The 57,671-nt window shown below is 46.5% G+C and carries 51 protein-coding genes and 1 other annotated feature; of the genes, 10 read left to right on the top strand and 41 right to left on the bottom strand.

Annotated elements, in window-relative coordinates:
- Positions 1 to 276: 276 nt before the first annotated feature.
- The 11 genes from miaA to AC3WQ3_RS25180 form a co-directional block, all read right to left on the bottom strand.
- Positions 277 to 1,224 carry a tRNA (adenosine(37)-N6)-dimethylallyltransferase MiaA gene (gene miaA / locus AC3WQ3_RS25230; RefSeq protein ID WP_492474032.1) on the bottom strand — a complete coding sequence of 316 codons (948 nt, stop codon included), beginning with the start codon at positions 1,222 to 1,224 and terminating at the stop codon, positions 277 to 279.
- Positions 1,208 to 1,993, bottom strand: coding sequence for a class I SAM-dependent methyltransferase (locus AC3WQ3_RS25225; RefSeq protein WP_492474026.1), 786 nt, complete (start codon positions 1,991 to 1,993; stop codon positions 1,208 to 1,210). The genes miaA and AC3WQ3_RS25225 overlap by 17 nt, the downstream gene beginning before the upstream one ends.
- Before the next feature lie 17 nt (positions 1,994 to 2,010).
- The gene (mutL, locus tag AC3WQ3_RS25220) at positions 2,011 to 4,098 is read right to left on the bottom strand and encodes a DNA mismatch repair endonuclease MutL (RefSeq protein WP_492474025.1); all 2,088 of its coding nucleotides are present in this window, start codon (positions 4,096 to 4,098) and stop codon (positions 2,011 to 2,013) included.
- Between the two features lie 20 nt (positions 4,099 to 4,118).
- Positions 4,119 to 6,914, bottom strand: coding sequence for a DNA mismatch repair protein MutS (gene mutS / locus AC3WQ3_RS25215; RefSeq protein WP_492474024.1), 2,796 nt, complete (start codon positions 6,912 to 6,914; stop codon positions 4,119 to 4,121).
- A gap of 206 nt (positions 6,915 to 7,120) precedes the next feature.
- Positions 7,121 to 8,371: a putative amidoligase domain-containing protein gene (locus tag AC3WQ3_RS25210; protein ID WP_336782003.1), complete on the bottom strand. Its 1,251-nt coding sequence runs from the start codon at positions 8,369 to 8,371 to the stop codon at positions 7,121 to 7,123.
- A 109-nt stretch (positions 8,372 to 8,480) separates the two neighbouring features.
- Entirely contained in the window at positions 8,481 to 9,041 is a 561-nt protein-coding gene (locus AC3WQ3_RS25205; protein ID WP_095286426.1) for an outer spore coat protein CotE, read from the bottom strand.
- A gap of 75 nt (positions 9,042 to 9,116) precedes the next feature.
- Entirely contained in the window at positions 9,117 to 10,094 is a 978-nt protein-coding gene (locus tag AC3WQ3_RS25200; protein WP_153979061.1) for an aromatic acid exporter family protein, read from the bottom strand.
- Positions 10,095 to 10,566: 472 nt separating this feature from the next.
- On the bottom strand, positions 10,567 to 11,358 hold the full coding sequence (locus AC3WQ3_RS25195) for an ABC transporter permease (RefSeq protein ID WP_419720038.1): 792 nt from the start codon (positions 11,356 to 11,358) through the stop codon (positions 10,567 to 10,569).
- Positions 11,359 to 11,399: 41 nt separating this feature from the next.
- Positions 11,400 to 12,194 (bottom strand): ABC transporter ATP-binding protein, encoded by a 795-nt coding sequence (locus AC3WQ3_RS25190; RefSeq protein WP_336782004.1) that lies wholly within the window; start codon positions 12,192 to 12,194, stop codon positions 11,400 to 11,402.
- A 29-nt stretch (positions 12,195 to 12,223) separates the two neighbouring features.
- Positions 12,224 to 13,228 carry an ABC transporter substrate-binding protein gene (locus AC3WQ3_RS25185; protein WP_492474023.1) on the bottom strand — a complete coding sequence of 335 codons (1,005 nt, stop codon included), beginning with the start codon at positions 13,226 to 13,228 and terminating at the stop codon, positions 12,224 to 12,226.
- A gap of 150 nt (positions 13,229 to 13,378) precedes the next feature.
- A complete protein-coding gene (locus tag AC3WQ3_RS25180) occupies positions 13,379 to 14,893 on the bottom strand; it encodes a carboxypeptidase M32 (protein WP_492474022.1) in 1,515 nt (504 codons plus the stop codon).
- A gap of 221 nt (positions 14,894 to 15,114) precedes the next feature.
- On the opposite strand from AC3WQ3_RS25180, the gene AC3WQ3_RS25175 reads away from it, so the two are divergent.
- The 4 genes from AC3WQ3_RS25175 to AC3WQ3_RS25160 all read left to right on the top strand — a co-directional run bounded on the left by AC3WQ3_RS25175 (position 15,115) and on the right by AC3WQ3_RS25160 (position 17,313).
- Entirely contained in the window at positions 15,115 to 15,675 is a 561-nt protein-coding gene (locus AC3WQ3_RS25175; RefSeq protein ID WP_336782007.1) for a beta-class carbonic anhydrase, read from the top strand.
- Between the two features lie 189 nt (positions 15,676 to 15,864).
- The gene (locus AC3WQ3_RS25170; protein WP_095286420.1) at positions 15,865 to 16,431 is read left to right on the top strand and encodes a PadR family transcriptional regulator; all 567 of its coding nucleotides are present in this window, start codon (positions 15,865 to 15,867) and stop codon (positions 16,429 to 16,431) included.
- Positions 16,432 to 16,531: 100 nt separating this feature from the next.
- Entirely contained in the window at positions 16,532 to 17,029 is a 498-nt protein-coding gene (locus tag AC3WQ3_RS25165; RefSeq protein WP_095286419.1) for a hypothetical protein, read from the top strand.
- Between the two features lie 5 nt (positions 17,030 to 17,034).
- Positions 17,035 to 17,313: a YxcD family protein gene (locus AC3WQ3_RS25160; RefSeq protein ID WP_095286418.1), complete on the top strand. Its 279-nt coding sequence runs from the start codon at positions 17,035 to 17,037 to the stop codon at positions 17,311 to 17,313.
- 158 nt (positions 17,314 to 17,471) lie between these two features.
- On the opposite strand, the gene tyrS is transcribed toward AC3WQ3_RS25160, so the two are convergent.
- From tyrS to AC3WQ3_RS25115, 9 genes are all read right to left on the bottom strand, one after another.
- Positions 17,472 to 18,731, bottom strand: coding sequence for a tyrosine--tRNA ligase (gene tyrS, locus AC3WQ3_RS25155; protein ID WP_095286666.1), 1,260 nt, complete (start codon positions 18,729 to 18,731; stop codon positions 17,472 to 17,474).
- Positions 18,732 to 18,851: 120 nt separating this feature from the next.
- Positions 18,852 to 19,074: a binding site (T-box leader), on the bottom strand.
- 100 nt (positions 19,075 to 19,174) lie between these two features.
- Entirely contained in the window at positions 19,175 to 19,621 is a 447-nt protein-coding gene (locus AC3WQ3_RS25150; RefSeq protein ID WP_336782010.1) for a DMP19 family protein, read from the bottom strand.
- Positions 19,614 to 20,084, bottom strand: coding sequence for an Imm63 family immunity protein (locus AC3WQ3_RS25145; protein ID WP_492474021.1), 471 nt, complete (start codon positions 20,082 to 20,084; stop codon positions 19,614 to 19,616). The genes AC3WQ3_RS25150 and AC3WQ3_RS25145 overlap by 8 nt, the downstream gene beginning before the upstream one ends.
- A 181-nt stretch (positions 20,085 to 20,265) precedes the next feature.
- Positions 20,266 to 21,735 (bottom strand): protein adenylyltransferase SelO, encoded by a 1,470-nt coding sequence (locus AC3WQ3_RS25140; protein WP_492474020.1) that lies wholly within the window; start codon positions 21,733 to 21,735, stop codon positions 20,266 to 20,268.
- 293 nt (positions 21,736 to 22,028) lie between these two features.
- Complete coding sequence (locus AC3WQ3_RS25135; RefSeq protein WP_154893779.1) at positions 22,029 to 23,348, bottom strand: solute carrier family 23 protein; 1,320 nt, start codon at positions 23,346 to 23,348, stop codon at positions 22,029 to 22,031.
- Positions 23,349 to 23,656: 308 nt separating this feature from the next.
- Positions 23,657 to 24,115, bottom strand: a complete 459-nt coding sequence (locus AC3WQ3_RS25130) for a hypothetical protein (protein ID WP_336782013.1) — start codon at positions 24,113 to 24,115, stop codon at positions 23,657 to 23,659.
- Between the two features lie 27 nt (positions 24,116 to 24,142).
- Positions 24,143 to 24,451 carry a Dabb family protein gene (locus AC3WQ3_RS25125; protein ID WP_336782014.1) on the bottom strand — a complete coding sequence of 103 codons (309 nt, stop codon included), beginning with the start codon at positions 24,449 to 24,451 and terminating at the stop codon, positions 24,143 to 24,145.
- A 187-nt stretch (positions 24,452 to 24,638) separates the two neighbouring features.
- Positions 24,639 to 25,184 carry a PadR family transcriptional regulator gene (locus AC3WQ3_RS25120; RefSeq protein WP_492474019.1) on the bottom strand — a complete coding sequence of 182 codons (546 nt, stop codon included), beginning with the start codon at positions 25,182 to 25,184 and terminating at the stop codon, positions 24,639 to 24,641.
- A 74-nt stretch (positions 25,185 to 25,258) separates the two neighbouring features.
- The gene (locus AC3WQ3_RS25115) at positions 25,259 to 26,407 is read right to left on the bottom strand and encodes a YhgE/Pip domain-containing protein (RefSeq protein WP_492474031.1); all 1,149 of its coding nucleotides are present in this window, start codon (positions 26,405 to 26,407) and stop codon (positions 25,259 to 25,261) included.
- Between the two features lie 106 nt (positions 26,408 to 26,513).
- On the opposite strand from AC3WQ3_RS25115, the gene AC3WQ3_RS25110 reads away from it, so the two are divergent.
- The 3 genes from AC3WQ3_RS25110 (at position 26,514) to AC3WQ3_RS25100 (ending at position 29,692) form a co-directional block, all read left to right on the top strand.
- Positions 26,514 to 27,767, top strand: coding sequence for a cytochrome P450 (locus AC3WQ3_RS25110; protein ID WP_492474018.1), 1,254 nt, complete (start codon positions 26,514 to 26,516; stop codon positions 27,765 to 27,767).
- 153 nt (positions 27,768 to 27,920) lie between these two features.
- Positions 27,921 to 28,775: an AraC family ligand binding domain-containing protein gene (locus tag AC3WQ3_RS25105; protein ID WP_492474017.1), complete on the top strand. Its 855-nt coding sequence runs from the start codon at positions 27,921 to 27,923 to the stop codon at positions 28,773 to 28,775.
- Positions 28,772 to 29,692 (top strand): DMT family transporter, encoded by a 921-nt coding sequence (locus AC3WQ3_RS25100; RefSeq protein WP_492474016.1) that lies wholly within the window; start codon positions 28,772 to 28,774, stop codon positions 29,690 to 29,692. The genes AC3WQ3_RS25105 and AC3WQ3_RS25100 overlap by 4 nt, the downstream gene beginning before the upstream one ends.
- A 124-nt stretch (positions 29,693 to 29,816) precedes the next feature.
- Here AC3WQ3_RS25100 and AC3WQ3_RS25095 read toward each other — a convergent pair whose 3' ends face one another.
- Entirely contained in the window at positions 29,817 to 30,509 is a 693-nt protein-coding gene (locus AC3WQ3_RS25095) for a pseudouridine synthase (protein WP_492474015.1), read from the bottom strand.
- Between the two features lie 112 nt (positions 30,510 to 30,621).
- On the opposite strand from AC3WQ3_RS25095, the gene AC3WQ3_RS25090 reads away from it, so the two are divergent.
- On the top strand, positions 30,622 to 31,509 hold the full coding sequence (locus AC3WQ3_RS25090; RefSeq protein WP_492474014.1) for a hypothetical protein: 888 nt from the start codon (positions 30,622 to 30,624) through the stop codon (positions 31,507 to 31,509).
- 98 nt (positions 31,510 to 31,607) lie between these two features.
- Here the strand turns inward: AC3WQ3_RS25090 and AC3WQ3_RS25085 are convergent, their stop codons facing one another.
- From AC3WQ3_RS25085 to AC3WQ3_RS25075, 3 genes are all read right to left on the bottom strand, one after another.
- A complete protein-coding gene (locus tag AC3WQ3_RS25085; protein WP_095286404.1) occupies positions 31,608 to 31,790 on the bottom strand; it encodes a YjfB family protein in 183 nt (60 codons plus the stop codon).
- Positions 31,791 to 31,918: 128 nt separating this feature from the next.
- The gene (locus AC3WQ3_RS25080; RefSeq protein WP_492474013.1) at positions 31,919 to 32,773 is read right to left on the bottom strand and encodes a Cof-type HAD-IIB family hydrolase; all 855 of its coding nucleotides are present in this window, start codon (positions 32,771 to 32,773) and stop codon (positions 31,919 to 31,921) included.
- 76 nt (positions 32,774 to 32,849) lie between these two features.
- On the bottom strand, positions 32,850 to 33,374 hold the full coding sequence (locus tag AC3WQ3_RS25075; protein WP_336782023.1) for a GNAT family N-acetyltransferase: 525 nt from the start codon (positions 33,372 to 33,374) through the stop codon (positions 32,850 to 32,852).
- A gap of 219 nt (positions 33,375 to 33,593) precedes the next feature.
- On the opposite strand from AC3WQ3_RS25075, the gene AC3WQ3_RS25070 reads away from it, so the two are divergent.
- Complete coding sequence (locus tag AC3WQ3_RS25070; RefSeq protein WP_492474012.1) at positions 33,594 to 34,754, top strand: S8 family peptidase; 1,161 nt, start codon at positions 33,594 to 33,596, stop codon at positions 34,752 to 34,754.
- A gap of 134 nt (positions 34,755 to 34,888) precedes the next feature.
- On the opposite strand, the gene AC3WQ3_RS25065 is transcribed toward AC3WQ3_RS25070, so the two are convergent.
- The 8 genes from AC3WQ3_RS25065 to AC3WQ3_RS25030 form a co-directional block, all read right to left on the bottom strand.
- Positions 34,889 to 36,331, bottom strand: coding sequence for a 6-phospho-beta-glucosidase (locus tag AC3WQ3_RS25065; RefSeq protein ID WP_492474011.1), 1,443 nt, complete (start codon positions 36,329 to 36,331; stop codon positions 34,889 to 34,891).
- A 31-nt stretch (positions 36,332 to 36,362) separates the two neighbouring features.
- Positions 36,363 to 38,285, bottom strand: coding sequence for a beta-glucoside-specific PTS transporter subunit IIABC (locus tag AC3WQ3_RS25060; RefSeq protein WP_492474010.1), 1,923 nt, complete (start codon positions 38,283 to 38,285; stop codon positions 36,363 to 36,365).
- A 356-nt stretch (positions 38,286 to 38,641) separates the two neighbouring features.
- Positions 38,642 to 39,481 carry a BglG family transcription antiterminator LicT gene (gene licT, locus AC3WQ3_RS25055; RefSeq protein ID WP_336782081.1) on the bottom strand — a complete coding sequence of 280 codons (840 nt, stop codon included), beginning with the start codon at positions 39,479 to 39,481 and terminating at the stop codon, positions 38,642 to 38,644.
- A 386-nt stretch (positions 39,482 to 39,867) separates the two neighbouring features.
- Entirely contained in the window at positions 39,868 to 40,173 is a 306-nt protein-coding gene (locus AC3WQ3_RS25050) for a hypothetical protein (RefSeq protein WP_336782027.1), read from the bottom strand.
- Positions 40,174 to 40,203: 30 nt separating this feature from the next.
- Positions 40,204 to 40,842: an MSMEG_1061 family FMN-dependent PPOX-type flavoprotein gene (locus AC3WQ3_RS25045; RefSeq protein WP_492474009.1), complete on the bottom strand. Its 639-nt coding sequence runs from the start codon at positions 40,840 to 40,842 to the stop codon at positions 40,204 to 40,206.
- A 45-nt stretch (positions 40,843 to 40,887) separates the two neighbouring features.
- Positions 40,888 to 41,448 (bottom strand): DEAD/DEAH box helicase family protein, encoded by a 561-nt coding sequence (locus AC3WQ3_RS25040; protein WP_336782029.1) that lies wholly within the window; start codon positions 41,446 to 41,448, stop codon positions 40,888 to 40,890.
- A gap of 156 nt (positions 41,449 to 41,604) precedes the next feature.
- Entirely contained in the window at positions 41,605 to 42,693 is a 1,089-nt protein-coding gene (locus AC3WQ3_RS25035) for an acyltransferase (protein WP_492474008.1), read from the bottom strand.
- A 238-nt stretch (positions 42,694 to 42,931) separates the two neighbouring features.
- Positions 42,932 to 45,628, bottom strand: coding sequence for a family 78 glycoside hydrolase catalytic domain (locus tag AC3WQ3_RS25030; RefSeq protein ID WP_492474007.1), 2,697 nt, complete (start codon positions 45,626 to 45,628; stop codon positions 42,932 to 42,934).
- Between the two features lie 136 nt (positions 45,629 to 45,764).
- On the opposite strand from AC3WQ3_RS25030, the gene AC3WQ3_RS25025 reads away from it, so the two are divergent.
- Positions 45,765 to 46,634, top strand: coding sequence for a helix-turn-helix transcriptional regulator (locus AC3WQ3_RS25025; RefSeq protein WP_492474006.1), 870 nt, complete (start codon positions 45,765 to 45,767; stop codon positions 46,632 to 46,634).
- Positions 46,635 to 46,663: 29 nt separating this feature from the next.
- Here the strand turns inward: AC3WQ3_RS25025 and AC3WQ3_RS25020 are convergent, their stop codons facing one another.
- The 9 genes from AC3WQ3_RS25020 to zwf all read right to left on the bottom strand — a co-directional run.
- Positions 46,664 to 47,230, bottom strand: a complete 567-nt coding sequence (locus AC3WQ3_RS25020) for a 5' nucleotidase, NT5C type (RefSeq protein ID WP_127536655.1) — start codon at positions 47,228 to 47,230, stop codon at positions 46,664 to 46,666.
- Positions 47,231 to 47,365: 135 nt separating this feature from the next.
- Positions 47,366 to 48,829 carry a glycoside hydrolase family 1 protein gene (locus tag AC3WQ3_RS25015; protein WP_193722837.1) on the bottom strand — a complete coding sequence of 488 codons (1,464 nt, stop codon included), beginning with the start codon at positions 48,827 to 48,829 and terminating at the stop codon, positions 47,366 to 47,368.
- Between the two features lie 30 nt (positions 48,830 to 48,859).
- Positions 48,860 to 50,776, bottom strand: coding sequence for a beta-glucoside-specific PTS transporter subunit IIABC (locus tag AC3WQ3_RS25010; RefSeq protein WP_492474005.1), 1,917 nt, complete (start codon positions 50,774 to 50,776; stop codon positions 48,860 to 48,862).
- A 127-nt stretch (positions 50,777 to 50,903) separates the two neighbouring features.
- A complete protein-coding gene (gene licT / locus AC3WQ3_RS25005) occupies positions 50,904 to 51,746 on the bottom strand; it encodes a BglG family transcription antiterminator LicT (RefSeq protein WP_127536652.1) in 843 nt (280 codons plus the stop codon).
- 312 nt (positions 51,747 to 52,058) lie between these two features.
- A complete protein-coding gene (locus tag AC3WQ3_RS25000) occupies positions 52,059 to 52,451 on the bottom strand; it encodes a hypothetical protein (protein WP_492474004.1) in 393 nt (130 codons plus the stop codon).
- 203 nt (positions 52,452 to 52,654) lie between these two features.
- Positions 52,655 to 53,758 carry a metallophosphoesterase gene (locus AC3WQ3_RS24995; protein WP_492474003.1) on the bottom strand — a complete coding sequence of 368 codons (1,104 nt, stop codon included), beginning with the start codon at positions 53,756 to 53,758 and terminating at the stop codon, positions 52,655 to 52,657.
- Positions 53,759 to 54,065: 307 nt separating this feature from the next.
- Positions 54,066 to 55,484 (bottom strand): NADP-dependent phosphogluconate dehydrogenase, encoded by a 1,419-nt coding sequence (gene gnd, locus AC3WQ3_RS24990; protein ID WP_492474002.1) that lies wholly within the window; start codon positions 55,482 to 55,484, stop codon positions 54,066 to 54,068.
- A 72-nt stretch (positions 55,485 to 55,556) separates the two neighbouring features.
- Complete coding sequence (fsa, locus tag AC3WQ3_RS24985) at positions 55,557 to 56,222, bottom strand: fructose-6-phosphate aldolase (protein ID WP_095357317.1); 666 nt, start codon at positions 56,220 to 56,222, stop codon at positions 55,557 to 55,559.
- 32 nt (positions 56,223 to 56,254) lie between these two features.
- The coding region (zwf, locus tag AC3WQ3_RS24980; RefSeq protein ID WP_492474001.1) for a glucose-6-phosphate dehydrogenase at positions 56,255 to 57,671 on the bottom strand (1,417 nt) is incomplete at its 5' end.

Raw genomic sequence — 57,671 nt, 5'->3', positions numbered from 1 at the left:
AATCAGGAAAATAATAGATATAAGCTCGTTCCTCCACTATCACTTGAGTCCATTAAAGCTCCCCCTTTCTCATTGGAACACACGGTTCATCATTTTGATGTTGTTATGTGTTTTCATTTTATTAAAAAAAGTTATTTTTTTTACAATAATTTCATTGATTCAATTCCTTTATTTTCTCTGTTTTGCACTCAAAATAAAAAACCTCTACTCTTTTTTTGAAATCAAGAGATAGAGGTTCAAACGTCCCATAGGGGACCTATTTCACACGTTTCGCAATCACTTGAACTTTTGATGAATTAATGCACATACCCTCTCATAGTTCCCTGCGAAATCTTCGGTATCTGTCATATCCACCCATTCAATGTCCTTCATATGCCGGAACCAGGAAAGCTGGCGTTTGGCAAAACGGCGGGTATCCCTCTTCAGCCATTCCACCGCAGCATCCCAGCTGACTTCGCCTTGAAGATACGCCGCAATTTCCTTGTATCCCAGTCCCTGCATGGAGATATGGCCTCTGGCCACACCGCGTTCCAGCAGCGACTTCACTTCTTCTACCAAACCTTGCTCAATCATCAGGTCAATACGTTCTTCAACCCTGGCGTAGAGCTTTTGACGATCCATTGTTAAACCTATAATACTCAGATCGTACGGGGATTCTTTCTTCTGTGACGCCAGTTGTTCAGATAACTTCTCCCCTGTCAGATGGTAAATCTCAAGAGCCCGAACAATTCGCCGCTGATCGTTCACATGCAGCCGGTCCGCACTAATTGGATCTATTTCCCTCAGCTTGTCATGCAGTGCCTGAGCACCATGTAACTCCGCATAGCGGAACTGTTCCTCCCGAAAAGTCTCATCCGACCCGCTTTCCGAGAATTGAAATCCGTAACAGACCGACTCTACATACAGACCGGTTCCCCCAACAATAAAGGGCAGCTTACCGCGATCCTGTATTTCACTGATCAGACGGGTACAGCTCTCCTGAAATTCCGCCACTGAATATGGATATTCCGGTTCATGAATATCAATGAGATGGTGGGGTACCCCTTTCATCTCTTCACGGGTAATCTTGGCCGTTCCGATGTCCATCTCACGATAGACCTGCATCGAATCTCCCGAAATAATCTCGCAATTAAATGCTTTTGCGAGCTCGATACTCATCCTTGTTTTGCCTACTGCTGTCGGTCCAACCAGTACAAGCAGTTTAGGTTTAGCTTCCGCTTTCAACATTTATCACTCCGTACAGTGTTTTTGCATTGGCGCGATCCAGCACCTCGAATCCGAGCCTCGTAAACTCCGCGCTGCCGCGCTTTTCTTTCATCACAACCCGTTTGCGGGCTACCCGTTTGGCCTCCATGATACTTTGAATATCCAGTGCATGGGAGTTTGCATAATCCCGCAAGGGCTGAATCGCACTTGAATCCATCATCGGTTCGCGGAACATGGGGTCGAAGTATACTGTATCACAGCTTCGATCCGGCATTGAACGAAGGAGATCCAGATGATTGGCATGTCTTAATTCAATTCTGCGAAAGGCTTCATCGACTTCGGGCTGATTACTCTCGTAATAGGACATCCCCTCAACCAACAGTGTATAGAGCTGCAGAGAGCTCTCACAAGCAATAACCTTCCCCTGCTTACCTGCTGCGACGGAGAACACAAGCGCATCCGTGCCTAATCCGGCTGTACAATCAATGATGGTATCTCCTTCAAGTACAGCTCCCGCTTCCAGCATAGGGTCAGACTCTCCGCGTAGTACACGTTTCGCGCGTACGAATCCCATGCTTGGATGAAATTCAAGCTGCGGCGCATTCTTGCGATACAAGCGCGCCTTGCCCTGAAGCACGACCATGATTTCGTTAACGCCATAACGTTCAATCAGCCTGGGCAAAGACTTTTTATTGCGCGGCACATAGGTGCCACCCGTCGTTTCCGCGAGCTTGCGCGCGCGTTCCACAAGCGAAGGCGCCTCTGTATCACCGGTTGTAATATACATAACTTCCTCCTAAACAGCTACATGACCCGTTTGAACAATTTCTCCAGATCATAGGTTGAAAATGAAACCACTATCGGTCGCCCATGGGGACAAGTATAGGGCTGCCTACAGGAACCAAGTCGCTGTATTAGCGTCTCGGCTTCCTGTTCTGTCAGCTTCTGATTAGCTTTAATCGAGGCTTTGCAGGAGCACATGATGGAAGCAGCTTCCCGCATTTTCCCCACATCAATGCTGCGCTCGCTGAGCACCCATTCAGACATTTCCTCAATAATATCCTTCTCGTCCCCTTTGGGAAACCAGAACGGATGGGAGCGTACACGAAATGTCTGTCCACCGAAATGCTCCAGATAGACCCCAGCCTGTTCAAACCAGGCCAGCCTGGACTTGAGTTTTTCCGTTTCGGACGGTGTAAACTCCAGTGTGATCGGCAGCAAAAGCTCCTGTGAAGCTTGAGCCGGATTGCCAAACTTTTCATAATAATACTCATAATTCACTCGTTCATGAGCGGCATGCTGATCAATCAGATAGAGGCCGTTTTCATTCTGGGCAATCAGATACGTACCGTGATGCTGCCCAATCAGGCTGAGTTCAGGAAACGCCGGCAGCGTCGCATCCGACTTCACCGCTGCTGCCAGCTTCGCAGGATCAGGTAAACCTGAACCCTTCCAGCTGCGCTCCATATTGGAACGATTAGACGCTTGATATGACGGCCGGTTTTCTCTAACTGGAGCATTCACGTTGGTTGGTCGATATGTCCGCGCTGTGTCCTGAGTTGGCACCTGCGGTTCATCTGTCTGAACCCGCTCATCAACAACAAGGGCTTGAAACGGATTTATCGGGTTGAGCTGATCTGGCGGTGGAGCGTCCGGCAAGGGAGGTACCTCTGAAAAGAGTTCCGCAGCCTGTCCCGGTTGAATATCAGCAGGGGCATCCAGATCGTCCTCTTCCATGGCCGTGTTTCCTGGCACAGGGATGTTATTCTTTTTGGACTGTGCACCCTCATCTTCTATCGCTGGCTCATCCTTGTATGGTCCTCGCGGAAACAGAAACTGTTCCTGAATAAATGAACTGTCGTCTCCACGTCTGATCTGCTGTTTGGTCACTTGAGGTATAAGCACTTCCTGCCGCAAAATTCCCCGTACTGTCGTTTCAATAAATTCGTATAACTCGGCTTCCTTGCTGAACCGCACTTCCAGTTTTGCCGGATGCACGTTTACATCCACGAGTGATGGATGCATCTCAAGCTGCACCACAACAAGCGGAAATCGATTGATCGGCAGTAACGTGTGATACGCTTTAAGAATGGCTTGATTAAGACCATAATTGCGAATAAATCGACCATTCACAATCGTTGACATGCCGCCCCGATTGGCCCGTGTCCATTCCGGAAGACTGATTAATCCACTTACCCGATAATCCAGATTCTCGCCCTGGATGGGCAGCATGGCTTTGGCTGCACTCGTACCGTAGATTGCTGCCACCACCTGAAGCAGGTCGCCGTTTCCGAGCGTCTGCAGCAGCACATTGGCATTATGCCGCAGCGTAAAGGAAATATGCGGATGAGACATGGCCATCCGGTACAGCACATCCGAGATATGTCCCAGCTCGGTTTGGATGGTTTTCATATATTTCAGGCGGGCAGGAGTATTATAAAATAATTCTTTGACAACAAACTCTGTCCCTTGAGGTGAAGTAGCATCCTCATGTGTACACAGTTTGCCACCCTCAATCACAATCCGGCGCCCCCGGCCGTCGTCTCCGCTAGCCGTTAGCACTTCGACCTTGGAGACAGCCGCGATACTCGGCAGAGCCTCTCCCCGAAAACCAAGACTTGTGATCTGGAAGAGATCACGCCCGTGTGTAATTTTGCTCGTTGCATGACGATAGAATGCTGTTTCCAGATCCTCAGGCTCAATGCCTGAACCGTTGTCTTTTACACGAATGCTGAGCAATCCGCCCTCTTCCACGGAAACTTCAATTTTGGTAGCCCCAGCATCCACGGAATTCTCCAGTAATTCCTTAACAACCGAAGCAGGCCGTTCAACCACTTCACCTGCTGCAATCTGGTTGGCAATATGTTCGTCAAGGACATGTATTTTCGCCACAGGTTTCCCCTCCCATCATATCAGGATAATTGCTGTGCCTTTAACTTAAGCTCGTTCAATAATTGCATCGCCTGCAGAGGCGTCATATTCATAACATCAATGTCTTTCATGTTGCGTATAAAATCTCGCGCGGGTTTGTCCACAGCGACCACATCATCGGGCTTGCTTCCCACGCCTGGCTCATCATCACCGAATATCGACAGCTGGACAACGTCCTGTGGTTTGGAACCAGATCTATTCTTATTGCCTCGCTCCTTGAACGATTCGCTCTCTACGTAAGTCACCGTATCGGGTACCGAAACCACAGCTTCCTCTCGTATCACTGTGGCACTTTCGGCATTTTCCATTCCAGGTGTATTATTGTAGTCCGATCCCGGAATGCGGCTTCCCTTCCCAGCAAACTCACTGCCGACCGCCACCTGTGCAGCCGCATGTTCGAAGCCGTGCAGTAAACCATTCGCTCGTTCAATAATACTATCCGGCAGACCGGCAAGTCGTGCGCAGTATATACCATAACTGCTGCTGGCAGCACCCGGAATCAACTTGCGCAAGAAGTTCACTTTGTCCCCGCTCTCCTGTACGGCCATGGAGTAGTTTGCCAGCTTATCCAGACTTTCTTCCAGGTGAGCCAGTTCATGAAAATGCGTCGATACGAGTGCTTTACAGCCTATAATGTCGTGCACATACTCAATGACGGATTGGGCAATAGCCATCCCCTCGCTTGTTGACGTGCCCCGGCCCAATTCATCGATAATGATCAGGCTTCTCGGCGTTGCTTTGTCCGTCATTACCTGAATATCCGCCATCTCCACCATAAACGTACTTTGACCGCCAATCAGATCGTCTGCTGCCCCAATTCGTGTGAAGATGCGATCCATGATTGGTACCTCTGCCTGACCTGCAGGTACAAAACAACCGATCTGCGCCATGATTGAGATCAGGGCAACTTGTCGCATATACGTACTTTTCCCAGCCATATTTGGACCAGTAATCAGAAGAATCCGTGCTTCTTCCTTTTTCATTGCGGTGTGGTTGGCGATAAAGGCACCATCCCTCATAACAGCCTCCACCACAGGATGACGTCCTTGTTCCACAACAAAGTCATAACCATCTGTCAGTGTTGGTCTAACAAAATTCCGCTCTGCACTGATTACCGCGAAGGATTGATACACATCGATCTCCGCAACCTGTTCAGCCAGTTTTTGCAGTCTTGCAATTTCCTGATTCAACCGATCCCTCAGCTCAGCAAATAATCCGTATTCAATATCGACCATTTTGTCCTGTGCTTCGAGAATCAATGTTTCTTTTTCCTTAAGCTCCGGCGTAATGTAACGTTCTGCATTAGCCAACGTCTGTTTTCGCTCATAACGGCCTTCCGGCAAGGAGGCGAGATTGGACTTCGTAATTTCGATATAATAGCCAAACACCTTGTTGTAGCCGATTTTCAGGGAGCGGATGCCCGTAGCTTCACGTTCTTTTGCTTCCAATTCAGCGATCCATTGTTTGCCATTCACCGATGCTTCCCTTAGTTCGTCCAGTCGTTCATGGTAACCTTCACGGATTAATCCTCCATCCCTTACGGAAACAGGAGGCTCGTCCACAATGGCACGGCCAATGGCATCCCTTAAGTCACTACAGTCATCCATCATCTCCGCAATATTCTGCAGCGTGGTAGAAGAAGACTCTGCACAATACTGGCGCAGTCCGGGTATTTTATCCAGCGACAGCTTAAGTGCGTTCAAATCGCGCCCGTTGGCATTCCCAAAAGCAATCCGCCCCACCAGTCGTTCCAGATCATAAATGTCCTTCAGTTCAGCACGCAAATCCTCACGCAAAATAAACTGATTGTATAGTGTGTCCACTGCTTCTAGTCGCTCATTAATTTTCCCTTTTTGAAGTAAGGGTTTATCCACCCACCGCCGCAGCATCCGCGCACCCATAGATGTCTCCGTTCTGTCCAGCAGCCAGAGCAACGAGCCTTTTTTGGAACGCTCACGAACCGTTTCCACAAGTTCCAGATTACGTCTGGTGAATGGATCCAGAATCATGAAGTGATCCGGCTCGTAAGTCGAGATTTGTGTCAATTGCCCCAGAGAACGTTTCTGCGTTTCACTCAGATAAGAGAACAGTCGTGCAACACAAACTTGACGTTCAGGCTCCAGTCTTGCCCATGCAGCTTCACCGAATTGCTGCCGAACGAGATCTTCCTTGCTTTTGGTCCAGGGCGTGTATACAACAGGTCTCCCAATTGGTGAAGATTGCGCAGCGACGGTATCAAGAAGAGACGCATCACCGACTACTTCGGAGGGTTCGTAAATGCCGATCTCGTCCTTCAGCCATTCCTTGGAATATGGCACGGACGTCACGTACAATTCACCCGTTGACAGATCACACGCTGCCAGCGCCAGTGTATTTTGGTTTCCTGTCAGGCAGACCATATAATTGTTGGATTTGTCGCCAAGAGTCTTGCCTTCCATCACCGTTCCAGGCGTGATAACACGTACAATCTCCCGGCGTACCATGCCTTTTGTTACAGTTGGATCTTCCATCTGCTCACAGATGGCAACCTTGTATCCTTTTTCAATCAGACGCTGTATGTAATTGTCCGCCGAATGATAAGGCACACCGCACATCGGAATTTTCTCTTCCCCACCGCCTGCGCGTGCAGTCAGCGTAATTTCGAGCTCACGTGCTGCATTGACAGCATCATCGAAGAACATCTCATAGAAATCACCTAATCTAAAAAAAAGAAAAGCGTCTTGCGCTTCGGCCTTCACTTGCAAATATTGTTGAATCATTGGTGTATACTGAGCCATGAATATCCTCCATCCGTTCCTATGTTGTCAGGAAGAGTCCCTGCCCTAGAAGGAACAATAAGGCGGTCAGGCACATCTTCGTGCCTCCGCCTCATGTTTCGGCCACCTGCCGCTTCCTTCACAGACCAGTGTCTGCATGTCTTCCATAGCTGTAATCAGATCCAAAATTGACTTACTTTCTATTATAACAAAAAAACATCTACTCTTCATGAACCTGCACGAATATTCCAGACTTTGCGAATGTCCCGGCTCTCATCCCACGTCTTCCCTTCTCTCAGGTGACGTATGAGCGGAGCTGCATACTTTTCATATCTTGCGTAGTCCTCCAAGCCGACCAGATCTTCCAGAAGCGCTGGAATGTATTCCTTCATTCGTTCCCGGTCTCCTTCGTAAAAGGCAGCATGCACGGTTGTGTTCATCAAAGGACGAAGTGGAAGACTGGTGTAGGAGGCGGCAATAAGACCTGCGAGAGCGACCACTCCTTTGGCAACGAGTGGAGAGATCAGGAAGCTGGGCAGTGTTCGATATTCGAATCCACCATAGTGCTTCAATCGAAAATCACCCAGTGCCCCGTACCTTGGACGCCTGCCCGAACCACGCGGGTCCTGCAGAAACGCAAGCGGAAGGGCCAGATAATTGTCAAGCACACGCAGCAAATCCCCGTTAAGCGTCACTCCGCTGAAATGAACATGTCCCCCGAGCGGCAATCCACGCTGCGGCATTCCCCCAGCCTGCCAAATGAGCGAATGGTCGGTTATGCTGCGGGATGCCAGGTCGAAAGCTTTAAGTAAATGAGTTAGCAGCTCTCGCGGTTCCGAACTGGGGGCAGGACGAAGTTCAGCAACCGGATAGATCCGCCTCCCCCCGATGGTCACGGAATCGCAGCCTACCATTCCTGTGCGTCCGAGAAACCTTGAAGCAGGAATAATTTTGGACTCCGGCATCTGCACGAGTAGAAACTCCGGGTCCATTCCAAGCACGGGCGTTACTTTATTCTGACTTTCCTCATCCAGTTGAGACTGCAGCTGCTTCCAGCCTTCCCGGTACATGACAGATAGATCTGTCATGCCCTTCCACGGACGCGGGTCAATTGAAACAACAGTGCACCCGTTTTTTCCCGAAGCTTCCAGCCGTACGGCGCCGTGATCCAGTCCAAGGGTATATAAGGTTTTAACAGCGAGCCGTTCGATTCGTTTGAACAGCGTCGAAGCCGCTTCCCGGTCCAGTACGCTATCCTGTGCACTGCCCATGCCGCTCGTATCCCGCCGTTTAATCCGAAGTGCGTACAGGCAGCATATCTCTACATCGTAACGTACTCTCAGGCCAGGCTCCCTTTTTTGCCTGTCACGTGAGGCAAGCACTTCAATGCCGGCTCGCTCCAATCGTCCTGCCCGTTCTCCCCCCGACATGCGTTCGTAACGTTTAACCGCTTGCTCTGCCTCTTCCATTACATTCATTCGGTCCCTCCTTTCCATCGCCCAAAAAGAAAAAAGAGGGCTTGCGCCCTCTTCACTGCCGCTTGCGGCGCATATAATACCTTAGCTAAGGATACAAGAGACGAAGAAATTACAGTTCCTCGTCAAGCAGGTCCGGATCAAGATCATCATAATCTTCATCCGTGCTGCCAAAGTCATAATCCTTGTCTTCGTAGTCTCCGCAACCATCTGTGCATACCTTCACGCATACTTTGGTTTCGGCAACCAGTTCAACAGCGAATTCCCGTTCTACCCGGATAATTACGCTGCCTCCGCCTGCGGATACAGTGGCTTCCACACAGCTTGGTTCCTGCGTTGCATCCGCAGATACCTCTACTGTGGAAGCCCGGTGTTTCGGATCCAGGTAAGACAAAGGTACATGTTCTACATACGACACCGTTTCTTTGGCTACATCTGTCTGGGAATTTTTGTCATAGGAATACCAGATGTTGATATCGTAAGTACCAATAACTTCAATTCCGTCCCCCGCTGATACGGCTTCATATTGGTGGTTGATAATCCAAGCCCCCAAAATACTGGTCGGACCATTAGGCGGAGTCACGGTATGTGTTACGGTAGAGAACTTACGACCTTTGCCGCAGATCGCCTTCGTGATGATCTCTCTACATTGATGTTTATGACTCAATGACATCTTTAAACCTCCTCCATACAATCATTCACTACAAGTGTATGCAGGGCATCCGTCTAGGGTGACAACTATTTTCTATTATTCGTTTGTAGATTGGGACCGGTCCGTAATCGGCGACGGTGCTTTGTCCTTTTTCGCAATTTTCAGATACAGCGCGAGTTCCCGGCACAGCTGGAGAATCGCAGAACGAATCTCGAATTCTTCCCTTGTATCTGGCAGCTCCATTCGCCTGAATTCTTCCTGCACATTTGCGAGAAGTTTTTCGGTTCGTCCAGTGTAAGACTCTGTGAGCACATCCTGACTGAGCTGGTCAAACAGCTCCGACACCATTTCGGCGTGTGGCATCTTCTGATAAATTTGAGATACCAGATGCATCATATGCTGAATGGAGTCCAGCTGGGTTTTTCGCATGTAAAAGTATACGCTCCATTCTTCGTTCGGATGAATGACCTGATTCTCCAGTGAACGCTTGGCTGCTTCAATGCCTCCAAGAACAGCCTTGTCCGCTTCAATCAGTTCCTTCCCTGCCCAGACCTCATTGGGATTACGAAGAGTCGCAGCAAATTCCTTGAAGATCACGGAGAATAGTTCATCAATCCTTTTGCGAATCTGAAGCATTTGCGGGTCCGCTGCCGGCATATATGCCAGATTAACGACCATTGCAGAACCCAAACCAATCAGCAGCAACCCGATTTGCACCAAAATGACTTGAACGTCCATCTCCCCGCCACTGAAGACACGAAAGACCACGACAGACCCCGTCACAATGCCTTCCTTGAATCCGGCCCGAACAATTACCGGAAACGCAATCAGTATGTACACGGCCAGAACCCAATAATGGAAGCCTAGAAAGTGAAAAAGTACACTTGCAAACAAAAGACCTACCACGGAAGCAAAGAATCGCGCCGAAATCGTGCGAATGCTTCTTTTTCTCGTAACATCGACACCCAGAATGGCTAGCAAGCCTGCCGATGTTGGCCCGGGCAAGCCGCACCAGTCCGCAATCAGCACAGCCATCAGTGCAGCAATTGCGGTTTTAATTACTCTAAAACCCATTTCTCATTACCTCTCCTCTAAGCTGCTTATCTGTCCAAGCCAGCTCTTCGTCCCATCCGGATGAATGCATGTCCTGCTTCATACCTCTAACCAATCTGCGTTAGCCTGGTTCTGCAATACGTAGTATTACACACCCTTAGGCAAACCATTTCCCGTTTTACAAAAAAAGAAGCTATTGAAGGGATGCATGGACATATGCAGTCACATCAAAATCAATAAACGGCATCAACCGACATGCCCATGCATGCCGGTCACAACATCGCGTCCCGGATATGGGACGCTGGCAATTTTGATTTGATGCGGGCGGAAGACATATAAGTCCCTAATCTCCAATCTCCGCATACATGAAGGACTGCACGGAATATTCGTATTAGTATGGTACTTGATTTTTGGTTAGCGGGCAACGTGACACCCCTTGTGAAATTGTATACATAACACGATCTAGCAAGCTCTATTAACCTTTTACATGGCACTACCTGCGACCTGCCAGCAGTTTTTTCTCTACGTACACCACAAGCTGATACATCGCTGTAGCTACGGCCGCGATAATAAGCAGGCTCGATAATACCAGGGTAAAATTGAAGACCTGAAATCCATAGATAATCAAGTACCCGAGCCCCTGTTTGGCAACCAGAAACTCACCCACAATTACACCGACCCAGGCCATGCCCACATTGACTTTCAATGTAGAAACAATCGCGGGAAACGAAGCCGGCAGGACAACTTTGGTAAAAATCACAGACCTGTCGCCACCGAACGTACGAATGACCTTGATATAATTGCTGTCCACTTCGTTGAAACTGTTGTACACAACCAAGGTCGTAATGATCACCGTAATGGACAACGTAGTCATGACAATAGCCGTAAAGCCTGCACCGAACATGACGATGAAGATGGGGCCGAGTGCCACCTTTGGCATGCTGTTGAATACGACCATGTAGGGATCAAGCACTTTGGACAAAAAAGGAGACCACCAGATCAGGACCGCAAGCAGCGTTCCGACAAGCGTCCCCAGCAAAAAGCCAACTGCCGTCTCCCCAACGGTGACTGCGACATGGATCCAAAGTTCACCACTGGCGATGTCCTTGCCGATCTGGGCAAAAACTTTGCTCGGATAACTGAACAGCAGCACATCAATCCAGCGCAGCCTGCCCGCCAGCTCCCATAACAAAAACATGCAGACCAGCAGGGACAGCTGAACCGCAAGTACCTTGCGGCGCCACTCAGCAACCTGCTTCATGTGGCCCTGGTGCAGTTTCTGCATCCATTCATCACGGCGCATTTCCTGCTTCTCTCTCGTCTGATTCACCCGTTCTTCTCACCTCCTCCGGACTGTTCCAGTTCGCTCCATAACGCCTGAAAAAGCTCATTAAAACCTTCCTGTTCCCTTGCGTAGAAGGGCTGGGATTTCCGAATGGCTTCCGGAATGATAAACTCTTTCCGAATTCGTCCAGGATTGCGGTCCAGCACAATAACGCGGTCACTCACTGCAATCGCTTCGGACAGGTCATGGGTGACCAGCACCGAGGTTTTTCCCGTTTCCTTGAGCGTATCTGACACCAGATCCTCCAGCTGCAGCTTGGTCTGGTAGTCCAGTGCAGAGAATGGCTCATCCAGAAGAAGCAAGGATGGATCGGTTGCTAGCGTCCGCACGAGCGCGACACGCTGCCTCATGCCCCCAGATAGTTCGGAAGGATACAAATTCTCTGTTCCAGCAAGGCCCATCTCTGCAAGCAGCTCGCTTGTTCGTTTACGACTCCGTTCATCCAGCCTGCCCGTCAATTCAAGTCCGATCAGTGCATTGTCCAAAATGGTACGCCATGGAAACAGATAGTCCTGCTGCAGCATATAGCCAATCTGGGCAGAAGGACCTTCAACCAGTTTCCCTTTAACATTCACCTCTCCCGCGGTTGGCGTGAGCAGCCCGGCAATGATGGACAACAATGTCGTTTTGCCACACCCGCTCGGACCAACAAGACTGACAAATTCGCCTTGTTTAACCTGAAGGCTCAGGTCTTCGATGACCAATGAGGCTTCACGCTCATTGACATACACTTGTGAAATCCCTTCCAGTCTAATCACCGTATCGGATTCAGGCATGGCGATCACTTCCTTTCCTGAATGCCTGGTTATTTCACAGATGCTGCTTGTTCCGCATAGGTGTTATCGACAATCGCTTTGGACTCCACCCGTTGTTCGAGTTCTCCAGCCGCACTCATGACGTCCAGCAGATTGTTCCATTCTTCATCATCAATAATCGGATCTGTTGCATACGTCCCCTGCTCTTTATAGCGATTAATACTACTTACGAGAATGGATTGATCAATGTCTTTAAAGTAAGGGAGGATGACCTCGGCAATCTCTTCAGCCGAATGGGAATCTACCCAGACCTGTGCTTTGTGCAGCCCATTTGTAAATTTCTGTACCATTTCCTTGTTGTCGTTGATGTAGCTTTGTTTTGTCATGAACACCGTATAAGGCAAATGTCCACTCTCCGTTCCAAACGATGCAACGACCTTCCCGCGGCCTTCCTGTTCAAAGATGGACGCCTGTGGTTCAAACAGCTGTACATAATCTCCGGTCCCCGACGCAAATGCAGAAGCAATGTTGGCAAAATCGACATTTTGGATCAATTCCAGATCATTCTGCGGATCAATGCCGTGTTTGTTCAACGTGAATTCTCCAGCCATTTGCGGCATACCGCCTTTTCGTTGACCGAGGAAAGTAGATTGTTTGAGCTGATCCCAATTGAAGCTGCCTTCCGCACTCCGTGCGAACAAAAATGTTCCGTCTGTCTGGGTTAGCTGGGCAAAGTTAATGACCGCATCTTCCGCTCCCTGCTGATAGACGTAGATAGATGTCTCTGCTCCGACCAAGGCAATATCCACGGAGCCCGCGAGCAAGGCAGCCATCGTTTTGTCACCACCAGCCGTTGTCTGGATCTCGACCTCCAGTCCCTCTTCTTCAAAAAAACCTTGAGCTACGGCTACATACTCCGGTGCGTAAAATACCGAACGCGTCACCTCGCCAATCGTAATTTTCGCTTCGTTTTTCTCTCGGTTGCAGCTCGTGAGCGCTACAATGATAATCAGCAATATAACGATGGCACGGATGAACCAGGGCGTGTATTTCATGCTGTTTCCCTCCTTCGCTGGTTTCAGCAGTTTCTCTCTACTATGAATATGCCGCTGCCCATCAAAAGGTTAAGAACTTGCACACCAAAAAAGAGCCGGGCATATGCCCGGCTCTCTCTAGTACCTGCTTCGTGTTATGTGATTGTACAACTACAGTTTGTAAATCTCGGTATACTTTGCTTCCAGATAGTCCGCCAGATAATCCGGGTTTAATTCCTCACCTGTCACAGCGAGAATCAATTCGGATGGCGTACGGCTCTTGCCGTAACGATAAATCTTGTCCGTTAACCATTCCTTGATTGGTATCAGATTGCCTTCAGCAATATAAGAGTCAAACTCCGGCAGTTCCTGGCGCAGCGTATGTAGAATCTGAGCGGCATACATATTGCCGAGTGAATACGATGCGAAATAACCAAAATCGCCACCGGACCAGTGAACATCCTGAAGCACACCGACACCATCGTTTGGAGGAACGATGCCCAAATATTCTTTGTACTTGGCGTTCCAGGTTTCCGGCAAATCCTTGACTTCCAGTCCCTCATTGAACAGCATTTTTTCAATCTCATAACGGATGATAATGTGCAGATTATACGTCAGCTCGTCTGCTTCAATTCGAATCAGAGAACTTTCGACGCGGTTGATCGCACGGTAGAAATCTTCCAGAGCCACATCGCTCAATTGAGGAAAACGCTGCTGCAAGTCTTGATAATAGCGAGTCCAGAACGGACGGCTACGGCCAATCATATTTTCCCACAGACGGGACTGGGATTCATGAATACCCATTGACGTTCCTTCAGCCAGAAGGGTACCTGCCAGACTTTCGTCAATATTTTGCTCATATAGCGCGTGTCCGCCTTCGTGCAAAGAACTGAATACCGCGCTCGTCACATCATCCTGCAAGTAATTCGTCGTGATTCGCACATCCCCCGGGTTCAGTCCTGTCGCGAACGGATGAACACTCTCATCCAGTCTTCCGGCATCAAAGTCATAACCCATCTGTCCCAAAATGAATAAACTGAATTTTTCCTGTTGATCCTTATCAAACAGCTGGCTTAAGAACTCCGTATTCGGCTTGTTTTCGGAAGCATTGATCCTTTCCTGCAGCGGCACCAAACGTGCTTTCAACCGGGCAAATACCGCATCTACTTTCTCTACGGTCAGATCCGGCTCATACATATCAAGCAGCGTATCATAGCGTGTGTCTTTCACACCCCAGTAGTCGATGAACTCCTGTTTGAGTTTCACGATCTCTGTCAAATACGGAGAAAAGCCTTCAAAATCGCTGTTATGCTTGGCATCTTCCCATGCCGTTTCCGATTTGGCCGTGAGCACCGTATATGCTTGAACCTTCTCAGGCGGGACGGATTGGCTCCGGTCGTATTCCTTCTGGCAATCCAAAACCAGACGACGATTTATATCTTCAAGTTGATTCAACACCTCTGGTTTTGTCAGCGTGTCCAAATAGGTTTTCATCTCAGCCGAAGTTTGAAGCTTGAACGCTTCGGTAGATAACATGCCGATGGTTTCCGAACGAGTCGGAACGCCTTTCTTCGGCGCACCAGTGCGCAGATCCCAATGAAGCAAACCAATGGCTTCGTGATAACTTTTGATTTTGCGGGCCAAATTAAGGAATGATTCCAGATGTTTCAGGGTTTGTTCTTCCATTGTTATCGTTCACCTCTCCAAAAAAAGTTTAGACTCCCTATTGATGATACTTTTTGCAATGCGTATAATCAACTTTTAACAGAGGTAAATGGCTTGATTCTTATTTATAAGATATCGTGCCGTTTGCTGACCGTGGTATAATCAAGGGCAGGGCTTAGGACAAGCTGCATACCGATGCAAGCAGCCGTGCTCATCGTATTGGATAACAGGAGGCAATGGACATGAACAACATTCAAGAGATTTTGGCGTACAACAAATCATTTGTCGAAACAAAAGAATACGAAAAGTATACGGCCGGTAAGTTTCCAACTAAAAAAATGGCAATTATCACATGCATGGACACCCGTCTGGTGGAACTGCTGCCAAAAGCGATGAATTTGAAGAATGGTGAGGTTAAAATCCTTAAAACTGCAGGCGCCATTATCTCTCAACCTTTCGGTTCTGTTATGCGAAGCGTGCTTGTAGCTATCTATGAGCTCGGGGCAGACGAAGTTGTTGTTGTCGGTCACACCGAGTGCGGTATGGCATCTTTGCAAGCAGACACAATGATTGGTCACATGGTTGACCGCGGCGTATCCAAGGAAGTTATAAATGCTCTGGACAACTCCGGAATCAATTTGAACAATTGGCTTCGAGGGTTTAACAGTGTTGATGAAGGGGTAAAACATACTGTAGGAGTCATCAAAAATCATCCTCTGTTTCCACAGGGAGTACCCGTTCACGGCATGATTATCGATTCCTCAACAGGCCAGCTTGAGCTTGTAGTTGAAGGGTACGAGTAACAGGCATCTCTCTAAATGGTTTTGGGTGCGGACCTCAGGGTCCGCACTCTTTTTTTGTCTAAATTGAGGCAGTTATGCTGTCAGGTTGTCAAACCATACAGTTTCAGTGTACACTTTTATGAAAGCGGTCATTGTTGGCAATATCCATTGTTTTCACTGGCCTAGCCCTAATATTAAGGAGACATGTGCATGAACATACTTTCCTACGGATTGCTCGGGCTGCTTACCCGCGAGGAGTCGTCTGGTTACGATCTGATGCTGAAAATTCAGCCTCATTGGCAAGCCAAACACAGTCAGATCTACCCGCTCCTGTCCAAGATGGAAAATGATGAACTATTATCTTCCCGCTGGGTGCAACAGTCTGACAAACCGGACAAAAAAATGTATGCAGTCACGGAAAAAGGTATTGAGAAGCTGCTCGGATGGATGATCACTCCTGTTACCGCTCCGGTAACGCGTGACGAGTTCAATTTGCGGATTTTGTGTGTCGGCATTGCCGAAGATGGGAGCATGAGACGCATTCTGAATGAGCGCAAAAACTGGTTTATGGAGCGCATCCGTTATTTCGAGGATCTGAAGTCCCGCATCCCTCAGGATAACCTCCGCGTAGGCAGCCGGGAATTTGGGAGCTACATTTTAGTTCAAAAGGGATTAATGAATGCCCAGACCGGCCTGGAATGGTGCAACTGGGTGACGCAGCTGCTCGATGGTCAGGCAGCCATTCAGGACCCTTGTCCGATTATTTCGGAAAATTAAACAAAATTTGAAACGTTCCTGCTTTTTGACCGTATTACATGAGTAAGGCCCATTTTTAGGGCTAATCACACAATTTAATCGGGGGGTTACGATCTTTACAATGAAGAAAAAATTTGGAATTAAACATCTGATGATGGTTTTTATGGCTTTCACTCTGTTGTTCGCAACAGTTGGCGTAGCAAATCCGGATTCTGCTGATGCAAGACGTGGTGGCGGTTTCAAGTCAGGTACGAAAAGTTATACCAATACACCTAAGAAATCCGATAATAATGTGAGCCAATCGAACTCGAACAAATCGGGTACTGGTGCAGCTGCAACGAACCGTGGGGGATTCTTCGGCGGTGGCGGTGGATTCATGAAAGGCATGATGCTGGGTGGTCTGGCAGGTATGCTGTTCGGCGGATTGTTCGGCGGCATGGGAGCCCTCGGAAACATTCTTGGATTGCTTGTCAACGTTGCTGCAATTATGCTGATCGTGATGCTGGCAATGGCACTCTTCAGAGCGATCACGAATCGCCGTAAACCGGCTGCAGATGGTCGTTATGACCGCCGCAACGATCGTGATGATGATGACCGCAACAGAAACGGACGGTACTAATCGTTATGGTTCTAAGCATGGATGAGATTGTTAATGCAATCTGTCTTCACATGGCTGAACGCAAAGGTGTGCGCCCGACCGATGTCAATGTTGAACTGAGCTGGGAAGAAGATACGGGATACTCCGCTGAAGTCTGGATTCAAGGCCGTAGTCAATACTTGGTTGAATCCAACATGATAGAAGCGATCCTGCGCTACTTGCATAGCGAATACAACATCCGGGCTTACCGTGAAAACGTCAGGCTTGATCTGGACGAAGAGATTACAGCCATTGTGAATCAATAATCAGATCAATTATTTGCGGATGAATTGTTAAAGGGCCGTCTCCCTAATGTCATTGACATTAGTGGAGACGGCCCTTTTGTTTACCTTAAGAGTTATGAATATCCTGGGAATTTAAACTAACGTTGTTCTTCCCAAGATATTCTTGATACGGTACGTTCCTACTTCAATTTCACAAGGCTGTAGTTCTTCTTGCCTTTACGAATAATGATGAACTTGCCACCAATCGCATGCTCCGCAGACACTGTGAATTCCAGCTCTGTAATCTTCTCTCCGTTCATAGAAATCGCACCTTTGGTGACATCCTCACGGGCTTGGCGTTTCGATGGCTCAAGGCCCAGATCCACCAGCCAGTCCACGATGTTTTTGGCTTCGCCGTCAGTTTCAAATGTCGGCATTTCCTTGAAGCCCTGCTCGATCTCATCGGCTGTCAGGGAGCGAATATCTCCACTGAAGAGTGCTGCGGTAATACGTTTAGCTTGCTCCAGCATCTCTTCGCCGTGAACGAATTTTGTCATTTCTTCGGCGAGTGCCTTCTGCGCTTCACGTTTGTGCGGCTCAGTCTCTACCTTTTCAGCCAAAGCTTCAATCTCCTCTTTGCTCAGGAAGGTGAAGTATTTCAGGTATTTGATGACATCGCGATCATCCGTGTTCGCCCAGAACTGGTAGAATTCGAATGGTGTCGTTTTGTCCGGATCCAACCAGATTGCACCGCCCGCGGTTTTACCGAATTTCGTACCATCGGCTTTGAGCATCAGAGGGATCGTCAAACCGTATGCTCTTGCTTCAGATCCTTCTTTCTTGCGGATCAGATCCAGACCGCTCGTGATGTTGCCCCATTGATCCGAACCACCGATTTGCAGCTGCACATCCTCGTTTTGGAACAGGTGATGGTAATCCAGAGACTGCAGGATCTGGTAGGAAAACTCGGTGAACGAGATTCCGCCTTCCAATCTGCTTGCCACGACATCTTTAGCCAGCATCGTGTTAAGATTGAAGTTTTTCCCGTAATCACGCAAAAACTCGATGACGTTAATTTGATGTGTCCAGTCGTAGTTGTTTACCATGCGAACCTGGTTGTCGCCTTCGGTTACAAACAATTTTTTCATCTGTGCTGTCAGCTTATTGACGTTCTCTTGGACTTGTTCCAGTGTTTGCAGCGAACGCTCGGATTGACGTCCACTTGGGTCACCAATTGTACCCGTTGCCCCTCCAATCAGGATTACCGGACGATGTCCCGCTAGTTGAAAACGTTTCAGCATCATGAACGGAATCAGGTGACCGATGTGCATACTGTCTCCAGTAGGGTCAACCCCACAGTACAAGGATATCGACTTGGTTTCGGTCAGCTCACGCAGCCCCTCCGCATCCGTCTGTTGGTTTATGGCGTCACGCCATTCAAGTTCATCAATAATATTCAACCCAAACAACCCCTTTCTCTTCTAATGGTTCTTCAGTCATGGACTACGTTAATGGTCAAAAATACAGATCTGAGCAGCTTTTTTTGGACACAAAAAAATCGTCTCCTTGTCTTCATTAGACATAGGGACGATTATCATAACCGTGGTACCACCCAACTTGCATGAACAGATGCTTACGCATCATCCATACCGCTTTTGGCAATATATCGTTTGCCCATTCCGCTTGGCATTACCCAAGTACTCCAGAGTGTAATTCGCAGCCCTTGTATGTATCAGGTTCCATCAACCCCTGACTTTCTGTAACAGGGACAAAGCCGCTACTGCGCTCCATCAACGTAATTCATGTATTAGATTATAGCCAGTATAGCCGAACGTTCAACCCATTGCAAGAGCCTGTATTTAATCTGCTCACCGTACAGCAAAAGAGACTCTGATCTTTTATACTATGCCTCTATATTCAGCTTCCTATGATAATGCGTGTATGCCTTCTCCGCAATTTGATCCTCGTTATCCCACAATCGCTGATCCAGAGTATCCAACCTTAGTTCCTCTTCTGTCGTGAGTAAACGGGGAATGTCCCATAATGCTGTAAGCCGTTCATCATCCGCTAAATGCTCTATCAAGTTATACTGCTCTTGAATATTGCCCAGCACCTGGTTCGCACCAATCGTATGTAATGCCCGCAAAACATGAAGATATGCTTCTTCTCCCCAATTGCAGAAAAATTGAATGAACCCACCGTTATATACGTCTACTTCCAACAGCCATAGGGCTGCAATCTCCTGTTCCTCGGATGTGAATCCCGACCATCCCTGTTCTTGTTTGTTCTTTTTGTCTACAAACTTCAACGCATAATCATACCATACATCATTAATATCTTGATTAGTCATGCCCTTCATCCCTTCCCCTAGGCTGCATGCTCTCCAGTTCATGGCGTTTACCGGTTTGATGCCAGTGCAAATAGGGTTCTCCCAATTGCTGAAAAGCGTTCGTTACGTTGCGATCCATTTCCTGTATCACTTCGCTTGTGTATTTCAAATGAGTGTTGATATTATCAACATCATATTTTTTCAACATCTCCACATGCACCGTCGTAAAAATAATATCCTCCAGCAGCCAGTAGATAACCATCTCGGTCTGCTTCAACTTTTTCTCCAACATGGGCATTCCACGTTCATAGATGGTGACGATATAGGTTTCACTTTCCATTTCAACATAAGGCACACCTTCCCATTTGAAAGGCTCCAATAGACGGTTAACATATGTATTGCTCTGTTCCTGGTCAAAGTCTGTTAGGGATAAAAGTTCAAGCAGCTTGACTGCTAATTCCTGTTTGGTTAAAACATCTGACATGGCAGCTCACCACCTGTGATTCATTTAAATTGCATTCCCCATGACATGATCATGAAAAAGCTGCCGGTGGCAGCTTCTTCGTGATCACCAGGTTGCTTGTACTCGCAAGGTACCTATTGCAACTCATGATTGTATTTTTTAATCTGAAATGTTCAATCTGAATGCTGAATCTGCACTCCCATCAGGTTCCGCAAAATGTCCGATAAGATGGATCACAGGTCGCCGGCAATGTGGCGTATTCTTCCTGTTCCGGTGTATGTGCGTAAGGTTTCCGGAGAACGGCTAGCAGCTGATTCATTACGCTATAATCCCCATCATTCTCTGCCCGTTCAAGCGCCTCTTCCACTATATGATTCCGTGGGATGATTGCAGGGTTGCTGCTCTTCATCAATTGCTCTACAGCCTCTTTTGATTCAGACTGCCGGCCCAGTCTAACTTTCCAGCGTTCGTTCCATTCCACAAATTCCGGTGCTTCGTTCAGATTCGAGTTCTCCCACTTATCAAAAGTTAAAGCTAAGAACGTATTCGTGAAGTCCGCCGATTGCTTTTCCATCAGTTCCAGAAGATCTTTCATCAGCGTTTCATCTTCGTCCTCTTCTGTCAATAATCCCAGCTTGGCTCGCATGCCGGATAACCATTCTTGATGATACTGCTCCGAAAATTGGGAAATGGCATCCTGTGCAATCTGTATGGCCACATCTTCATTATCATGCAGCAGCGGCAGCAATGTCTCCGCAAGACGAGCCAGATTCCAGCCCGCAATATAGGGTTGATTGCCGTAGGCATAACGGCCTTGCGTATCGATTGAACTAAAAACTGTAGCCGGATTATAAGCATCCATAAAAGCACAAGGCCCGTAATCTATCGTTTCTCCACTGATGGCCATATTGTCCGTATTCATGACGCCGTGTATAAATCCAACATTCTGCCATTTGGCGATCAGTGAAGCCTGTCGTTTGATGACTTCCCGGAGGAAGTTCAAATAACGGTTATGATCTATAGGAATGTCAGGAAAATGCCGTTCCAGCGTATAGTCCGCCAGTGCTCTCAGTTCCTCTACAGTTCCCCACCTAGCTGCATACTGAAAGGTTGCCACGCGGATGTGACTGGAGGCCACTCGGGTTAATATGGCACCCGGCCGTTCCGTTTCACGAATAATGCTTTCTCCAGTCGTTACTACCGCCAAACTTCTCGTAGTAGGGATACCCAGTGCTTCCATGGCTTCGCTAATAATATATTCACGCAGCATCGGTCCAATCGCCGCCCGACCATCCCCTCCACGGGAGTATGGCGTTCTGCCCGAACCTTTGAGCTGAATGTCCACCCTCTCGCCCTGTGGCGTGATCTGTTCACCCAGCAGTAATGCCCGTCCATCACCAAGCATGTTGAAATTGCCAAACTGATGGCCTGCGTAAGCTTGAGCCAGAGGCTCGGCTCCAGGCGGAATTTCATTGCCTGCAAAGATTGCTGCCCCTTCCTCGCTGTTCAGCGTTTCAGCATTCAGTCCGAGGCTGGCCGCAAGGGTTTCATTTAAGATGACAAGCTCAGGTGACTGTACCGGTACTGCACCCTGACTCGTATAAAAGGTCTGCGGCAGCCGGGCATAACTATTGTCCAAATTCCAGCCTGCGCCTAACTTATCCTTTTCCATGTGCACTCCACTCCTTTTCCTCAACAAAGGAATTCCTCTGTTTGTATTCATGTAGCCTGTGTGAACCAATGCTCATTTATGTAGTCGCATGGAATTTCGAAATGATGAACATATCATATGTTCATAAGGAAACTTTAGCATATTTGTAGGGTGTTTGCATGTTTCATCGTGTAGGGCAGCCAAATAAGCCCACAAGGTATTCATTTAGGAAGAAGGATATTTTCCACTCTTTCCAGCAATGAATTTTATGTGGGCTTACTCGTTTAATTCGCTATTATTCAGTTAAGATGGAATCAGGTATGTGCCTCCTGAGTCCCCGCTACAGGCTGAACAGGCAAGCTTTCCTTTTTGAAACCAAGATTGAAAAAGATATTAAGCAGAATCGCTGACAGACTTCCTGTAATAATACCATCGCTCACAATGATCCGAATGCTTTGTGGCAGCTGGGCAAACAGGTCTGGTACGGCTGTGACACCAAGCCCGAGCGAAACAGAACAAGCGACGATCAGCAGGTTGGACTGCTTGCCAAAATCGACGGTTTGCAGCATTTTGATTCCAGAGGATACGACCATACCGAACAGAACCACTGTCGCACCGCCTAATACTGCACTTGGGATAATGGTTGCAAATGCCGCTACCTTCGGAATGAGTCCGAGGAACACCAGTATGCCTCCGGCTGCAACCACGACATTTGTTGTTTTCACCTTGGACAATTGAACGAGCCCGACATTCTGCGCGAATGTATTGTATGGAAAGGCATTGAATATACCGCCAAGTACAAAAGCCAAGCCCTCTGCACGATAACCGCGAGCCAGATCCTTCTCATTGATGGGCTGATCGCAAATTTTGCTCAAAGCCATAAACACACCCGTTGACTCGATAATCACGACAGTACCTACGATGATCATTGTAATAATCGGGCCAAGCTCAAATGTTGGCATTCCGAAATAAAAGGGTTGTGGCAAGTGGAACCATGATGCTTCCTGTACAGGAGAGAAATTCACTTTTCCCATGAGGGCCGCAATGAGAGTTCCTGCGATGATGCCAATCAGGACGGCAAGAGATTTAACGAAACCCCGCGCATACCGGTTCAGTACCAAAATAAAGAGCAGTACTCCGAAAGAAAGTGCCAGATTGTCCAAGCTTCCGAAGTTCTCACTGTTTGCCCCGCCAGCCATATTCTTAATACCGGTAGGAATAAGTGCTAGACCGATAATGGTTACCACGGTACCAATAACAACGGGAGGGAACAGCTTGACGATTTTGCTGAAAAATACGGCACAGATGACGATAAATAAACCGGCTGCTATGATGGACCCATAAATGGCTGGAATACCATACTGAGATCCGATGGCGATCATGGGCGTAACTGCTACAAATGAACTACCGAGTACTGCTGGCAAACCAATGCCCAGATACTTTCCCTTCCGAGCCTGCAGCCACGTTGCAATACCGCATGTGAGCAGGTCAATGGATACCAGATATGCCAGCTGCTCTGCAGTCAGATTCAAAGCTCTTCCCACGAGTAAAGGTACCAGAATAGCCCCGGCATACATTGCCAATACATGTTGAATCCCCAGTGAAAAAATTCTCATCTTTTTTGTTTCGTTCATCCGCGCTCGCCCCCGAAATTAGAATCAACCCATCGCACTGAATAATCATGTTATGTTGATTTACATTATATAAACTATTTCGAGAACTTCCATGATACATGACCGAGAATTGTTACAGGAGATAAAGAGATCGTATCTTTTTGGGCAAACGAAACAAAACACCTGATTTTGAGTGTAATATTATTTAACATCTCACTACATTTTTACTGAATATCAGGAGAAAAGAAAAAAGCCAGCACCACATGTGCCAGCCTGCTGTTCAATCGCTTTAATCATGATGGACATTTTCATTGGAGGTATCAGGGCTTCTAGGTGGCTAATTGGGAAGCGATGTAGGCCCATCCCTCCTCCACACTCCGGAACACCCATCCGGCAGATTCGATTCCATCTTTACTGCCAACCCCAAGCAGAAGTGTTCTGACCGCTTCTTCAGATTTTGGTCCAACGGTAAGCGCAAGCGGAAATGGACGGTACCGGGAGATCTCACTACCTACGTCAAAAACAAGATCCAACTCATCTCCCCAATCATACTGCATGTCCGACAGATCAATAACGAGCCCGTCCGGCCTCCATGCTTCCAGTACAGCTTTGCCGATTGCACTCATATAACGGGCATCCGAATTGCCGCTACTGCCAAACCCGTAGACACCTATAAATTTCAAAATCATGATCTTTCTATAGGAATTCTCTAACACGCTCCCGATTCGAACTTCGTACTCCAGGTCGCTTAAATCTTCCAAACGATATGTTCTGGTATTTATACTCATACTTAGTGTTCTCCTACATGACCTGTCTTATTTCGAAGGGATCGGAAAGTCAGTTACAATAACATTCTCTACCCATCCGTTAAGCGAAGCTACAAAGGCCTGATGCGCAGGATGTGGACCATATGCACGCAAGGCTTCTTGGTCTTCAAACGTCACTCTTAATCCAAGCGTGAATCCCTGAATATGATTCGTCTCTTCTGTTACATTGATTCCGGCAGTCAGATCGATGATCCCAGGAATCTCGTCCTGTAAGGCGAGCAATTGTGAGACAAATTCCTGCTGTTTTGCCGGGGTAATTTTATCGTTGAATTTAAATACCACCAGATGTTCGAACATGAAATTCCCTCTCCCTCGTTACAAAATATTCATTTACGACATAGTTCAGATTCTATAGGTTTTTTCCATATGTTTCAATCCAGGCTCCTGATTCTGCTTCGTACTTTAAAGGAAAAGAGGTGCGTTCAAAGCCAGACTGTCGCTGACCTGACGCACCTCTTCGCAGGCACGGTGACGTAAAACGCGCTTAGTGCCTTAACGCTCTGCTCTGAACATGGTGAAGGAGCTTCTCCAACCATGCAATGTTGCTCTCAATCGTGTGATAAGCATGATCCCTCATCAGCCACAGAGCATCCATCAAATCCTCACTTACCTCGATCTCCTCCGGTTTCTGCTCGTCAATATAATCGAGTTTTTTTCTTTGTTTCACGATGATATCTTCAATAAGGTATGCAATCTTCTGATTATCCACCTTATCCAGATTAACCAGCGCTGCATAAAGGGACTGAATGGTCGTGAATTTCTGAAACACTTTATAGATGCTCTCTTCCAGCGCGAGCCGCCCTTGATCGGTGATCCCATACATCGTTTTGTCTGGTCTATTCTCACTCTGAATCGTTTCAATCTTCTCGATTAGACCCTTCTTAAGCAGCACTTCAAAATTGTAATAGATCGTCCCTTCCGTAATTCTGGCCTCGGTCTGATCCAGATGTTTGCCTATTTGCTTTTTAATATCATAGGGATAACAATTCCCTTCACTTAAAGCACCAAGAATAAATATTTGAATTGACATGTGACTGCCCCCATTCTGCTCTTACCAAGGGCACAGCTTCTTACAAATTCGCCTGAGCCCTTTTATTACTTATTTTATACGATAGCGGGCTGTTGTGAAGACTCTTGCAGCGAATTGGTTTGCTTGGCATGTTTGAAATGGTGAATCGCTGCATTGAGAACGAAAGCGACCAGTCCAACCAGCGCTAATCCAATGGCGTAATGGGCCGTTCTGCCACCGCCGAAAAGAATATTGTAATCCAAATGCGTGGAATAGAACATCGGCGTGATCTGACTCACGAATTTGAAATACCCAGGCATCATTTCGGTTGACATGGACGTACCGTTGGCAATGGATTGACTAAGCACGAATATCATGTTGATCAGCATACCTCCTTGACCGAGAAGCATGATGAAGATACTTGTAAACTCAATCGACACGAATAATTGCAGACTGTGCACCAGCCACATTTTCAGAAACACCTCCACCCCATAACCTTGAACCATGAAGTAGATGCCTACTCCAACCAGAGGAGCAATCAGGGAAATGAGCAGGTTCGCCCCCCGCAGGGCAAAAAAGGCTTTCCATTTTCCCATTTGTGCACGCAGCTGCTGCATTCCGCCCACGCTCTGCATGGCATAGATCATAGCTCCAACATAGAGCGCCATCGTGATGAACATCGGTGCCATCTGATTTTGCATACCGGCAGGCTGAGGGTTGCTCATGACGATATTGGATGAGACCTTGCCCGTGGTTGATTCCACAATCTGTTTGGATTGATCCGCAGGAACCTGCATTCCGTTCAATACCGCTTCGAAGCTTTGAGCCTGAACCTGTGCGCTGATCTGAGCGGTAATTTCTGCTGCTGCACTTTTCATCGAACTGGTAATGGTGGTTGGGTTAGACTCATTAATCAAATATTCCAGCTGCGCTTTGCCGCTCTGTTCAGACAGTTTCTCCGTAAAGTCACCAGGTATACGTATCACCATATGAATATCACGGTCTTCCAGACCCATCTTCGCCTGTTCCAGCGACTCATCGGTTACGATATGGAACGGGAGCTGCTCTTGCAGCTTCTGAACAAATTCAGTACCGGATTGTTGATCCTCATTAACGATGGCCACCTTAAGATTCGTTACGTTTTTGAGGATCGCGCTATATCCGGACATGAAAACGGTCAGCATCACAATCTGATAGAACACAATCATGAATATCCCCGCTTTGACTCCCTTATGTTTCAGCATACTCTTCACTCTCTACTCCACCTTATTATTATAATTTAAATTACTTGAATTAAAGTACTCTTGTTTGTTATATTTGTCAATGACCCCAACTAAGGAGGTAAGATGAATGAAGAAGAGTACGATTATATCTCTGTCTGAAATCACGAAATTCCAATCGAAAGAAGAAGAGTTTAGCCCTTATCGTTGGTATCGCCACATGCTCAAACAGGAACCTGTCGTTTACAATGAAGAGACGGATTCCTGGCATGTGTTCAAGTACGACTTGGTCAAAACCGTATTGAATGATCATGAACATTTCTCCAGTGTAAGAGAAAGATCGATTGTGAACGTGGGGTATTCAAGTGAGGGAGAAGGTGCGGACAGCGAGCACCACATTCCGGACAAGCTGGATATTCACAACGTCGATCCTCCGGAACACCGCAAGCGAAGATCATTATTAGCAAGTGCATTTACCCCAAGAAGTCTCAAACTTTGGGAGCCGCGCATTCAGGCCGTAGCAGACGAGTTAGTCGCGGAATTTTCTCAGCTTCCCGAGGTCGATATTGTACAAGCCTACACAAGTATGTTTCCAGTAATCATCATGTCTGATCTGCTTGGCATTCCTTCCAAAGACAGGCTACTATTTAAGGAATGGGTAGATATTCTCTTCATGCCAACAACGGATGCAACCTTTAGCCATATCAATGAAATGAAGAAAATTGCGGGTCAGCAATATTTCGAATACCTTTACCCTTTTGTTGTGTCCAAACGAACGAATCTTGCCGAGGACATTATCTCGGACCTGATCCAGGTCCAAGTGGATGGTGAACATTTTACGGATGAGGAAATTGTACGTACCACCATGTTCATTCTGGGTGCAGGAATAGAAACCACAAGCAACCTGTTGGCCAACTCCTTCTATGCGCTGCTCTATGATCAGCCTGAACTGTATACGGAGCTGAGAGATAATCCGGAGCTTGTTGGAAATGCAGTGGAAGAAATGCTGCGGTACCGTTTCCATATCAGTAAAATGGACCGCATGGTCAAGGCGGATAATAACCTGCTTGGGGTTGAGCTCAAAAAAGGAGATGCCATCGTAGCCTGGATGAGTGCAGCCAACATGGATGAGGACATGTTCGAGGATCCATTCACTTTGAATATTCATCGTCCGAACAATAACAAACAGCTCGCTTTTGGCTTCGGAACACACTTCTGCCTGGGTGCACCTCTCGCTAGGCTGGAAGCCAAAATTGTTCTGACGACATTTTTGCAAACCTTCTCAAGTATTGAACCCGTCAGCGGGTTCATTCTGGAAGACCACCTGACCCCGTCTGCAGCAGGACAATCTCTGACAAGCCTTCCCTTGAGGTTATATAAGTAGTACGCTATAGAGGAATAACAGAAAAAGAGCAGGAAATCTGCTCTTTTTTGCTGCTTCCCTGCTATTTATAGCATGCGCGAGCGCAATATCGTTCAAGAAATTGCCTTCTTTTCAGTTTATACTGACAAGAACTTACGAGAAAGAAGGTGCAGCATGAATCGCGAAATACGAACCGTTGTATTTGATACCGATCTGCAGCTTGAAGCTTATCAATTCCAGGGCATCATGCAGAAATTCCCCAATCACTTTCATGACTATTACGTCATTGGTTTTATTGAGCAGGGCAAGCGACATCTGGTCTGCAATAATCAGGAGTATGTGCTGAATACCGACGACATGATTATATTTAACCCTCATGACCCCCACGCCTGTGAAGGGATTGATGGAAGAACACTCGATTATCGCTGTATTAATATCCAACCAGAGGTCATGAGAGAATACACCCGCGAAATTACCGGACAAGACTATCTGCCGAACTTCACAGCACCCGTACTCTATCAACACGAATTGGTCGGCTCTTTGCATGACCTGCATTTGATGATTTTGGAGGAGCAATCCGATTTTGGCAAAGAAGAGCTGCTGCTCCTGCTGCTGGAACAGCTGCTTCGGGATTATGCAGATGCTGAATCCTCCGTCTCTTCTCAAGATGTCACGATCGAAGTCAAGTGTATCTGCGAATACATAGAGTCTCATTACATGGAAAGTATATCGCTGGGTGAGTTAGCTGAACGAAGTGGAATGAGCAAGTATCATCTGGTACGTCTATTTACTCGCCAAAAAGGCATCTCACCATATCGGTATCTGGAAACGATTCGTATTAATCAGGCCAAACGCTTATTGGAACAAGGAACGCTGCCGCTTGAGGTATCCGCCCAGACGGGATTCAGCGATCAGAGCCATTTTACGAACTTTTTCAAAAAACTAATCGGCTTGACGCCCAAACAATATTACCGAATCTTTAACCATGAAGACGAGTCCCAACGACTGCAGGACCGTGTTTCGCGATGAGTGAAAATAAACATACGGCTGGTCACCTGCTCGCCTTGCTTACAATTTTGATCTGGGGGACCACCTTTATCTCCACTAAAATTCTGCTCATCGACTTCACACCTGTGGAAATCCTGTTGTTTCGTTTTCTGATTGGATATGTGGTGTTGTTTCTGATCTACCCTCGTGTGATGCGGATATCAACGGTCCGGGATGAGATGCTTTTTATGGCGGCCGGACTGTGTGGAGTCACATTGTATTTTTTGATCGAAAATATCGCGCTTGTATTCACACTGGCTTCAAACGCAGGTGTCATTGTGTCCATTGCGCCCTTCTTCACCGCTGTGCTTGCGCATTTCTTCCTGAAGGATGAGCCGTTATCTCGGTATTTTGTCGCCGGTTTTGCTATTGCTTTGACAGGCATTGTGATCATTGCGTTCAATGGGCGTTACAGCCTGCAGCTGAATCCGCTGGGCGATCTGCTTGCTTTTGTGGCTCCTGCTGTCTGGGCAATCTATTCCGTCCTTATGCGTAAAATAGGCGATCTTCACTATCACACCATTGGTGCAACACGCAAAGTGTTCTTTTACGGGCTTTTGTTCATGCTCCCTGCCTTGTTCCTGTTCGAATTCCATTTTGACATGGAGCGGTTTGCCGATCTGACCAACCTTTCCAATCTTCTTTTTCTCGGGGTAGGCGCTTCTGCGTTGTGTTTTGCAACCTGGAATAGGGCGGTAAGCCTTTTGGGAGCAGTGAAAACCAGCGTTTACATTTATTTGGTGCCTGTAATTACATTGTTAGCTTCTGCACTGCTGCTGCATGAACCCATTACTTGGATTACCATGCTGGGTGCGGTGTTAACACTCCTGGGTTCCATCATCTCAGAACGAAAAGTGCGGAAGCATGCCTCCGGATCGAAATTGTCCGAGATCCATTAGACTCTGGTCGTTTGAAACGCTAAGAAGGCACCATCCATCCTTTCAGGATTAGTGCCTTCTTTGTGTTTGCGTGGGATGACTCACCTTTTGTACAAATGTTCTTATCCAAGCTAGGAAAAGTTAGCTAGTTCAGCCTGGCAAGCAGCGTACTCAGCTCATGCTTCTCCAGATGCCTCCATTGTCCTCGTTCCAGCTGATCCAGTGTTATATTCATAATACGGATGCGCTCTAGTTTCAGGACTCTGTACCCCAGGGCTTTGCACATTCTGCGAATTTGCAGGTTAAGCCCCTGTGTCAGAATAATCCGAAAAACATTCTCTCTGTGGCGATATACTTTGCACGGCTTGGTTATTACGTCCAGAATTTCGACTCCTTGGGACATCATTCTTAGGAATTCATCTGTAATCGGTTTATCCACGGTCACCACGTATTCTTTCTCATGATTATGCTCTGAGCGCATCATTTTGTTAACAATCTCTCCATCATTCGTAAGCAAAATCAAACCTTCCGAGGCTTTATCCAGCCTGCCAACGGCAAAGATACGTGATGGATAATTTACATACTGTATAATATTCCCCTCGACTTGTTGTGCTGCCGTACAGACGATACCTATTGGCTTGTTGAGAACTAGGTATACAGGCTCACGATCAACCTGCGGGATTTCCTTTCCGTCGATCAGGACAAGATCTTCTGTTTCAACCTCTGCCCCTTTTACACAGAGGTCACCATTGATCGTAATACGCCCAGCTGCAATTAAGCGGTCTGTCTCTCGCCGTGAGCAGAATCCCGTTTCACTTATGTATTTATTAATTCGCATGCTTCACCGCTTCTCATCTGTAATATAGCCATCATCTCATTTATAATGAAAGGAAGCAATGAAGCCTATGCGAAAGTCTTAGGATAAGCAACTAACTTTTGAGGAGATGCTCATGGACAAACAATGCATGAGAGTGCTTAAGAAGCTGTATCAGCATGCCAATGGCAAGTACGACAGTGAGCGACAGGTGACGGTGTATCGAGCGGATACACTAACAGCTAACGAACAAGAAGTATTACATACACACGGATGGGTTCCTAATGATCTGGAGCTAATTGCGCATGACAAGATCATTCAACAATTAATCGATTTGCAGCAAAATGAGTATCTATCCTGGACCACGATCACCAATGCCTTTGTGGCCGGTGTTGGTGGAAGTTATCCCCGAGGCATAACTACACTTGGAAGCTATCATATGATGGTTCACATGCAGCACCATGCTTATGAAGAAGCGGAACAATTCCATTGTTGTAAATGCTGCGGTTTAAGCCGTAACAGCAATGACGCATGGGATAATTTGTCCTTTATTCGCTATGCCGTTCACTTGGGACATGATTACAGCTCGAATAGTTTAGGGACATATGCTGATTTGACAGAGTTAGTTTCCCTGCTTGAACATGAATCCATTACACCGAGTAAAGAGGACATTCACACCTTCAATCAACTGCTTCATAGTTTGGATCAGGCAGAGAGCGATGAATCTCCGGGAAAATATGAGAAACGGCTCACAGCCGAGAAATTGATCAAAGGACAGGCTGGCATCCGCCGAGGCATATTAAAATCATTATCCCGAGTAGGGGTTCTGCCAAACCAGATTCTCCCCCTTCGTCCCGATCATTGGACCAATATCGAAGAACTGCTTAATGCCGAATTACTGCTCAGCAATACGAAAGGCCGCTCCGACATGGAGATGCCGTGGGCTGGATGGCAAGGTAAACTCGGCGTGGATTGGGACAAGGCCCGTCAGCTTTTTGGAAGTATGATCCTCCATCATTCCTAATGGTAAAAAACAACCCAAACAGCTTCAATTCGATGAATTGAAACCGTTTGGGTTCGCTTGCTGCAATTGTTTCTGAACATGCATTTCTTAGAAAACGTCTAAACTGAAATATCCAGACTGCTTCCCAGATTCGGATGCGGGGCTGGAACAGATTTTAACATTTCCGTAAGCTGTTGACCTTGTTGTTCTGCCATGTTTTTCGACATTGACATCACCTGCAAACTCGCCGACTGCGCCAGCGACGTTTGACTCATGGCCATTGATAATGCTGCAATATCCATGTTCTGCACTCCTTTATGTAGCTATCAAATGAGCGTACCTAATATATATCGGATACTGTACAGGAATTGTGTAATCTAACGCACGCCATTATTACAATTTAAGCGGGAGAAATCTCAAGAACACAGGACTAAATTAAGCCATACTTCACAAAAATGTGATATAGCCCGTCTTCCTCAATGGTTCCGGTAATGTCATCGGCGAGGGCTTTCAGACCGGGCTTCGCATTGCCCATGGCAATGCCTATATTGCAAAATTCCAGCATCTCCGCATCATTCATGCCGTCTCCGATGGCCAGTGTGTCTTCCCGAGACATGCCAAGGTGTTCCAGCAGATCCGCAATCGCAATTGCTTTGTGAATGCCCGGAATCATGAGCTCCCCGCTTCCCTCTCCAAAGATAGGTACGGTGCACTGGATTACCTCGAATTTGCCCTGAAATTCCTGCTTGATCCGTTCGAACGGAACCACAGCACTTTCCAGAAAACAAACCTTATTGACATCATCCTTATATAAGTCGGCTTCACCGTAGGTCAGCCCGGTGATAAATGGATGTGGCTTCTGTTCCTTTTTCGCTCTGGCTGCTGGATCATTCTCCACATCACCGTATATGCGACGTTCGAGATGGGTTTGAAGATTGCTACTTGCATAGAGGGCCGAATTGGATTCCAGATAGAAATCAATCTGATGTTCATTGAAAAAATCGACCATATGCCGAACGTCTTCAGCCGTTACCTTTTTATGATAGAGAACTTCATCACCAAACTCCACGTATCCGCCACCTGCACCAATCAGACCGTCGAATCCAACTTCCCAGATGGAATCATAAATTTCCGCCTTCGAACGCCCTGTGCACAAATAAAGCAAATGTCCATTCGCGCGTGCCTGCCTGCAAGCCTTCTGAGCTGAAACAGGTATGTTCCCATCATCATCCACAAGTGTTCCGTCAATATCGATAAAGACTATTTTCTGTGTCCGTGTGTTCATCTGCATCTGCCCCCATTATGTCTCAGCCATGTTGTAACCAACCATTCATTCATGCAAAACATGTATACATTACATATCACTTCTCAGCAGGCTTCTCCATATGCACAATTTGCCACTCATTATGCTCTTCGGTCACAATTGTAAATCCTTGACGCTGCCAGAAACCCACAGCCCCAGGCAAAAAACGGTGGGTATGTAGGTATAAGGTGGTGTATGGCATTTCTTTTACCACCCGCTCCAGCTCTTTCACCAAAAGTGAACCAATACCGTATCTGCGATAGGCAGGATCGACATAACATTTTACAATTTCAGCTGCAGTATGTTCCGGATAGCGACCTTCGATCACCTGAATCCGTCCATCATATGGCACAATGCCGATGGAGCCTACAATGCCCGCTTCCTCCGTTACAGCTACTAGAAAAACAGCACCTGCTGTCTCCATATAATGTTCCCTGAATTGCATCAGATCCGCAGGTATGTGTTCATGATTCATCATTGGAAATACTTCTCTGCGGACACGCATGGCAAAATCAACAGCTTGCTCAATCTGATGGAGCTGAACCTTCATTACCTTGGGTACTGTCTGAAGCTGTTTCACCATATTTTCATTCCTATCCTGTAGATTAGAGCCTGGCTTATAGCAGTTATCCCGAACCCGTATTCTTAGTGAGTTCGCTCTCTTCCATCATCTTACCTAATTAAATTTCTTCTATCAATCTAGCTGTACTCCAATCCAAAATGATAGATAGCCCGCGCGATTTGAGAGACTCTGCATACGATAAGACGTGTTATCAAATCAAACTCACAAGGGGGAAAAGCGATGTGGCTATGGCTTGGTATCTCTGCTGCATTTCTGCTCATGCTGGGATTTGTATATCGTTACGTAGAAGACATCCTTGAAACGCGAAAGTTTCATCCACATGCTCCCAAGCAGCTCTTGATCAAATTTAAGGAAGGCACCACGGCAGATCAAATGCACACTCTGCATAAAAAAGGAAGATGCAAAGTTGCCGAAACGTATGAGGATCTCGGCTGGTATCGGGTAGAATCAAACAGAATCATGCATCGCATGCTAAAGTATTATAAGGATCATGAACTCATTGAACATGTAGAACCCAATTACCTCGCTCAGGCATCCTATACCCCGAATGACCCCTACTTCCCTTATCAGAATAACCTGCAAAAGATTAACGCACCTGCGGCTTGGGATATTAGCCAGAGCAACAGCTCCATCAAAATTGCCATTATTGATACCGGAGTACAGCTAAATCACCCCGAGCTTGCCAGCAAGCTCCTTCCAGGTTATGACTATGTCAGCTATGACACCATTCCCGAGGACGGGAATGGACACGGCACACATGTGGCCGGAATTGCGGCTTCCGTCACGAATAATGGAGCTGGCATCGCTGGCGTTGCTCCGCTGGCGTCCATCGTACCCATTCGTGTGCTGGATGATAGCGGGATGGGAACCATGGGCAATGTCGGCAACGGGCTGGTCTATGCTGCCAATAACGGTATACAAGTGGTTAATTTGAGCTTGGGAGGACCTGTAGGTGATGCCTTCTTGCAAGCTGCGGTACAGTATGCCTGGGACCGCGGGGCAGTCATTATTGCTGCTGCTGGCAATGACAATACTTCTTATCCAATCGTGCCCGCTTCCTACCCCAATGTGATTGCCGTCGCTTCCACCAATCCTTCCGATCTGAAATCCAATTTCTCCAACTATGGTGCATGGGTTGATATGGCTGCTCCGGGTGACAGCATACTGTCGACATATCTCGGCAGCTCGTACGCTTATATGAGCGGTACATCGATGGCTGCACCGCAGGTTGCAGGTGCGGCTGCCTTGCTTGCCGCCCAAGGCAAAACCAACGCCCAGATCCGCGATGCGTTGTGCTTTGCCTCTGATCCTGTATCCGGGTCCGGTGTCTATTGGCAGTATGGCAGGCTAAACGCTCATCGGAGTCTGCAAGTCCCATAATTGGTTCTTCTCTTAGATGACCATATTAAAAGTAAATTTTCCAACGTTCTGTTTAATTGAAGAAAAGAGGAGCAGATCCGTCTGTAACACAGGATTGCTCCTCCCTTTTTAAAATTTCACTTAATGGACAGCACTTAGAAGTATTGTGCCCCATGAGTAGCAATGATGTCTTTGTACCAGTGGAAGCTTTTCTTTTTCACTCTTCTAAGCGAACCCGTACCGTCATTGTTTCGATCTACATAGATGTAACCATAACGTTTCTTCATTTCTCCTGTACCTGCACTGACCAAATCAATCGGGCCCCAGCTCGTATATCCAATGATCTCGACTCCGTCCTGAATGGCTTCTGCCATCTCGGAAAAATGACGGTTCAGATAGTCAATGCGGTAATCATCCTCCACTGTATCATTGTCCAGCAATACATCCGTAGCACCAAGACCATTTTCCACTATGAATAATGGCTTGCCGTAGCGGTCGTGCAGCTGATTGCAGGTAATTCGCAGACCTTTCGGATCAATGGTCCATCCCCATTCCGATGCATCAAGATACGGGTTTTTCACGGAACCAAATACATTGCCCTCCGTTGAATCCTTCAAAATCTCCGGATCTGTGCTTGTACAGCGGCTGGCATAATAGCTGAAGCCGATATAGTCCACCGTATTCTGCTTAAGAAGTTCGGTATCTTCTGGCTGCATCTCAATATGAATTCCGTTTTCTCTGAAGAAACGCTTTGTGTAGCCCGGGTATGCCCCTTTGGACTGAACATCAATGAAGAAAAAAGACTCGCGATCCTGCTCCATTGCCTTCCATACGTCCTCTGGATTGGAAGTGTAGGGATACACCGTACCTGCAGCCAGCATACATCCGATCTGTGCACCGGGAATCATCTCGTGACACGCCTTGACGGCAAGTGAACTGGCTACCAGTTCATGATGCGCCGCCTGATACAGGACCTGCTGCTTGTCCTCCCCCTCTTGCAGGACGATACCTGCACCAATATACGGAAGATGCAGAAGCATGTTGATTTCGTTGAACGTCATCCAGTATTTCACTTTGTCCTTATATCGATGGAATAACGTCTTCGCATAGGTTTCAAAAAATCCAATCATCTTGCGGTTCTTCCAGCCGCCATATGTTTGCACGAGATGTACAGGTACATCAAAATGACAAATGGTAACGACTGGTTCGATATTGTATTTCAACAATTCATCGAAGACATTATCATAGAATTGCAGGCCTGCCTCATTTGGCTCGGCGTCATCCCCGTTCGGGAAGATTCGGGACCAGGCGATCGAAAGTCTGAAACATTTGAACCCCATTTCGGCAAATAAAGCAATGTCTTCCTTGTACCGATGATAGAAATCAATGGCTTCATGAGAAGGGTAGAACTCGCCTTCCTTGGGTTCGAACGAGTCCAGGTTACCCATCGCAATGGGGAAACGCCTGGACCCGGTAGGGATCAGATCGACCGTAGTCAATCCTTTTCCCCCTTCCAGATAGGCACCCTCCAGCTGATTCGCTGCTGTTGCTCCTCCCCAGAGAAAATTCTCCGGGAAGGAAGTTGGCTTGTCAAACATAAAGCACTCCTCCTCTTCATCGTAACTTGATTTAACCAAGCACCGTCAGCAATTTGTCTTTTTCGTTCACCGATGCATTCTCTGTGCCCACAACATCCAGGTAATTTGAAGTATTCGTAATAATAATGGGTGTAACCGTCTCATAACCGGCATCCTTAATGGCCTGCAGATCAAACTCCATAATCAAATCTCCAACGTTGACCCGGTCACCATCTTTCACATGAGCGTTGAAATGTTGACCTTTCAGTTGTACCGTATCTTGTCCAATGTGGATCAGCATCTCTACACCATCATCTGTCACAAGTCCAATGGCATGCTTTGTGCGGTAAACCGTTTGTACAACACCTGTGATTGGAGATACCACTCGTCCACTTGTTGGTCGAATCGCAATGCCTTTACCCATATGCTCACCAGCAAACGTAATGTCGTTAATTTCCTTCAATTGAATAACTTCGCCAGCCATCGGGCTGAAGATTTCGTATTTACTGTTCGGATTGGGATCGAGTGCAGGTGCTGGTGCAGATGAAGGAGCTGTTACAGGTGCAGCAGCTTCCTTGAAACCAACGACATACGTGAGAACGAAACCAAGTATGAACGCAACGGCTGTTGCAATAAGTGCCATGTAGAATGTTGAATCAACACCTGTTGCCGGGTTAATGAAGGTCGGATAACCGAATACGCCAAGTCCGCCAAACATATACAATTTCGAGCCGAAGAATCCCAATATGGCGCCGCCAATACCACCTGCAATACAGCTCATGATAAACGGTTTTTTCAGTGGAAGGGTCACACCATAGATTGCCGGCTCGGTAACACCGAAGATGCCTGAGATGAAGGCGGGAATACTCAAAGATTTCAGTTTGGCATTTTTAGTTCTCAACATTACGGCAAGTACCGCACCAATCTGGGCAAAGGAGGCAGCGAACGACATGGCAACCACCGGATCCGCTCCGGACGTACTGAGGTTCAGAAGCATGACTGGAACCAGACCCCAGTGAAGACCGAACAGTACAAACACCTGCCACAGACCGCCAACGATAAGTCCTGTAAGAAGTGGGCTCAGATCATAGATCCCGGTTGCTCCTGCACCGATTAACTGTCCAGCCCAAGTGGATACTGGACCGATCACAAGGAACGTTGCGGGAACGATAACAAGCAGCGTAAAGAATGGAACAAGGAATGTGCTAACCACTTTAGGAATAACATTTTTGAAGAATCTTTCGATTTTCACGGCAAAGAATGTAGCAACAATAATTGGTATAACCGAAGATGAATAGTTCATCAGAATCACTGGAATACCCAGGAATGTAATATGAATCGGTGATTCAAACAACGTACCTGCGAATAGCGTGTACAATGGATCTCCCGCAGTCAAACCGGATAGTGTAGGATAAACCAGTGTAGCCCCGATGGCCATACCCAGGAACGGTGAGCCGCCAAACTTCTTGATCGCCGTATAACCTAGGAATACCGGGAAGAAGTAGAACAGACAGTCACCCGTTGCATTCAGCAAATGGTACGTTCCGGATGTGTCCGTCAACCAGCCGAAGGATAGAAACATGGCTGTAAACCCTTTGATCATCCCTGTTGCAGCAAGCAAGCCGAGAAGTGGAGTGAAGACTCCCGAGATCATATCGATAAATCGGCTGAACAGTCCTACCTTTTTCCCCGATTCTTCCTTCGACTCTTCAACCTGACCTTCTGTCGGCAAGTTGCCCACCTTCACAATCGCTTTATATACATCCGGCACTTCATTGCCGATGACTACCTGATATTGGCCACCACTCTGCATAACCGTAATAACGCCAGGCAGATTTTTAATCTCCTCTGTTTTAGCAACGCTTTCATTTTTTAGTTTAAAACGTAATCTGGTTACACAATGGAAAACGCTGTTCACGTTTCCAGAACCACCTACACGGGATAAGATGTCTTTGGCCAGTTGATCGTAATTCATAGTTATTCTCCCTCTCTAAGTAGACTCCCCATGCTTGTGAAACAAAGAAAACCTGAACTACTGAACATACACAACGAGCCGGATGATCCGGAAACAAGTCGTGTTATTCAGCAATTCAGGTTTTGCCCTTAATGGTTGCAACCCTGTAAGGCTGTACACAGCGATATTCGGTTGTTACTTCAACAACTTCATCTTAAAGTAAGTTGCAACCAGTCTTTACTGACCTGGAGTGATCGGCATTGCCTGATTGAACAGTTACAATCCGATTTTGTATGCGCTTACTTTATGGATTCATAATAGTATAACTTCTGATCTTTTGCAAGCGTTTTTTAAGAGAATATTTCGGTTCAAATGAACTACTCTGAAGTGGCGTGCACCACACGTTCAATGTGAATCGTCAGATACATCATTTCCTCGTTAGTAAGTTGATACGTGTAGTTATTTTCAATGAATTTTTTAATTTTTTCGGAGCACTTGTGCGCTTCGGGATATTTCTTCTGGATCAATTCAAACAATTCATCATCATTGTTATTTTTATAGTGCTTCCCTTTGACCAGACGCTGGGCGAAAAATTTCAGATGTGTCACAAATCGGTAATAGTTCAGCGAGTTCTCGTCAAAATCCATTTTGAAATGGTACTTGATGATCGTCAGCACCTCTTGCATCACCTGCGTCATGCTTCGAATATTCGGCATTTCTTCGTTAAGTGCTGCATTTACGAAATGCAATGCCATAAATCCCGCTTCATCTTCTGGTAACAGGACACCAAATTGATCACAGATCATATTGAGGGCCTCGAGTCCCACTTCGTACTCATCCTTGTACAGCTGTTTCGTTTCCCACAGTAATCCATTTCGTATAGGCAGGTTGTTGCGATATCGCTCAATGGCGAAATGGATATGATCTGTAAGATGGAGATAGATGCTGTCATTCAATTTTTTGCCCAATTTCAGTTTGGCATACGCGATGATCTCTTCGGAAACTTTCATGTATTCCAGCGGTATGCTGGCGATTAATGTTTTGAAGTTTTCCTGGATATCTTCGTTCTGCAAAGTAAAGATCTTGTCAATATGCTCCTCGGAGACCCGATCACCTGCCCGCTTCTGAAAAGCTATTCCTCGGCCAATGACGATGACTTCGCGCCCATCCTGAATGGCAACTACAGCATTATTGTTCAGCACCTTCTCGATTTTCACTTTATCCACCCCAATATACAGAAAAAGACAAGCCATACCTTCAACGAGGTCATAGGTCCTGCCCTTTTCAACTTCAATATCTACGATATGTGCGTTCATGGTATTACAATTATCTACAATGTGCAACAATAAATTTAATTTGGTTCCATCTGTTTTATTTTATTCAGTCTCTCCCGTATGTGGTTGAAGGATTTGCATTAATTCCTCTTAAAATGATAAAAGACTTCCAAAAATGAAAATCACAACTCATCTAATTGTCGGTCTATTACAGCCAATATTTCATGAAATTCATGGTTAATTAGGGAACGTTAAATGTATTATTTTCCCGCCCGAGGAGATTCATCTACTCTTTGCATTAAATAGCAGGGCGAAACGGACGCGCACGCCTATTTTTTCTTATTTCTATTTTCCTTCTCCAGTTCAGCTTCAATCCTCTTGTTAATCACACTCATCTCATCGGAACTAAGTTGATCCACTTGCTTAATCTCTTTATTGAATTCGTACTCTGTTGATTCCTTATTGTTCATTAGCCCCAAATGATTTTTAATCGCACGAACATCTTCCCGAATATATAAGGTATTCCGATAATTATCCACCACAAGACCGAGAATAACACCAATGACGATGACAGTGCCATAAGGAAACATAAGACTAACAATGGCTCCTGCAATCATCAAGATGAATACAAACAAAATGATTCAACTCCTTAGACTTTGCAAATATTAATACAATCGCTTCTCATACGATTCTTGCATAGAACGGACGACATCGTCCTCCGTAACACCTAATTTGCTAGCATGCGCAGCGATAATACGTGATGGTTTGGGTAATTCCTCCTTGGCGAGCCAGTTCTCAGGTTCCCATGTGTGCGAACGTTTAAAGGCTTTGCCACAATGCATATAGCACTCTTCAACCGTTACAGCGATACCTAGTTTGGGCGTTTTGCCCTGCGCCTGCATTTGCATCATCATGTCCATATCCCGAATAATCATCGCTCTGCCATTGATACGCAGTGTCTCTTCAAGTCCAGGAATAACAAAAATCAATCCAATGTGCGGATTGGACAAAATGTTTAACAGAGAGTCAAAACGTCGGTTGCCCGGCCGTTCCGGAATGACCAAATGATGCTGATCCACGACATGTACGAATCCTTCTCCGTCACCACGGGGAGATACATCACAAGAGCCTGATGGATCACTGGTTGACATAAAGAGCAGGCCAGAACGGGCAATGAATTGCTGACAATGCTCATCCAGAAAGGCAATTGATTTATTCTTCACCAATTCTCCCGGTGTACCGCAGATTTCTCGAAGAACGTCCTCCGATGTTATGATGTCTTTAAATATGTTGTTGGTCAGCATGACCACGTCCTTTCTATCCTTCTAAATTTCTGGGTAATTAACTGATTATAGATCAAATCTTTTCTTGATGGCTTCTGCCACCTCTTCAGGACTTGTATGTGTGTTATTGATTCGAATATAGTGCTCATGTGTAAATTCTCCAGGGACTGAATTCAGTTGGTGCTTGTTCATGCTATCCAGCAAATCCTGTTCGGACCATTCTACGTTTCGCTTCGTTGCCTTATGCAGCAGCCGGTGAGGACTCCGGTTACGCTTCAATCGCTCCGGCATATCCGCCTCCAATTCGACATAACACACCTGTCCGCCATGAGCAGTGAACAGCTCACTGATTTTACGTATATATTCTGCATCTTCTTTAGAATCAAACGCCCACACGTATGTAAAGATCAAGCCGGGAAGATTGCTCTTCGCCACTTCCTCAAAAATTTCCTGACGAAACAGACTCACCAGTCGTTTACCTTGAGGTGTACCATAACTGAAATAAGGAGATACCAGTTCAATGGTCATGTGATTATGAAACAACTTCAGATCCGTGATCTTCTCCAGTTCCTGGCCGACGGTCATCTTCCCGACTGCTTGTGGACCAAAAATGATGACAAACTTCATCCCACCACTCCTCATTTGGATATAAATGATTTGAATTTTCTGGACATTCATCCATAATACCTCTTTAAAAGCAAATAAAAAAGAGATTCAAGTTCCCCCTTTTTCATCAGGAGCCTTAGAATCTCTAATTCATATTCTTAAATATAATATTAAAATTTAGCGCCCAATCAGCGCCCAGCCCCATTTCATTCGCCGTAATCCAATCGCGATCACCCATGAGAGCAGCAGGGCCACGACGTATGACAGTAGTATGCCAAGACTAAAATGCCGGGCCAGTTCCACCGAGAACTCCCGTCTCCAGAATAACAATACTAATGGGTGCATTAAGAATACGCCGAAGGCCACTGTACCCAGTGAGTCGAAGAGACGATGAATCCAATGTGCTTGATCCCGCTTTTTTGCCGCTATTCGTTCACATCCCATCAGCAATAACAAACATGCAGAAAGTGTAAACAAATTCCGGAACAAAAACAGCAACGTATACTGCATGATTGGGATTGCAGTTAAGGATGTTTTTATGTAGACACTGCCATATATAACAATAAAAGCTCCGCTTAAAAAGGCCAAAATTAAGACATAGCGGTATGAACGCAGTTTCCCCAGAGAAACGTTAAAGTTCAGGCCAATCCATGCGCCAAACCCAATAACGATCAGGTAACTCGGCAGAAGACTTCCCATTCGTTCGAAGTGAAACTGAAGATGCAGCACATAAAAGACAGCCTGAGCTGCAATGAAGAATAAGGGCAGATAACGCTTAAATAAACGAAACCGGGTTAGTGATAATAGTAACGGAAATACCGCATAAAACTGAAGAATAATAAGAAAAAAGTATAAGTGCGTATGGGCTGTTCCTGTGAGCAATTGTTTAAGAAAAAACGTAAAATGAGACATTGGATCATGACGTGCCAGCAGCTGTTTGACCCCAAAATAAATGAATGACCACATCACATAAGGCACAAACACATAGAGCAGACGCTTTTTATAAAATCCGAACATCCACCCTGTTTCCTTCACTCTTGCACTATAATTGTAGAACAAGACAAGGGAGGACAAAAACAGAAACGCAGGCACCGCAAATTGCAGTATATTGTTCCAGAAAAAATAAAAATCATGGCCCTGCGAATGAGTGGGATAATGTGTAACTGCTGTGGATGTTGCATGGATGCCAACCACCGCCATGATGGCAATAGCCCGAAACAGATCCAGATATTCAATTCGCCGGGGCCGATTAACCGGTTGATTCATTGATAAAACCTCACTTATGACTGATATGGGATGATAGTTTCCGGCCGCAATCCAGATTCTACACTTCATTGTAATCAGCCTGAGAGGGTTATACAATCGATATCCATATTATTTTCGTCATTTCACACCCATATTCAACATTATTCGACATTATCAATCCAGATCATCATATAAAATGAAGAAGGACCTGCGTTCATGCAGCTCCTTTTTTCACAATTCTCATATTCCTCTATCTATATTACTTTATGATTACGGGCTCCGATTCCTCTACACACTTGTATGTGAACTGGTAACTTCCCGATCCCAAATCAATCTTTACATGAGATTCTCTCGTTTGAACATCCTGAAGATGAAGCACCTTGTGCAAAGGAAGACCACCCTCCATAACTGTCTGAAGGCTTGCACCCGGCAAAACAACGGTACCAGTTACATTTGCGGGAATGGTTACGTGCACTTCCATCTCATTGTGTTCCCGGCGATACCAGTTTGAACCCACACGTCCATACATCGTATCAAGACTTGCTTCCACCCAATCCAGACCCGGACCAGGCTGAGGCTCAATATGCACAACATGGAAACCCGGAGATTGCTCATCGGAACGAATGCCTGCAACATAACGGTATAGCCACTCTCCAATGGCACCGTACGCATAATGGTTGAATGAATTCATATCTGCACTCCATAGGCTTCCATCTTCTTTTATTCCGTCCCAATGTTCCCAGACGGTCGTTGCCCCTTTCGTTACCTGATACAGCCAGGACGGATAGTCTTCCTGAAAGAGCAGCGTGTAAGCCAGATCATGATGACCCGTTTCGCTGAGTACCGGATTCAGGTATGGCGTTCCAACAAAGCCGGTTGTCAGATGATTCCCTGCATCTGTAACCAGTTTTCCCAGTTGGTCGATAGCCCGCTGTCTTGCCTTGGAATCCAGTAATTCAAAATGCAGGGCAAGAACATGGGCTGTTTGTGTAGGAACCGCCAATTTCCCCGCAGGCGTAACAAATTCCTCACGGAAGGCCGTTACAATATTTTCATGCAACTTTGCATAGTATGCTTCATCTTCGCCCTTCCCAAGAACTGCGGCCGCCTTTCTCACAAGTGAGACCGAATAGGCATAAAACGCAGTTGCCACAAAATCCTTGTCCGTGGCACCAATGTAGCTGTCCGGCTTGGAATCAAGTCCAAGCCAGTCCCCAAAGTGAAATCCCGTGTTCCACAAGTATGGATCGTTACCTTGCTCATAAATATAATGAACCCAACGTTTCATGCTATCATATTGCTCGGCAAGCAGTCTGACATCCCCATACATCTCGTAAATGGTCCAGGGACAGATGACCGCTGCATCGCCCCAAGCAGCAGAGGAATGACTGGAATCTCCCCAGCCCTCGGAAGTTGAACTCCTTAGATCCGGAACGAAAAAGGGAATACCACCGTCCTCGCCCTGATCTGCCTGAAGATCCCGCAGCCATTTCGTGAAGAAGGGGCCCGTGTTCATTAGATATGAAGCTGTCCGAATAAACATCTGGGCGTCGCCGGTCCAACCAAGACGTTCATCCCGCTGAGGACAGTCTGTCGGTACGTCAAGAAAATTCCCCTTTTGTCCCCATAGTATGTTGTGATGAAGCTGATTTACAAGCGGGCTGGAGCATTGGAAATCACTTGTTCGCTCCATATCGGAGTGCAGTACCACTCCCCTAAAGTCATCTAGATTTATGGATTCCGCGAAGCCGATGAGTTTAACATAACGGAATCCCTGAAATGTGAAATGGGGTTCATATGATTCAACCCCCTCACCTTTTAAGGTATATCGAATGGACTGCGCTGCTCCGCGCAGATTCTCGGTATAAAAATTACCCTCATGATCCAAAATTTCAGCATGTCTTAACTCAACGGTATGCCCTTGTTTACCCTCTATGTTGAATTTCACCCATCCCACCATATTTTGCCCCATGTCCAGCACGAGGTCTCCCTGTGGGGTTGTGATCAAGGCGATAGGTTCGAGCTCCTGTACCTGGGTAACAGGTACATTCTCCTGAGCAACGATAATATCCTTGGTATATTCCAGTACTTCTACAGGTGACCAACGGGTTGAAGTGTTATCTGTCCAATCTGTCTCCAAGCGCGCATCATATGTCTCCCCCATGTAGATATCCGACATACGGATGGCACTGCTCGCCGTCTTCCAGTCTCCATTAGACAGAATGGTTTTTACCGTTCCATCCGCGTAGTGAATATGGAGTTCCAGCAGGAGAGCTGCTTGATCTCCGAATATCCTCTTTTCTTTATTCCATCCCAAATGACCTTTATACCAACCGTCACCAAGGTATGCACCCAGAATATTCCCACCTGCTTGAAGAAGATCAGTGACATCATACATCTGGTATTGCAACCGCTTCCCATAACTGGTCCATCCAGGCGTAAAATAATCCTGACCCACTCTCTTGTTATTCAGGTGCAGTTCATAGAGTCCTAGAGCTGTTACATATATTCTTGCACGAGTTACCTCTTGTTTCAGTTCGAAAGTCGTACGTAGGCGAGGACAGGCCGTATCATGCTCATCTTCGGGATTTGACGTTATCCAATCAGCCTGCCAAGCATTCTTGCTGTCCATCAGTCCCATTTCGAAAAATGCTGCTGCTGACCAGGCAGATTGCTCTTCAGCAGCGTCCCAGACACGAATGCGATAATAATACCGGGTTCGTGCCTGTGGCTCCCAATCAGCCAGTTCCACATGAATGGACCGGTCGGAGATTACTTTCCCGGAATCCCATACGGTCTCTTCATGGCCATCCGTTAGTGACAATTGAATTTGATAGGCGGATTGAACACAGTTTCGCTGGTCCGACTGCAACTGCCAGCTTAATCTGGGCGACTTCACATCCAGTCCAATCGGATTCACTTTATACTCGCAACGAAGATGATTGATGGTCAACATAGGATCAACATTCCTTTCCATCGTGGTTTCCAACACAGGCTTACGCTATAATTATACTGATCCCGCTCAAGGAAATACCCGGTAATAAGGACTGTTTAACCCGGTAATTCGGCCATGACATTAAGGAGGTGAAGACATGAACTCATCTGTGCACCTGTTAAAAAGTGAACTCTTCTTCAACTCCGAACTGCAGCTCTTTGTTAATAGATGTACCGAGGACTTCAACCTCCCTTTCCATGCCCATGATTTCTTGGAATACAGTTATGTTGCGGAAGGCGCAGGTTTCCATCACATTGATCAGGACATTGTCCCGGTTCAAAAAGGCATGCTCTTTGTCATCCCGGTCGGTGTTCCCCATGTATTTCGTCCATCATCCTCCAATGTCTCAGAGCATCCGCTTATCATATATAACTGTCTGTTCCATACAGAGCTGATACATAAACTGTCCCTCACCATTCAGGAAGAGGACATTCGAAGCCACCTGATCGATTTGGCCAACAATGAGATCTCTTATATATCCATTGGTGATCAGAATCGTCAGATTGAAGAGTTGATGGTGAAGCTCTACCGCGAAACCTCCCTTGCGGGAATCGGTTCGTCCAGTATGTTATTCACACTCGTTTGCCAGCTTATCGTAACGACCTACAGACAGCTGCATCAGAAAAGACACGGTGAACAAGGGCCCTCTTCCGATTTTGAATACATCCTTCAATATCTGGATCAGCATCTTGGCATGCGCGTTCGCATGAGTGATCTATCTCACCAATCAGGTTGGAGCGAAAAGCAAATTGGCCGCATGTTCTTGAGCTATACGGGCCAGACGTTCAGCTCGTACCTCCAGCACCTGCGCATACAAAAAAGCCGTGAACTCCTGAAGAATTCACAGCATAAAGTTAGCCTCATCGCTGAGCTTGTCGGCTACCGTGATGTAGATACATTCTACGCCGTTTTCAAACGAATTACAGGGGAAACTCCGCTGACATACCGCAAAAAGTCCAGAACCTGAAGTCATGGACCTTCCTTTTGGTACTTTGACTAGCCACTTGCAGTCTCAAACAAATCATCTATGTACGCTTTGGCACCTTTCCAACTGGACATCAAGGGAAACGGATATTGTTCCCGTTCACTCCCATTCCATGGATGCGGAATGCAAATGACTTTTTTTCCCTCTTTCCAGGCAGGAATCAAATTATGTGCTCCGTCATCAATTAACAAGTCAAAGTTAATCAAATTTTTCCGTTTGCATGTGATAAACTGCTCCGGCGTGATAAAGGGCATATGGCGCTGAAGCCAGTTCCACTTTTCCACCACGGTCTTCGGGTCTGCTGCCGTTACAATAATAACATCATAAGCTTCATTCAGCTTCTGCATTTCATCCACAACGTACTCGTCATACAGCTCCAATTCCTCGAATAGTCCCGGCCGACCATAAAAAACATCATGAGTACTCTCCGGATGACGCAAGTGAGACGTATCCCAATGAGTCATATCCTCATAACGCAGCGGATGGGTCGGGAAGTTGATGTTGTTGTGGTAAATGGCTCGCCGGACCAGATGACAGATCGTATCATCCATGTCTACAGCAATAATTGGTTTCTTCATGTTATCACTCCCCCGTACGAACACAGTATATCACCCCGGGTGTCATGAAGCTATTCTTTTTACCATCTCCTCTATGGGTAAAAAAAAGCGCCCCCTGCGCCGCTCATCCGCTGCGCCTGGGGCTGCCATTATGAATTAAGCCAAATCTTCTCCGTTGGAAGCAATGACTTTTTGATACCAGCCAAAGCTTTTTTTCTTATAACGGTTCAATGTACCTTGTCCGTTATCGTCTTGATCGACGTAGATTACGCCATAACGCTTGGACATCTCGGAGGTGGATGCACTGATGATGTCGATCGCTCCCCAGTTTGTGTAACCCATGAGGTCCACACCATCCATAACGGCTTCCTTCATTTGCGTAATATGTTTTCTCAGGTAGTCAATCCGGTAATCATCGTTAATGGAACCGTCAGCCTCAACCGTATCCTTGGCACCTAATCCGTTCTCCACAACGAATAACGGTAATTGATAGCGGTCATACAGCTCCTTGAGCACTACGCGAAGACCGATTGGGTCAAGCTGCCAGCCCCATTCTGTACGTTCCAGATTTGGGTTCTTGATCGTGCTGTACAGATTGCCACCGGTCACTCCATATTCCTCAGGATTTACGGCAGATACAAGAGAAGTGTAATAACTGAATGAGATGAAATCGACTGTGTGCTTTTTCAACAGCTCTTCATCGCCTGGTTCCATGACAATGGAGATTCCATGCTCAGCCCAGTAACGTGCCATGAAGGTTGGGTAACTTCCGCGAACCTGCACATCGGTATGCAGCAGATTCAGTTGGTTATCAATCTGTGCCTGTAACACATCTTCCGGTTTCGAAGTGGCCGGATAGTGAATCATGCGAGCAAGCATGCAGCCAATCCGGAACTCCGGATTAATCTGACGAGCTTTTTCCGTAACCAGACTGCTGGCCACGAATTGGTGATGAAGCGCTTGATACGAAGCCTGCATCACGTTGTCCACACGATCTTCGATAATGCCTCCACCTGTGAACGGCTCGATGATGGTTGTGTTGATTTCATTAAACGTGAGCCAGTATTTCACTTTGTCCTTGTAACGGGTCATTACCGTTTCGGCATATCTGAGAAAATGACCAATGACTTCCCGGCCAGCCCAGCCGTTATACTTCAGTACCAGTGCCATTGGCATTTCATAATGAGAAAGTGTTACGAGTGGTTCAATGTTGTGCTTGCGCAGTTCATCGAATACTTCGTCATAGAAGCGTAGTCCTTCTTCATTAGGTTCCGCATCATAACCGTTCGGGAAAATACGCGGCCAGTTGATTGATAGACGAAATGTCTTGAAGCCAAGCTCAGCGAATAGCGCAATATCCTCTTTGAAGCGGTGATAAAAATCAATGCCGTAGCGTTTCGGATAACCCTCCGCACTATGGTGGGACATCGCTTTCTCAACGGTTGCAGTCGTCACATGCATGAGCTCTCTTAGATTGGTGTAGTCTTTTTTCTCAAAATAAGGAACCATGTCCGCCGTGGACCAGCCTTTGCCACCTGCATCGAATCCACCTTCAGCCTGATTGGCGGCAATGGCGCCGCCCCACAGGAAGCCTTCCGGAAATCCTTGTCGATTAATCATGCGTATCTCTCCTCTTCTCGTTGATTAAGATTAAATTTGGGCTTTCAATACTTCTTGCCCCATCGCAATTTCACCCAAGTTCATTGGCTGAATGTCTTTGTAGTCAGCCGTGTTCGTAACAACCATGGCCGTTGTAATGTCATATTCTTTAGCAATTTGATCAAGTTCGAAGGAAAGCAGCTTGTCCCCGGCCTGGACGCGAGTTCCGGCAGCAACATGGGATTCGAAGTATTGTCCGCGCAGTTTGACCGTATTGATCCCTACATGGATCAGAAGTTCCATGCCGTTATCACTGCGAACAACGATCGCATGTTTTGTTTTGAACACATTCATAACCGTTCCTGTCACTGGAGATACGAGCTCGCCCACGCTTGGAACAAACGCAACACCTTTACCCATTAATTCATCGCCAAACGTTGGATCATTGACTTCTTTCAGCGGAATTGCTTTTCCTGTCATCGGGGCTACAGCTGTCGCATCACTTGTTGGTGTTGGTGCACCCATATCATCCACGTTCACTGCTGCCTCATTGGAAGGCGCTGCTGCTGGCGTAGAAGAAGCACCAGGGGAGAATTGAGCGAGCGCTTCTGCGTCTCCTTCTTCTTCCTTAATTCCAAATACCGTGGACATAATCGCACCTACCACGAAAGCAAGAATCATACCAATCAGGGAATACCAGAACGTTTGTCCAATCAGGGAAGGCAGTCCAGGAAGTCCGCCGTTACCCGCAAGTACATAAGCTTTGGCTCCAAAGGCCAGTGCGAATCCGCCACCTACAGCACTACCGATCATGGCTGCAGCAAATGGCTTTTTGTATTTCATGTTTACCCCGTACATTGCCGGTTCAGTTACACCCATGAGGGCTGTAAAGCTGGTCGATAATGCAACGGTTTTGAGCTTTTTGTCTTTTGCCCGGAAAAATACGCCGAGAGTTGCACCGGCTTGACCCATATTGGAGATATACGTCAGCGGCAAGAATTTATCAAAGCCCAGTGTAGCAATGTTACTCAGGATAATCGGAACAAGTGCATAGTGCATTCCTGTCATAATAATCAGCGCCATTGCACCGCCAAGTACGATACCTGCAACCAATCCGCCTTCATTCAGCAGCCAGTTAATACCGCCGGACAATCCATTACCTACGAATGTACCCAATGGACCGATCGCGATCAGCGTAACCGGAACCATAACAAGCAAAGTAATCAAAGGAACAAGCAGCAGCTTCAAAGCGGCCGGAATTACGCGGTCAACCCACTTCTCAACATAGGACATGAGCCATACGGCCAACAAGATTGGGATAACCGATGATGCATAGCTTACTGCCGTTACCGGGATGCCGATAAAAGCAACGGATTCGCCGCTGGAGAGCAGTGTGCTCATATCCGGATACATCAACGCCGTACCTAATGCAATCGCAACAAACGGATTACTGCCGAACTTGCGGGCAGCACTGACTGCAATCAGCAGTGGCAGGTAATGGAAGACGCCATCACCGCTGGCTGAGAGAATGCGATAGGTGTCCGTACCTGCCGACATCCAGCCGAGAGATACAAACAGGGCAAGCAAACCTTTGAGCATACCTGCAGCGGTGATCGCTGGCAGCATGGGTGCAAATACGCCTGCAATCGTTTCAAATATTTTAAGAATTACATTTTTTTTGTTATCCGACTTGGTCTCTTTCTTTTCCGTGCTCTGCTGCAGTGCTGGATGCTCTTTGACCATCGCATCAAACACTTTTGGTACATCATTACCAATGATAACCTGGAACTGGTCGCCGGAAATGTTGGTCCCCATGACCTTGTCCAGCTTCTTGAGTGTACCGTTATCCACTTTGTCATTGTCTTTCAATTCAAAGCGAAGACGGGTAATACAGTGGTACACCGAGTTGATATTATTGGTGCCCCCAACGGCTTTGATAATTTCCTGTGCCGTTTCCTGATGGTTCATGATGTTTTCCTCCTCATATTTTCCAATAAAAAATACCCGAACGAATACGACACGTCATGTGCGCGTCATTTCATTCGGGTATTGCCTGATTGAACAGTAACAAGCCCATGGGATATTCAGTTAACATCTAATTTTCTCGCTTGGTTTTCATTAACCGCTCCAGATGGAGCGTGAGATATAACTGTTCCGAGTGTGTCATGTCGTATTGATAATTCTTATGGATAAACGTTTCGATCTTGCCGATACACTTGAAGGTTTCTGGATAGTTTTTCCGAACCACCTCGTATAAATACTCCTCTGCATCATCATGAGTTGAATGCGTGATGACTCTCTGGCAGAAGTACTTCAAATGTGTGATGAAACGGAAATAGTTAACGCTATCTTCATCCAACTCGACATTGAAGTGATATTTGATAATGTTCATGATTTCCTGAAGCAGCTGCATGAGATGAGTCACATCATTCATGGAATCATTGACTTCCGCATTAATGAAATGCAGTGCAATATTACAAATCTCATCTTTGGGAAAATCAATATCCAGTCTTTCCTTGAGCAGCGTGAGCGCTTCTCGGGCGACATCGTACTCCGCCTTGTAAAAGTGCTGCACTTCCCAGGAAAGCGGATTCCTTGTAATCATGCCCTTTTCCATTCGCTGGACAGCAAAATGAATGTGATCCGACAACGAGACATAGATCCCGTCACTGATGGTTTTATTCAGTTGCGTACGTGCCAGCGTTACGATATCATCCGTTGCCTGCAGAATTTCAATCGGCACTTCTGTGACGATGGACTTGAATTTCTCATAGATCGATGCATCCTGAAGTCGGAATACTTTCTCTATCCGTTCCTCATCAATCTCATCACCGACTTTGAACTTAAACCCGATACCCCGGCCGAGGATCAGCAGTTCCTGATTTTTGTCATCCACGGTACTGACAATATTGTTATTAAATATCTGTTTAATAATCATTTTGGACCACCCGTTTTTTTTGAGGATTAAAAAAGGGCAAAACCAAAATAGAAATAATAAAATCATTTCCATAGTGGTTTTGCCCGCATTACCGGTAACAAGCCTCGGGTATAATTTATCACAACCTGAAAACGGTGTCAACCAAAAATGCTACCACTGTCTTATTTACATCGCCTAATTACATAGAAAAATCCTTTTTATTAGGGCTTTAATCTTAGCAATTTACTTTCTATCAGCTATTTACCTGTTTACCTCTATAGAGTATTGCCATCGTACAGTGGTGTGAAACCTTATTAATTAATACTAGTTATTCTAATTCATTCGGGTATCATCTGTTACTTTAGAAAGTAAAGGCTTGTCACTTAACGGTTGAAATCGCACGAGCTTATAACTGTTAATCCATTCTTCGCTTACTGCATTTAATACAATTATTTCTGCGAGGTATTGTTCCTTTAACTCCGTTAACTTCACATCTACAGTAGAATATTCAATTTCATCAATGCCATAATAGACGTAAATCCACCCCTCATGCTCCGCAGCTAACACTTCAAATTTTCTGGCTTTGCCCGCTTCGTCTTCAATTACCTCCATGACCTCAGGTGGTGCCTGACCAAGTTCAATCGTCTCAAAAGCAACCTCAGAAATCTGGGACTGGTCTCTAATCCAGTAGAGATAGCCAGCCAATATAACCAACATCAGACCCATGAAGGGCACTAATCGATTTCGTATTCGGGAATGTCTTTTTGTGTTCAATTGATCATCTCTTTCTTAGAAGTATGTATGTTAATATCCTAGTTTCCGAAATATATAAGCTCTAATTATATAAACACAGGTTAGATGTTTTTGGTTTGCTCAAAGCAGAGACACTTCAATAAAAAAAGACCCTTCCTAGGAAGGGCCTTTTACTATTATTGTTGGAATGTCACATGAATCTGAACAATTTCAGAGCGACTGCTTGTGCGGATTGGCGGTCCCCAGAAGCCATAACCCGAGGTCACAATGGAATGCATCGCACCTTTTTGCAAGTAACCCCAATCGTTCTCGTAGATCGCCTGCGTGATGAATTGAGCTGGTGCAATCTGGCCACGGTGGGTGTGACCGGACACAACCAGATCTACATGATTCTGCTCCGCAATATCCAGATCATACGGCTGATGATCCATCATCAGCACCGGCTTGCTGAGGTCGGTATCCTGCATTAACGTTGCCACTTGAGCACGATCATCTTCCGTTCTGTCTTTCCGTCCAATCAAGGTGATTTTGTCGTCTAATATGATCTTATCATCGTAGAGAACCTGCATATTGCTCTTCTCCAGCGCAGCAATCAGATCTTCAATCGGACCGTCGAACTTGTCATGATTTCCCAATGAAGCGTAGACTCCGTAAGGCGCCTGGATACCACTGATAATATCTGCGATGCCACTACCCAGGTACATGTCCAGATTGTCATCGATAATATCACCGGGATAGAGGACCAAATCAGGCTTCAAAGCGTTAATTTCCTCCACCATGCGCTTGGCATGTGCCGGTCCTGATAGAAGTCCAAAATGCATGTCGGCAGCCATAACAATGTTGAGACTGTCGATTCCTTCCACCTTTTTATCAATCTGAATGCTGTACTCTCTCACGACCGGACTATACGCATTGTAAATCCCGTATGCCATCGTAGAGAGAAGTAACACCAAAGTAACTACACCGGCCCACTTCTGCGTGTGATGTCTGGGAACCCGCGTTAATCGGAGCAACCACAATGTTAAATGAATAACGGGCAAGATCAGCAGCAGCAACGAAAAAATCGCAAGCCAGTAAGAACCAATTACACTTAAGAAGGATATACTTCCAAACAGCCGGGCCAGAATGAATGAAACTGCAAGAAATACAAGGGCCACAATATAGAACCATCGAAATCTGGCTGACACGACAGGCTTCATCCAGCTCCAGCCGCTCCAACCTATGTAAAACACCAATAAACCGTATACCACCAAAAACAAAATGCCTGCCAATACGAACATGCTCCGGTTAACCTCCACGTCAGTAAGTTGATTGCTGAATTTACATCAAACATACGATAACTAGTAGTCTGTCTGAACCAGTATAACGCAGTTTGCAGGGTCGAGGCATCACCTTCACCAGCATAGATACGTACATTTTATTACAATTTGGGAATGCTTAAATTCCAACCACTCGCAATCGATACTATTGAGTAGTATGGTACCTAGTTAAAATAAAAAAACATGCCTGCATTCGTCTAGAATATCACACTTCTAAACGATGCAAGCATGCTTGCTTGTTCTGTTCAGTACATTGAATCAACAGATCTTACTCGTATGTATCCATCCATTGGAAGTGGAATGAACCTTCTTTGTCCACACGTTTGAAGGTGTGAGCACCGAAGTAGTCACGCTGCGCTTGCAGCAGGTTTGCAGGCAAACGCTCTGTACGGTAGCTGTCGTAGTAGGAAAGCGCGCTGGAGAAGCCAGGTACCGGAATACCTTGTTTTACAGCAGCTGCTACAACTTCACGCCACGCATCCTGGTAGGATTCAACGATATTTTGGAAGTATGGATCCAGAAGCAGGTTTTTGAGTTCTGCATCTTTGTCATAAGCTTCTTTGATGTTTTGCAGGAACTGTGAACGGATAATGCAGCCGCCGCGGAAGATCATGGCGATGTTACCGTATTTCAGATCCCAGCCATACTCGTCGGAAGCCGCACGCATTTGGGCAAAGCCTTGTGCATAGGACACGATTTTACTTGCGAACAATGCTTTGCGTACACTTTCAATGAACGCTTTTTTATCGCCAGAGAACGCTTCGGCTTTCGGTCCATTCAGGATTTTGCTCGCAGCTACACGCTCGTCCTTCATCGCGGACAGGAAACGGGAGAATACGGATTCTGTAATCATGGACAACGGGACGCCGAGATCCAGCGCGCTTTGGCTTGTCCATTTGCCTGTACCTTTTTGTCCGGCCGCATCCAGAATAACGTCAACCATCGGTTTGCCGGTTTCCGGATCGTATTTGGAGAAGATATCCGCCGTAATCTCGATCAGATAGCTGTCCAGTTCGCCTTGGTTCCACTCTGTGAAGATTTCGTGCAGCTCCTCAACGGAAACATTCAGAACGGATTTGAGCAGGTGGTAGGCTTCACCAATCAACTGCATATCTCCGTATTCAATACCGTTGTGCACCATTTTGACGTAGTGTCCGGCACCATCTGGTCCGATGTATGTGCTGCAGGCATCATCGCCAACTTTGGCAGAGATCGCTGTCAGAATCGGTTCAACCAGTTCGTATGCACTTTCTTGACCACCTGGCATGATTGCCGGGCCTTTCAGTGCGCCTTCTTCGCCGCCGGATACACCAGCGCCAATGAAACGGAATCCTTTCTCTTCCAGCTCTTTGCTGCGACGTTGCGTGTCAGGGAAGTAGGCGTTACCTCCATCAATAATGATATCGCCCTCATCCAGATGAGGCAGCAATTGTTCAATCGTCGCGTCAGTCGCTTTACCGGCTTGAACCATGATCAGAATTTTGCGCGGGGATTCCAGGGATGCCACGAACTCTTCAATGGAGAACGCACCAGTCAGGTTTTTTCCCTCAGCTTCTTTCAGAAGATCATTCGTTTTCTCCGGCGAACGGTTGAACACCGATACGGAAAATCCCTTACTTTCGATATTCAGGGCCAAGTTTTTGCCCATTACTGCAAGTCCAATAACACCAATCTGTTGTTTACTCATTATGTCCTCCCCATGCTCTTTGTTTTATAGGAAACGTTAAGTCTGATTGAATTCGCTAATCAGAAGTTACCCTTATTGAACTGTTTTTTTCCAGTCCGCTGCGAATTTATCCATGCCTTGATCCGTCAGTGGGTGTTTGGAAATTTGTTCAATGACAGAGAATGGAACCGTAGCAATATGTGCTCCAGCCATAGCTACACGTGTAACGTGGTCTGGATGTCTTACGGAAGCTGCGATAATTTGCGCATCCAGGTTATGTGTACGGAACAATTCAGCTACTTTGGCAACCAATTGAACACCATCTTCCGAAATATCATCCAGACGTCCGAGGAATGGAGATACATAAGTAGCGCCTGCGCGTGCTGCAAGGAGAGCCTGATTCACAGTGAAGATCAACGTTACGTTCGTTTTTACACCTTTTTTGGTGAGGTAACGGCAAGCTTCAAGTCCTGCAAGTGTCATTGGCAGCTTAATTGTAATGTTTTTGTCGTTATTGTTGATTTTGATCAGTTCGTTCGCTTGAGCGATCATTTCTTCAGCTGTAAGGGCATCCGGTGTTACTTCTGCAGATACGGATTCAACTTCAGGTACTTCACGCAAGATTTCCTCAATGCGATCTTCAAATTTAATGCCTTCTTTGGCTACCAATGATGGGTTAGTTGTTACACCGGACAGGACGCCGATTTTGTATGCTTTTTTGATGTCTTCCAAGTTTGCTGTATCGATGAAAAATTTCATGTTAAAACCCTCCAGTTAATTTGTTTTTTGAATTACAAGTTTGAATTTACAGCGAGTGGTGCAGCCAGTGCATCTTCAGCGAATTGTTCTGACGGCTCATCGAACCACCAATGATGACCTTCGGCAGCAAGCATCTCGTCTGATTCCACAGGACCATAGCTACCTGCAGGGTAGAGATGAAGCGGCAGCAGATTTTCCTCAAATGCCTCCAAGATTGGTTGAACCCAAGCCCAGGACAATTCAACTTCATCCCAATGAGCGAAGAACGTTGGATCCCCTTGGAGGGCGTCACGAATCAGGTTCTCATATGCTTCGGCCAGATCTTCCCGATCAGGTGCCAAATCAATGTGAACCGGCTTGAATTCCCCTTTGTTCTGAGGATCGCTCGCATTGAGCTGAAGTGTCATGCTTTGGTCAGGACTCATTTCAATGACAAGCAGGTTTGGCTCAGAGCCATTACTCTTCGCTGCATTGGATTGACCAGACGGTTCCTTGAATTCGATGACGATACGTGTTGATTTCTCCTTCATTCGTTTACCTGTGCGGATGTAGAATGGAACCCCGCGCCAGAAGAAATCATCAATCTGCAATTTCGCAGCAATAAAGGTATCGTTCATTGTATTTTCGGCAACGCCCGGCTCGGCAGCATACGCGCTTACCGCTTTGCCTTGGATGGATCCTTCAGCATATTGTCCACGAATCACGCTTGCACCCACATTTTGTTTCTGCAGCGGCTCGATCGATTCCATAATATGCTTTTTCTTCTGCCCAACCTTTTCGGTCGTGCTGTTGTATGGAAGCTGGATGGCCATCATCATGAGCAATTGCAGCATGTGATTCTGGAACATATCCCGCACGGCTCCTACATGATCATAATAAGAAGCACGTTCCTCCACGCCAACAGTCTCGTTGGCCGTGATTTGCACGTTGGAGATGTAACGGTTGTTCCACAATGCTTTCATGATCGGATTGCTCTGATGCAAGGTTTCCAAACGCTGTACCATCGGTTTGCCGAGGTAATGGTCAATCCGATAGATCTCTTCTTCCGTGAACGCCTCACTCAGTTTGCGATTAAGATCACGGGCTGATTGCAGATCATGACCGAACGGTTTCTCAATTACGAGTCTCTTCCAGCCTTCAGTGGATCCAAGTCCGCTGCTTTGGATATTTTCGGCGATCGGTTCGAAGAATTCTGGGCCGACAGACAGATAGAACAGGCGATTGGACGGAATGCCCAGCTCTGCTTCTCTCTGTTCAACCAATTTTAACAGCTGTATATAATCTTCCTTATGGCTAATATTCAATACATTGTATCGAAAAGCCTGCACGAATGACTTCACACGTTCTGGATCCGGTTTGCGTCTAGAGAATTCATTCAGTGACTTTTCAACTTGTGCCTGAAAAAATTCATCAGACCATTCTCTGCGGCCCAGGCCAATCAGTGAGAAG

The sequence above is a fragment of the Paenibacillus sp. FW104-T2 genome, from assembly GCF_058789975.1.
Note: the sequence above shows the minus strand (reverse complement) of the source record. Positions and strands in the feature narration are given on the sequence as shown.

What these genes read in the sequence shown, in the direction of transcription:
- AC3WQ3_RS25175 (WP_336782007.1), top strand. Translation starts at nt 15,115, where the DNA reads ATGAACAACATTCAAGAGATTTTGGCGTACAACAAATCATTTGTCGAA.
- AC3WQ3_RS25030 (WP_492474007.1), bottom strand. Translation starts at nt 45,628, where the DNA reads ATGTTGACCATCAATCATCTTCGTTGCGAGTATAAAGTGAATCCGATT.
- AC3WQ3_RS25225 (WP_492474026.1), bottom strand. Translation starts at nt 1,993, where the DNA reads ATGTATATTACAACCGGTGATACAGAGGCGCCTTCGCTTGTGGAACGC.
- AC3WQ3_RS25170 (WP_095286420.1), top strand. Translation starts at nt 15,865, where the DNA reads ATGAACATACTTTCCTACGGATTGCTCGGGCTGCTTACCCGCGAGGAG.
- AC3WQ3_RS25025 (WP_492474006.1), top strand. Translation starts at nt 45,765, where the DNA reads ATGAACTCATCTGTGCACCTGTTAAAAAGTGAACTCTTCTTCAACTCC.
- AC3WQ3_RS25185 (WP_492474023.1), bottom strand. Translation starts at nt 13,228, where the DNA reads ATGAAATACACGCCCTGGTTCATCCGTGCCATCGTTATATTGCTGATT.
- fsa (WP_095357317.1), bottom strand. Translation starts at nt 56,222, where the DNA reads ATGAAATTTTTCATCGATACAGCAAACTTGGAAGACATCAAAAAAGCA.
- AC3WQ3_RS25165 (WP_095286419.1), top strand. Translation starts at nt 16,532, where the DNA reads ATGAAGAAAAAATTTGGAATTAAACATCTGATGATGGTTTTTATGGCT.
- AC3WQ3_RS25160 (WP_095286418.1), top strand. Translation starts at nt 17,035, where the DNA reads ATGGTTCTAAGCATGGATGAGATTGTTAATGCAATCTGTCTTCACATG.
- AC3WQ3_RS25000 (WP_492474004.1), bottom strand. Translation starts at nt 52,451, where the DNA reads ATGGGTCTGATGTTGGTTATATTGGCTGGCTATCTCTACTGGATTAGA.
- AC3WQ3_RS25130 (WP_336782013.1), bottom strand. Translation starts at nt 24,115, where the DNA reads ATGAGTATAAATACCAGAACATATCGTTTGGAAGATTTAAGCGACCTG.
- AC3WQ3_RS25145 (WP_492474021.1), bottom strand. Translation starts at nt 20,084, where the DNA reads ATGTCAGATGTTTTAACCAAACAGGAATTAGCAGTCAAGCTGCTTGAA.
- AC3WQ3_RS25110 (WP_492474018.1), top strand. Translation starts at nt 26,514, where the DNA reads ATGAAGAAGAGTACGATTATATCTCTGTCTGAAATCACGAAATTCCAA.
- AC3WQ3_RS25190 (WP_336782004.1), bottom strand. Translation starts at nt 12,194, where the DNA reads ATGCCTGAATCCGATACGGTGATTAGACTGGAAGGGATTTCACAAGTG.
- AC3WQ3_RS25045 (WP_492474009.1), bottom strand. Translation starts at nt 40,842, where the DNA reads ATGCTGACCAACAACATATTTAAAGACATCATAACATCGGAGGACGTT.
- AC3WQ3_RS25070 (WP_492474012.1), top strand. Translation starts at nt 33,594, where the DNA reads ATGTGGCTATGGCTTGGTATCTCTGCTGCATTTCTGCTCATGCTGGGA.
- mutS (WP_492474024.1), bottom strand. Translation starts at nt 6,914, where the DNA reads ATGGCTCAGTATACACCAATGATTCAACAATATTTGCAAGTGAAGGCC.
- AC3WQ3_RS25095 (WP_492474015.1), bottom strand. Translation starts at nt 30,509, where the DNA reads ATGCGAATTAATAAATACATAAGTGAAACGGGATTCTGCTCACGGCGA.
- AC3WQ3_RS25020 (WP_127536655.1), bottom strand. Translation starts at nt 47,230, where the DNA reads ATGAAGAAACCAATTATTGCTGTAGACATGGATGATACGATCTGTCAT.
- AC3WQ3_RS25065 (WP_492474011.1), bottom strand. Translation starts at nt 36,331, where the DNA reads ATGTTTGACAAGCCAACTTCCTTCCCGGAGAATTTTCTCTGGGGAGGA.
- AC3WQ3_RS25195 (WP_419720038.1), bottom strand. Translation starts at nt 11,358, where the DNA reads ATGCAGAAACTGCACCAGGGCCACATGAAGCAGGTTGCTGAGTGGCGC.
- AC3WQ3_RS25060 (WP_492474010.1), bottom strand. Translation starts at nt 38,285, where the DNA reads ATGAATTACGATCAACTGGCCAAAGACATCTTATCCCGTGTAGGTGGT.
- AC3WQ3_RS25105 (WP_492474017.1), top strand. Translation starts at nt 27,921, where the DNA reads ATGAATCGCGAAATACGAACCGTTGTATTTGATACCGATCTGCAGCTT.
- AC3WQ3_RS25015 (WP_193722837.1), bottom strand. Translation starts at nt 48,829, where the DNA reads ATGATTAATCGACAAGGATTTCCGGAAGGCTTCCTGTGGGGCGGCGCC.
- AC3WQ3_RS25115 (WP_492474031.1), bottom strand. Translation starts at nt 26,407, where the DNA reads ATGCTGAAACATAAGGGAGTCAAAGCGGGGATATTCATGATTGTGTTC.
- AC3WQ3_RS25040 (WP_336782029.1), bottom strand. Translation starts at nt 41,448, where the DNA reads ATGAAGTTTGTCATCATTTTTGGTCCACAAGCAGTCGGGAAGATGACC.
- AC3WQ3_RS25120 (WP_492474019.1), bottom strand. Translation starts at nt 25,184, where the DNA reads ATGTCAATTCAAATATTTATTCTTGGTGCTTTAAGTGAAGGGAATTGT.
- AC3WQ3_RS25085 (WP_095286404.1), bottom strand. Translation starts at nt 31,790, where the DNA reads ATGGATATTGCAGCATTATCAATGGCCATGAGTCAAACGTCGCTGGCG.
- AC3WQ3_RS25075 (WP_336782023.1), bottom strand. Translation starts at nt 33,374, where the DNA reads ATGGTGAAACAGCTTCAGACAGTACCCAAGGTAATGAAGGTTCAGCTC.
- AC3WQ3_RS25080 (WP_492474013.1), bottom strand. Translation starts at nt 32,773, where the DNA reads ATGAACACACGGACACAGAAAATAGTCTTTATCGATATTGACGGAACA.
- AC3WQ3_RS25135 (WP_154893779.1), bottom strand. Translation starts at nt 23,348, where the DNA reads ATGAACGAAACAAAAAAGATGAGAATTTTTTCACTGGGGATTCAACAT.
- licT (WP_127536652.1), bottom strand. Translation starts at nt 51,746, where the DNA reads ATGATTATTAAACAGATATTTAATAACAATATTGTCAGTACCGTGGAT.
- AC3WQ3_RS25210 (WP_336782003.1), bottom strand. Translation starts at nt 8,371, where the DNA reads ATGAATGTAATGGAAGAGGCAGAGCAAGCGGTTAAACGTTACGAACGC.
- AC3WQ3_RS25125 (WP_336782014.1), bottom strand. Translation starts at nt 24,451, where the DNA reads ATGTTCGAACATCTGGTGGTATTTAAATTCAACGATAAAATTACCCCG.
- AC3WQ3_RS25010 (WP_492474005.1), bottom strand. Translation starts at nt 50,776, where the DNA reads ATGAACCATCAGGAAACGGCACAGGAAATTATCAAAGCCGTTGGGGGC.
- gnd (WP_492474002.1), bottom strand. Translation starts at nt 55,484, where the DNA reads ATGAGTAAACAACAGATTGGTGTTATTGGACTTGCAGTAATGGGCAAA.
- AC3WQ3_RS25140 (WP_492474020.1), bottom strand. Translation starts at nt 21,735, where the DNA reads ATGGAAAAGGATAAGTTAGGCGCAGGCTGGAATTTGGACAATAGTTAT.
- AC3WQ3_RS25180 (WP_492474022.1), bottom strand. Translation starts at nt 14,893, where the DNA reads ATGGAAGAACAAACCCTGAAACATCTGGAATCATTCCTTAATTTGGCC.
- AC3WQ3_RS25200 (WP_153979061.1), bottom strand. Translation starts at nt 10,094, where the DNA reads ATGGGTTTTAGAGTAATTAAAACCGCAATTGCTGCACTGATGGCTGTG.
- AC3WQ3_RS25150 (WP_336782010.1), bottom strand. Translation starts at nt 19,621, where the DNA reads ATGACTAATCAAGATATTAATGATGTATGGTATGATTATGCGTTGAAG.
- AC3WQ3_RS25205 (WP_095286426.1), bottom strand. Translation starts at nt 9,041, where the DNA reads ATGTCATTGAGTCATAAACATCAATGTAGAGAGATCATCACGAAGGCG.
- AC3WQ3_RS25035 (WP_492474008.1), bottom strand. Translation starts at nt 42,693, where the DNA reads ATGAATCAACCGGTTAATCGGCCCCGGCGAATTGAATATCTGGATCTG.
- AC3WQ3_RS25100 (WP_492474016.1), top strand. Translation starts at nt 28,772, where the DNA reads ATGAGTGAAAATAAACATACGGCTGGTCACCTGCTCGCCTTGCTTACA.
- AC3WQ3_RS25090 (WP_492474014.1), top strand. Translation starts at nt 30,622, where the DNA reads ATGGACAAACAATGCATGAGAGTGCTTAAGAAGCTGTATCAGCATGCC.
- AC3WQ3_RS24995 (WP_492474003.1), bottom strand. Translation starts at nt 53,758, where the DNA reads ATGTTCGTATTGGCAGGCATTTTGTTTTTGGTGGTATACGGTTTATTG.